We start from the raw sequence: 57,671 nt of genomic DNA on the forward strand, positions 1-57,671 counted from the left end.
CTGGTTCGAAGTGACGCGAACGGGCAGAAGGCGCTGTGCGCGTACTATACAACGGAAGGCGAGCTGACAGCGGCAGACCTGAAACGGGCGATTGCCAGCGAGCTGCCGGGGTACATGATCCCGTCGTACTTCGTGGAGCTGGAGCGCTTGCCTCTGACGCCGAACGGTAAGATCGACCGGAAGGCGCTGCCGGCGCCGGAAGGGGGAGCAGGCGGAGGCCGCGAATACGTAGCGCCGCGCACCGAACTGGAGGCGAAGCTGGCCGCCATTTGGCAGGACGTGCTTGGGCCGGTCACGATTGGCGTGACGGACAACTTCTTCGATCTCGGCGGGCACTCCCTGCGGGCGACGATGCTGGTCAGCAAGGTGCACAAGGAGCTGAGCGTGGACTTGCCGCTGCGCGATGTGTTCCGGCACTCGACCATCGAAGCGATGGCCGAAGCGATCAGCCAATTGGAGCGGCAAGAACACCTATCCATTCCTGTTTTGGATAAGCGGGATTACTATCCGCTTTCCTCCGTGCAAAAACGGCTGTACATCCAGCAGCAGATGGAAGGCGCCGAGCTTGGCTATAACATGTCCGGCATGACTGTTCTCGTCGGGCGCTTGGAACGGAATCAATTCGAGGCGGCGCTCCAAGGATTGATAGCTCGTCACGAAATTTTGCGTACCGGCTTCGAACTGGTCGACGGCGAACCGGTACAACGGATTTATCCGGATTTAAAGTTTGCCGTCGAGTATACGAAAGCGTCGGAAAGTGAAACGAAGAGCATCGTAGACGGCTTTGTGCGCGTCTTTGATTTGGAGCGGCCGCCGCTGCTGCGTGTGGGCTTAGTCGAATGGGAGACGGAACGGCATCTGCTCATGCTGGACATTCATCATATCGTCACGGATGGCATGTCGATGGGCATCTTCGTCGAAGAGCTGCTGCGCCTGTATAACGGTGAGACTCTGGAACCGCTTCGGATTCAATACAAGGAATTCGCCGCTTGGCAGCAGTCCGAACCTGTACAAGAGCGGCTGAAGCGTCAGGAAGCCTACTGGCTGGACGTGCTGGAAGGTGAGCTGCCGACGCTTGAACTGCCTACGGATTTTGTCAGACCTGCCGCTCGCAGCTTTGAGGGAGATGTGCTGCCCTTCAGCATCGACAAGCAGATGGCCGACAGCTTGCAGCGCATCGCCGATGAGAACGGCGCCACCCTTTATATGGTGTTAATGGCGGCTTATTCGATCCTGCTCAGCAAGTACTCGGGACAAGAAGACTTCATTGTAGGCACGCCGGTTTCGGGCCGCACACATGCTGACCTGGAGCCGCTCATCGGAATGTTTGTCAACACGTTGGCGATTCGCCATTATCCGTCCGGGGAGAAGACATTCCTCGCTTACTTGAACGAAGTCAAAGAAACGATGCTGGGGGCCTACGACCACCAGGATTATCCGTTCGAGGAGCTTGTGAAAAAGCTGCAGGCGCCGCGGGATCAAAGCCGCAATCCTGTATTCGATGTCATGTTTGCTCTGGAAACCAAGGAAGATAATGTTCAAAGCTTCGGGGATATCAAGATCGAATCGTATCCGGAAACGCATACGGTTTCCCCATTTGATCTTACCTTGATCATTTCATTACTGGATGAGGGGATGAACGGGCAGTTTGAATATGCCACCAAGTTGTTTACGCGCAATCTGATCGACAATTTCGCTCAGGACCTGCTCGTGATCATCACCCAAATTTGTGAACAGCCTTCGGTGCTGTTGAAGGATATTTCCCTGAACGGGCAATCCGAACAGGAGCAAGATGTGCTAGAGGCAATTGATATTTTCTTCTAATTCCTTACCCGGCTTGGAACGGCAAGTGCCGCTGAGTAACTAAAAGGGAGCCCGAGGGCTCCCTTTTAGTCTGTGTAAACCAAAGATCCATATAGAAAAGCAGTCAATTTCTGACTACTATTGAAACGAAGTAATCCAGGGTTAAATAGATAAGCGGAAATGATATCATTAATCCAAATTTGCGTTCTCTCCAGGCAATTATGAGACCGGTAATAAGGCAAGTGTAGATCTAATTTTAATTGGAATAAGGACATATAGGGTTGCCACTACATCAATGATGTATTCTTTTGTACCTTCATACAATAAGAAGGCAGCGATAAGGAAAAATACTACATTTAACTGAATAAATATCACCCATGATCTTTTCATGCTTTCCTCCAACTATTAATCGCTTCGTTATCTCGCCGACGTTCCCCAAGTTTTGAAAGCCGAATACCAGCTGCTGGTCGCTCGACACCATGATGCCCCGCCAACCGTCGGTCATCATGATATACCACTGCAGCATCAGGATGCCGCCGATTTCCTCCGGAGAATGGAGTCGACGGCGAGCGCGTCGTTCGCCACGTCATGGATAAGCGATTTCGGGAGGCGATAATGGTTGAAACAAAAACGAAATATTTGGAATCTATGATCTATTGTATACTATTTAGCAGTTGTATAAATTGTTTGCACGATAATGGAGGCCCGATCCGAATGAAACGTTATTATCTCCCGTTCGCTTGGCTGCTCGTCTTGTCTCTCGCGCTGCCGCCAGTCTGGCTCGCTCCCCAGGTACTCGCGGCCGACGACGCGCTGCCGCCCGTCGTCGGCGGCTGGGTAGAGGTGTCTACCGCCGAACAGCTCCTGTACATTGACAAGCATCAAGCCGACTATGTAAGCAGCAGCATTCGATTAATGAATAACATAGCCCTTACCGGGGTCGACAATTGGAAACCGTTCGGCGGAAACGGCGCCGCGCCGTTTAGCGGCACGTTCGACGGCGGCGGGCATCGCATTACCGGCATCTCGATCGCCGACAACGCCGGAGACAACTACATATATGCCGGATTTTTCGGCGAAACGACAGGCATCGTGAAGAACGTCGGCGTGTCCGTCGACATCTACGCCGGTATTTACGCTGGCGGATTGGCCGGCATTCAGAGCGGCGGCAATATCGATCGCTCATTCTCGACGGGGATCGTACGAGGGAAGCCGCCAGAGGGGAGCGTTTCGGCAGCCGGGGGTCTCGTCGGCGCGTCGAACAATGCGAGCATTTCCCGCTCTTTCTCGACGGCATCCGTCTTTACCGGTTCGGTGGCCAATCAATACGCCGCGGGTTTAGTCGCCAGCAAAGGGGCGGGACAGGTCCAGGATGCCTATGCGCGAGGCGCGGTGTCCAACGGGTCTTCGACGCCTTATCTCTATGCTGGCGGATTCGCGGGTTTCCTGATCCACGGCACGATCGAGCGCGCTTATTCGACCGGCGACGTTCCGAACGTAACGCCGGAGCTAGACCCGGGGAAGCTGGTGAACGGCTTCATCGGCTTTGCCAATTACACGGACGCCGTCTCGAACTCCTACTATGATCAGGATACGAGCGGCTCGTCGGAAGGGGGGGCAAGCGGGGCGACCGGACGGAATAGCGCTTCGATGATGGATGCTTCAACTTATACCGGCTGGGATTTTACAAGTACGTGGGCGATCCACTCGAACGTGAATGACGGGTATCCGTATTTACGGCATGAGATCGTCACGGAAACGCTGCCCTCTGCAATTAAAGACGAGCCTTATTTGTTTACACTTGGGGCATTCGCCGGCGCGGACGTTGCACTCGACTGGAGTGTGACCGGATTGCCGAACGGTTTAACGCTGGACGATTCCGGCAAGCTTGAGGGAACGCCGAAGCAAACCGGCTCGTTCAATGTTGTCGTGACGGCCGTCGACGCGGGGGGCCTCTCCGCCCAGAAGACGTTTGAGCTTATCGTCGAAGCGTACGCGCCGGAGCCGGCAGGCTTCACGATCGAACCGGGGGCCGCATACGGCACGATGAAGGTTTCCGCGACGCTTGGCTCGCCAGGGAATGCCTTCTACTACACGCTAACCGATGCGGCCGTCGCCCGGCCGCTGGTCGGCGACGCGCTCCCTTCGGAGGCGATCGAATACGCGCCGGGCGACGATATTTCAGCTGCGAGCGTCGGGAGTTATCTAACCCTCTACGAAGCCGACATCACGGGCATTCGGGCTTGGGGGAGTGTGTTGCTGGAAGCGAGCCACATCCAATTGTCCGTCGGGTCGGTAACGGGCTCGGTATATGGCGCAGGCGGCGCGCCTATCGTCGGAGCAACCGTCTCAATCGGGGCCGTGCAGACGAGCACCGACGCAGAGGGCGGCTTCGCGTTCGCGAACGTCGCGCAGGGTGCCCGAATGCTGCACGTCGAGGCGGCCGGCTACGTCACGAAGGACGTCGCGGTCACCATTGTAGCGGGCGATTCGGTCGCTGTCGGCACGATCGCCCTGGAGCTTTCGCCGATCGCCGTGAACGGCGTCCACATCGATGACAACGACTTCTCGATGACCATAGGCGACGCGAAGCGGCAGCTGACCGCGACGGTTCAGCCGGCCGGCGCCTCCCACCCTGCCGTCAGCTGGAGCTCGAATCGGACCACCGTTGCGACGGTGAGCGCCGCGGGCGAGGTCACCGCCGTCGCTCCGGGCATCGCCGTCGTCACCGTCACGACGGTGGACGGCTCGTTCACGGACAGCGTGAACGTTACCGTTTTGGCGCCGCCGCCGAACGTCGGCACCGTGACGGGTGCGGTATACGGCACGGGCGGCGCGCCTATCGTCGGAGCGGCCGTCTCCATCGGAGCTGCGCAGATAATGACCGACGCAGAGGGAGGCTTCGTGCTCGCAAACATCCCGCAGGGCTCTAGGACGCTTCGCGTTGAAGCAGCCGGCTACGCTGCGAAGGAGGTCGCGGTCGCCGTCGTCGCGGGAATGACCGCCGATGTCGGCGCACTCAGACTGACGGCCTCCGATTCGGAAGACGGTGCTGCTGGCCCGACGACAGCGGTATGGCCAGCGTCCGATAAGCTTTGGATCGATTGGAACGGAGGGAAGCTCGAATTTACCTTTAAGAAAGAAACGGCTCCCGACGGCCGCAGCGTCCTGCGTTTGATCGCGGACGCCACGGTGATCGACACCCTGTTCAAGACCCGCGATCTCGCGATTATCACGTTCGACAACGAAGATTTGATCGTGAAACTCGATCTTCCGGCGGCCGCGCTTCAGCAAGTGCGACAGAGCCGGCCCGAAGCCGCGCTGGAGCTTAAGATAAACGGCGCCGGCTACCTGCTTCCGCTTAGCTACTGGCCAGTGTTGCCGGAGAATAGCGTCGTCACGATCGCGATCGCGATGTCTTCGGAAGCCGGCACAAGCGCCGTGAAGGACGACCTGGCGAAGCTAGGACTAGAGTTGCTTGCCGAACCCGTTGATTTTGCGATTTACCTCGATGAGAAGGAATTGAAGGAGCCGGGCGGAGCTTACACGGTACGCACGATCGCACTCAGCGACGAGCCCGATCCAGACATGGCGACCGTCGTACGCCTGGACGGCGAAACATCGCCGCAATCCATGCCTTCGGTGTTCCGAACCGCAGCAAAAGGGGTTCCCGAGGCAGCGTTTTATTCGAAGCATAACAGCCTTTACGCCGTAGTTCGCTCGAAGAGGTCATTCTCCGACGTCCAAGGGCATTGGGCGCAGCGAGACATCGAGCGCCTCGCGAGCAAGCTGATCGTGGACGGCAAGTCAGATCAGAAGTTTGATCCGGAGGGTCGGGTCACTCGCGCCGAATTCGCGGCGCTGCTGACGCGGTCGCTAGGCATCACCGAGACGTCCGGCACGGCAAGCTTCGCCGACGTATTGCCGAACGCCTGGTTTGCCGGCGCGGTGGGAGCGGCGGCCGATGCGGGCCTCGTCGCCGGATACAAGGATAGGACGTTCCGTCCGGACGAAGCGATTACGCGCGAGCAGATGGCGGCGATGATCGACCGGGCGATCGTCTTTGCTGCCGCGGAGCAGACCGGAGCAACAACTGCCTCCGCAGCGTCGTTCGAGGATGTCGATGCTATATCCGACTGGGCGATGCCTTCGATCGGCAGACTGCTTCAAGCGAAGGTGATGGAAGGCGCCTCGAAGAGTTTCTTCGCGCCGAAATCCCCAGCGACACGTGCACAATGCGTCGTCGTGCTCCACCGTATGCTGCAGAATCTAAGTTTCATCAACGAATAGAAGCATTCGAAAGAAGCCGTTCCGATTTGATCGGAACGGCTTTTAGAATTTAAAATGACACCTGATTATGGCAAGAACGAGATAATTGATTGGTTGGTAACACGTGTACTAATCGTTATCGAACAAATCAGTCATGTCATGAAGCTCGGGTATCCGGTCCATTGTATCAGCATTGCTATCTATCTCTTCCATAAGATTTTTCTTAAAGAAGTGAACAATTGACTCATTAACGATCCTAGCTGTGCGCTCGGGACTGAGCTTGCCCGTAAGTGTAAGACTAATATACTTTAGAAGGGGAGAGACAAACTGAATATCGGTGTAGTTCAGATGTCCCGTCCCTGCAATGTAGAAGGCTTCGCCTTTGTTGTTCAACAGGCTCTGGATATGTTTCATCTCTAGTAATGTATAATTCGCCTCCGTTTCGAACTCCTCTTTCGTTATTCCGATCTCTTCAAACTGGGCGTCTGTGAATGCAGACGTTCTAAGAATTAAGTCAATGGCCTCTTGGGCAGCTTCCGAGTACAGGAATAAGAAAGGTTTCGCAGAAGCTGACTGATCCTTAAATCCAAAAAGAGTGCCATCCATATTAATGCCCGCTGTGACTCGCGGATCGAAAATGGCATCATAGGAAGCGGCGCCGCCGAAAGAATGGCCGATTACGCCAATCCTATCCATATCTAATCTGCCTGCTAATTGGCTTGCCGTTTGTCTGCCTTTTAAACGCTCAAGTTGATCGATAACGAAGGAGATATCGTCCGACCAGACCTGGCCCACACGATCCCTATAGGCTTCCGAACTCTCGAATTGGTCATCTGACAATCGAAAGGGCTTTATGCTGCCGTCAGGGAAGATGGTTCCGGATGTGCCGTACGTGTGATCAATGGAAGCAACGATAAAGCCATGGCTGGCCAGTTCGACGGCCTGGGTAGTATGGAACAGACGCGATGAGCTATAACCATGACTAAAGAGGATAAGCGGATATTGCTGGCGGGTATTGGAGACTTCCGCATTCACTACGGCATGGCTCGGCACGTATTTGAAATAATCGAGCAGCAGCGCCGGAATGCCCAACTGCTGGGCGAAAATCTGCCGTTCATCTGCTGTCATCAGAGAGGATGACTCACGCTTGTCTTGCTGCTCGGCGGGATACCAGACTTGAACGAGCAGTTCCCGATTCTCCCCGGGATCGGCTGCATAGTGATCCTTCCTGCCCATGTCCGTCCATTGGAAGGTGAGTGTGCCAACAGGATAGCTCCCAGTAGGGGCAGGAAGTTCAGGAATGGGCAGCGCATAGGCGAGAAGGGCCGTGAACATGTTGGCCAGTAATCCCATAATGATCATTGCGATACGAGCAATACGTGGTTTCCTGCTAACGGAGCTCATTCGCTTGAAGCGGTATAGAGCTAAGCCGCAGAACAGCACAGTCATAACATAAGATAAAGACATCTGCCATCGGAGCCCTTCGACAATACTATGGACTGCCAGTACGAGCAGGCCTGCACAACTGCTGAGATTAGCAGCTAGCCGGTAACGCGGGGCTTGGAAGAATAACAAGATAATGATGATTGTATTCGAGGTTAGCAACAGGAACTCAAACAAGCGCATTATGATAGCCCAGTCGCCATGGGGTAATAGCGCACCGCTCTAGGATTGCATAGCCAAGTGACTAAACTGTCACCGCTCCTGTCACCGAGGAGTCATTTTGGACAGCTATACTGACCCTATGCGGGGCTGGAGAAGACCAGTAACGCTTAACAGAATCTAAGTTTAGCGAGGGTAACTATGAACACGTCTATCAAACGATTTACAACTGGGATGAAACTGTTTGTAGCTTGTATGGCCATAATGATAGGTATAAGCGCTCCTGTGAAAGCAAGTGCAGATCATTCAGACATCGACACTGGCAAAATCGATGATTTTATCGTCACCGCTATGCAGCGTCTTGATATTCCGGGCGCCGCCCTGGGGATCGTTAAAGGCGATCAGCTGATTTACCAGCAAGGATATGGCTATGCAGGCCCAGATAACAAACCGGTGACGCCGCAGACCTCCTTTGTGATCGGTTCCGTCAGTAAATCCTTTACCGCACTGGCCATTATGCAGCTGGTGGATCAGGGAAAGATTGATCTGGAAGCACCTGTACAACAGTACTTGCCGTGGTTTCGGTTGGCAGATGAAGCCGCATCCGCACAATTATTAGTTAAACACCTTCTGCATCAGACCAGCGGGCTCTCTACGTATGACGGGCAAAAGTCGCTGGCCGAAGGAGACAGACCGATCGAGCAGCACTTGCGGAGTCTCAGCCGGACAGAGTTAACTGAACCTGTAGGGTCGGTATTTCAATATTCGAATTTAAATTATGATATTCTCGGCGGGATAATCGAGGCAGCATCCGGCATGAGCTATGCAGAGTATATAAACAAGCATATATTTATCCCGCTCCATATGAAGCATAGCCACGGTTCCCCTGATGATGTGACCAGCCGCTTGGCAGCAGGTTATCAGCCAGTCTTTGGCTTCATGCTTCCTACCCGGCAGAGTGGTCATCAGGGTACCGTACCATCCGGTTATTTGATTTCCAGTGCGGAGGATATGACCAACTACTTAATAGCCCAATTGAACAAGGGGCGTTATGGCAGCATTTCCATCGTTTCCGAGCAAAGCGCGGAGCTCATGCACCGTCCGGCCGCCGCCATGTGGGGCAGCCAGTTTTACGCCATGGGATGGACAGTCAACAAGAACAGGATCTATCACGACGGTTCGACTGAGAATACCTATTCGAAGGTAATTCTGGAAGGCGATTATGGGATTGTCCTGCTTATCAATTCAATAGACTTCTTTCACATTGATTCATATGATCAATTGATGGAAGGGGTCAGCAGCATTATACAAGGCAGCGAACCCCAGGTAAACATAGCCGATCCTCATAAAACGTATCTGATCATCGGATTCATTGCATTGATCGTGTTGGCCTATACAGCTCGTTCTGTCTACACACTCCTAACATGGAAATCCAAGTTTAAACCAACGGGAGTGAAGCTTGTCATTAGCGGATCGGAGATCCTGCTGTTGAATGTTGTAATCCCGCTAGTCGTTCTGCTGACCGTCCCGAAACTGTTAGTCCCGTGGTCCGTTATTTTTGTCTTCTTAGTCGGCATTGGCCATTTCATGTTCGTTATACCCGTCATATTGCTGGCGGTCGGAATATTAAAAACGGTATTGATCCTTCAAAGCTTCCGCCACAAACAGCATCCTTTACATTCATAAGGGCACCGGTTTGGAGAAATACTTGTTACGTAGTAAGACAGGAGGTGAACGATACACATGAGCACGAAAACAAGACCTGATAAAAACAATCCCAAGCATAAACTGTCGAGATCTAACCATCCGGACGATCAAGGATTAAGCGGTATACAGAAGCGTTCGAAGTAACGATAGCAGCACTTTATCTCGAACGTTTCTCAGTACAAGAGAGCGGCAGCCAGCCGCTCTCTTCGTAAGAGTAAGGACTACGCCAAGCTGCTATCCTAACACTTAGCCCAACAATAAAGGGCTGGAGCAGGGGATAACCCCCGATCCAACCCATATTCCTTACGGCTCAATCCCCCATACAAGCTGACCGTTCATATATCCGGTAACCTGTTCGTTGTCTGCGAATTGTTTGCTGGATGCGTTGAACGAATAATCGTCAGCCTGGTTGTAGTTGGACCAGTCGCTTTTGGAGAAGCGGGCTTGGATTTCTGCGCTCTGGCCCGGATCGAGCGTTCCAGCCGAACTTGTGAAGCCAATTTCCAGAACATAGTCGGCTCCATTAACCGGAGCTTCCAGTTTAACAAAATTGCTCGTTACATTCGCGTTTCCGATACTGGCCCAGTCGATCCAGAAGCTCTGTGCTTGCTCCCCGTCAATCGTATAGTAATACCGAAGCTTGACATCTCGAAGCTGAATGGCCGAATCACCGGTGTTGATTACTTTGAACTTGGGCGATATTCCGTTGGTGGAGGCACTTGTATTGCCGTTAAAAGCCTGGATCGTCAAGTCTCCCGCGGGCACTGGAGCACTGCTGTCCGTAACATTTAGGGTAAGAACAGCGTTATTTCCTCCGTTAAAATGAAAGGTAACCGTGCTCTGACCCACCGGCAGCGTGGCAAGGTAGGATTTGCCCAGAACGACAGCAGTACTTGATGCGGTATAATCCTTGCCCGGCTCAAGTGTATAATTTCCATTCGTAATGCTTGTAAGCTGTTGTTCGTTTAAGGTCAGGGATACGGAGATATCCTGCTGCAGATTCGCCGCTTTATCAAATGCCGCATTCACGGGTGAAATCGCTGCTCCCGGTGTGGAATCGACAATGGTGACCTTTAATACGGGATCTTTTCCTTGATTAAAATCCAAAACAATGGAATGCTCGCCAACCGGCAGCTGGGCAAGGAATGATTTTGTCAGCAGCAGCTCACTTCCGCTCAAGGTATAGTCCTGATTTACAGTGAGTGCATTGGCGCCAGCGCGGAGGGCGGTTAATGTATTGCCGTTCAAATTTACAGTTATGGCTTGGTCGCTTTGATTAGGGGAGTATTTGTCAAATTCGATGTTTGCAGGTGTGATGGATGCGCTTGGGGTAGTTGGATTATCAGCCTTTAAATCAGGCAGCTCATCCAATGTGATGACATAGTCACTTTGATACAGCGTTGTCAGGGTTTCCGGATAATTAAAGGCGGGACTCATGAGATGCTCGCCATACCAAGGGCAGAAGTAGAGCCATCCCGCTTTTTCCTCTAATAGATTTTGCAGGCTTGGCACGGTGTCGTTCTCCGTCATGGCCACCATTTTCGCACCGTCCGTTAAATCAACAAGCTGATAGAAGATCGAGGAAATGGCATCCTCATTGGGAACGCCGGACAAACCGTCATGGCGGTTGTAGATCGTATTGTATTTGTCATAGCCGACAATATCCACCTGATCGTCGCCGGGATACCATGCCGGAGAAGTGCTGTAAACGTAGCTGTTGTAGGTCCAGATCAAGTTGTGCAAGCCATACGTCTCCGTAAGCTCGGTATAGAGCTGGTCCCACAGCTTCTTGTAAACGTCAGCGCCAGCCGAAGCCCACCAGAACCACGCGCCTTCACCATTCAACCCGCCATTGCCCTCCGCCTCATGATAAGGACGGAAAATAACCGGTACGCCATTTTCTTGCAGAATCAGAAGCTGTTCCGCCAAATCTTCAATGGTCATCATCACGTATTGATGTTCTTTCGTGCCGGGAACCACCGCATTGGCTGTATTAAAATTGGTCTCCGTCGGCTTGTAGGTGGCTTCCTTCCAATCTACAAATTCCCCAAGCTCATAGGCATTGAAGTCCCGGGGTACATTGATATGCCAGCTGGCTGTCGCGATCCCGCCCCGGTTATTGACCCAATCGATCATCCGCTCGGTTGTCCCGTCTTCCCATCCGTACAGCGGATTATAGTTCATCAAATCGAAGCCGCGGATTGCCGGATATTTACCGGTTAGATTATAAATCCATTCGAACTCCAGCTCGTGATTGCCGTCATTCCCGCCACCGTAAATCTCCTGCTGGCCTGAGATGATATGATTGCCGTAAACATCGGTTAAGTAATTCATTAAAGCCTGCGTTTCCGGTGTAGCCTGAGGATCGGTAAGGACAGGCTGTACATCGAGTGGATCAAGATCCGCATAATCTACGGTGAAGGTGTCAAAATAAGCGAATCCCCAACCGGCCTTCAGTTCGATGGTGTTGCTTCCTTGCTTCAGCTTATGAAAGCCAAAATCGAAATTTGACCATGCGGTCGTGTAGGGCAGCATATAGGCACCCTTGGTAACACCGTTAACAGCTAGGTTTTGAACCCTGCCGTCTGGACTAAGCTCCTGCATATAGCGCATGGAGATGGCATACAAGCCGGCTTCCGGGACCGTCACTTCGAAGGTTAAGGTGCCGGAGTTCTGCATCCAGACAAATCCGCTCCCGGAGTATCCGGGCTTCGGCTGCCCGTAAACTTGGGTCACCACTTGAAGGTCGGAGCTGAGCTGTGCGTCTTCGCTTTCAATTGTGAAGAGTGCGGTGTCTGCACGGGCGGGCGCTGCCATCAATCCGAGCAGCAGAGTGATTGCCAGCATCATTGCGCTTGCCTTCTTGAACAACATGTTCATCATTTCATCTTCCTTTCCCTATAGAGAGTGATTGAATAGCGCCGTCCTCAAATTGTGATAGCGCTTTCACAGCCAACATAACATATGCACTAAATTATGTAAATACATCCAGCTGGTTGTCTTTGATCTGTCCCGTGTTATTCTTTGTTTTCCCCACCTCATCCGCTGATTTTGGGCTGTTCAAGGCATAAAACGATTATTTAAGGAGATTATAAGTCAATTCCAAATGCTAAGGAGTTGACAATAGCCGATGACTAAATCCAGGAGTGACATCGTTAATGCTGCGAACGATATGGAAGTGGATTCAGATGTGAATAGGCACCGATGGTTTGCGGGCTTATCCGGTTTTTATCTTCTTTTATATTGCTGCCGCAAAAATAGTATCTTTATAATAGAAGTATATGGGATATGAAGGCGGGAATAACATTCATGGAGGAATTAAGCTCCGACGAGGAACTGGTTGCCCGCGCGCAGAGCGGAGAACGGGAAGCTTTTAATCAGCTAGTAAGCATGCACCGTATGAAGGCGGTTTCATGGGCGAACCGGTTTACGAAGGATACCTACCTTGCGGAGGACATCGTTCAGGATGCTTTTATCCGCTCCTATTTGTACCTGGAAACCTTGGAACGGACAGATCGTTTCATTCCTTGGCTGAAAAGTATCGTGATGAATAAGGCGATCGATCATCTACGCAAAAACCGTTCGGCAAGCTGCGGGAGCGAGTTGACGGAACAGCTGTCTGCGGGTGAATCATTCAATCCCGAGCTGCGGTATATCGACCAAGAAACACTTGAGTCGGTGAGAACGATTTCCTCCTCGTTGAGTGAAAGAAGCCAAATCATTTTCAATGATCATTTTTTTCGGAATCTGTCGCCGCAGGAAATTGCCGAACGTCACCAACTAACCGTCCCTAATATTTATAATGTACTCTCCAGAGCAAAGGCAAAGCTTCGGGATCACATTTACACGCAGGAAACCGAACGCTACGCATTGCAAAGAAGAGAATCCGGCTGCCCGGGAAGCAGCCTGCTTGCGTTTCCGCGAACAAGCATGAGGTACGTTTCCTTGGGCAGTGTGATGTACGAGGTGCTTCAATATACGCCCTACCGTTCCCTTTCGCTCAGTGAGGTGATGGGAATTTCAGGGCAGGCATTTCGAATCCAAGTGACGGAGGACGTCGGATTCAGCAGCAGTATGATTTATAATTGGAAGGCTGTAATGGAGAGGACGGCCAGCTTGCTAGGCTGCTCTTCCCTGGGGGTTGGAGAGCCGGACTGTTCCTTGACGCCGGAGCTGCTCCTGCGCTCGCTTCACATTGTTCACCAGGCGGTCGATCATGGTGTCCCGGCTATGGTATGGAATCTGGTGCAGGGCGAATTCGGATTAATGTATGGCTACGACGATGACCAGAGACGCTTCTATTGCCGGGATGCATCAGGGCATTCAAGAGAGATTGCGTACGAGTCGCTTGGCAGATTGACCAATGAGAGCGATTTGTTCGTGGCCTGCATTGGTTTAGAAGGTACCCGGCCTATTGAATTGTCTGGATCGTCCCATGCGTACGCCTTGGAGGCTATCGTAGCTCATGCCTTGGGGGAGGAGCCGGCTGTGCCGGGCTATGTGCAGGGATTGAAAGCTTATGACACATGGATTGAAGCAGTGCGAAATGGAGAAGTGGTTCCGGTCTCCCACGCCTATCAAGTGGCCCAATTAGCAGAGGCAAGAGAGCATGCGGTGGCCTACCTGAAACTATTGGCGACAAAAGAGCCTTTCCGAACGAGGTCTGTTCTTGGAGGACTGCTGGACCTCGCGATTGACCGGTTCGAGCAGGTCCGGAAGCTGTACGTGAATCTTTACCCGTCTTTCCCGTATGGCATGCGGGGGTACAAGCTTGATCTTGGCGCGCAAACCATAGAGCTTCTTGAGCAAGTAAAGGCAGCGGAAACAGATGGAATCCGGTTGCTGGAGAAAATTTTAAATAACATTCCTTCAGATGATGATAGAAAATAGCTGAGACCTCCGTCTAATAAGTAGATCAACAAAACAAGGAGGAATTTTCTATGGAACCAATCGTCTCGAACCGCTCGGGAATAACGGTCATCGGAAGCTCGATTATTCATGTAGAGAATCTGCGCAAGACAGCTGAATGGTACTCCGAGCTGCTGAACATGCCCCTGGACCAATTTGACGAGAATACGCCGTTCTATGTGTTTGATATGAACAACGATGTCAACCTGATGCTGGATGACCACCGGAACATGCCACAGGCAAAGTACCCGATATATATGTTGAAGTCGAACGATATTAACCGTTCGTATGCATTCGTGAAGGAGTCCGACATCCCCGTTGTGCTGGATATTCAGCGGCCGCACCCGGGCTTGTCGTATTTTAATGTAGAGGATTCCGAGGGGAATGTCCTCATGATCACCCAGTCAGATTGGGTCAATCCGTCGCCCGTCGTCCCTTCCAGCCCGCATCACCCGGTGAAGAATCATATTCGCAGTATAGTAGTGCCTGTCCAGAACTTAAAGCGTGCTACAGAGTGGTACAGCAGCCTGCTTAACCAGCCGATCAAGCCCGAACGCGTGGACGGCGGTCCGATTTACTGGTTCGACATGGATAACGGAACAGGTATCCTGCTGGACGATAACCGGAATAACACAGACCTCAGCGAATATCCGACATTCATGCTGAGGGCCGATAATATTAAGGAGGCTTATCAGTTCCTGGTAGATAAAGGGGCTGATATTGTACGGGATATTCAATATGATCATTACTTTATGGTGAAGGATATCGAGGGCAACATGATCATGATTTGCGCCTAAGAATCTGCCGAGGATTCGTTCCCTGCCGTTCAAAATCCAACAACCCTGACAGATAAGCTGTCAGGGTTGCTGCGTTATAATGCGGTGACCACGACAAAGAGGAGGCAGGAGATATGAGCATTCCTAACGAAATGAGAGCTGTTGTCATTGAGAGGTTTGGTGGTCCGGAGGAACTTAAGCTGGGCAGCATCCCCATTCCAGAGATCGGGCCTCGCGAGGTTCTAGTGAATGTGGAGTATGCGGGCGTCGGCGTGTGGGATACATTCGAACGGAAGGGCGGATACGCGGAGATGCTCGGGCTTAAGCCTGAATTCCCATATGTGCTGGGTTCAGAAGGAGCCGGTACGGTCGCGGCACTAGGCGATGAGGTTACTGGTTTCCAAATTGGAGACAAGGTATATGCAGCAGGCTTCCTTAATCCCAAGGGAGGATTTTATGCCGAATATGCAGCGGTGGATGCGGGGCATGTCTCCATCATTCCTGCAGGCATGCCGCTAAGAGAGGCTAGTGCAATCCTTGGCGTGGGGCTGACAGCGCTGCGCGGTATTCAGGATATTTTACAGCTTAGAGAAGGAGAATCTATAATGATTGCAGGTGCCAGCGGCGGTATCGGCCACCTGGCGGCACAGCTTGCGGATCGTATAGGAGCCCGGGTCTTTGCAATGGCCTCGGGCGAGGATGGGACAGCGGTGGTCAGGAAGCTTATCACTGGTACGGCCATAGACGGGCGGAGAGAAGACTGGATGGCTGCTGCTAGGCAGTTTGCGCCACAGGGCTTCGATGCCGCACTGCTGACTTTCGGTGGCGGGCAGGCGGAAGCAGCAGTTCAGTATGTCCGCAAGGGCGGACGGATAGCTTATCCAAACGGTATACACCCGGAGCCTCAGGCCCGGCCGGACAAGACTATCAACGGGTATAACGGCGATCCTGATCCGGAGATCATTCAGCAGCTTGACTCCTTCATCCGGGCAGGCGTAACCGTCCACATAGCACATACCTTTGAGCTTAAGGACGCCGCGGCATGCCATGCCGCGCTTGAGCAGCATTATCCGGGCAAGATCTGTCTTCGGATCACTTAGATGTAACTATTTGGGGGGGGATGAAGCATGACGAACGATATCGAGATATCCCATAGGGCACCTGACCCTGAGGAATACAATGTCCTTAGAGTCAAAGCCGGTTTGAGCCCAAAGGATTTGGCCGGGGCCAAGATTGGCCTGCAGAATTCTATATTTGTGATGACCTTGAGAAACCCTGATCAACAGCTGGTAGGAATGGGGAGGGTTATTGGGGATGGCGGGTGCTTTTATCAAGTGGTAGATATCGCTGTTGATCCGGATTATCAGGGAAAGGGATATGGCAAGATGATTATGACGGAGTTAATGAACTATCTGGATACCAATGCGCCGAAGGATTCCTATGTAAGTCTCATTGCAGATGTTCCGGCAGACGGCTTGTACAAGCAGTATGGATTTGAGTATACCGCCCCCAAGTCCGTTGGAATGTTTAAGCGTTATTAAAGTCGCTGGAGGTCTGTTCATCTTACTGTGCCTGCTGTGCTGCTTCCAGGCTGATACATAATCGCAAATTCTCTGTAGACTAAGTGGATTAGAAAGTTTACTCAATTCCATACATTAGACAACTCTCATGATATTCTCATATAGCGCTATAGATCCCGTCCCATTAAGCTTTGCTTTCTCCGTGGAATATATTAGGCTGTTTTAAAACTGCTATAGTGGGTTGGTAAGACAACACACTAGGAGGTAAACAACATTGCAACCGGGAACATTAAAACGGAGAATCATCACCGCCAGCCTATGTGCGGCAATTAGTATAACGGCCTTTGGTTTTGGACAAGCCCCGGCGGTATCAGCCGCCACATCCTATGAAACTAAAGTGACTTCCGGTGTAAATATGCGGACGGAACCCAGCTTGAGCGGAGAAAGAATACGAATGCTGAAGACGGGGGAATCTATACATGTCATATCAAAGGTGAATGCCTATTGGCTTAAAGTAAGAACGCAGCAGGGCAGAACGGGATATGTCTCGGCAAACGCTGACTATACGAATTACAGCGGCGGCAAATCCTCCGTCAGCAGCTCATCCAAGGCAGACCGGATTATAGAGCTTGCCATGAGTTACAGAGGCCGGGTCAGCTACGATTTTGGTACCCGGAACCCAGACCGTCTCATCTTCGACTGCTCCTCGTTTACTCAGTTTATCTACGGCAAAGCCGGAGTGGATTTGAAATGGGGAACGAAAGACCAGAAGCGTCAGGGCTTTGCCGTAAGCAAGAAGAATCTGCGCAAAGGCGACCTCGTATTTTTCGATACCAATAATAACGGCAGCATCAATCACGTCGGCATCTATATGGGCGGCGGTAAATTTATTCATAATGCTCCATCCGTGGATGGAATCGCTATTAACGAGATCAACTCTGGCTGGTGGTCGAAGCATTACGTCAGTGCCCGCAGGGTATTGTAGCTCCGTTATGGACAGACCGATCTGAAAGCAGCGGTTTAATAGAATCGAAGCTAAACTAGACAGCGAAAAACCCGGGTTGGAAAAGGGGCAATCCCCATTTACCAAATCCGGGTTTTCTTTTTACTTGACGTCTATAATAGACACGCAGTGCGCTGCTATTCGAACTGGATTTGAATATGGGCAATTTCAGAGCGTGTGCCAATCCGGATCGGCGGGCCCCAGAAGCCAAAGCCGGATGTCACGACTGAGTGCATCCGCCCCTTTTGCAGGTAACCCCAGTCATTCTCGTAGATCGCATCGGTAATCAGGCTGCCGGGGAACAGCTGGCCGCGGTGGGTATGGCCCGATACCATGAGATCAATGCCTTCCTGCTCTGCGATATCAAGCTCGTAAGGCTGATGATCGAGCAGAATGACAGGCTTATCAGGGTCGACACCATCCATAAGCGCGTTCAGAGGCAGTCTTTCCGGATCAATCCGGTCCTTGCGTCCGACAAGCGTCAGCTCTCCTTGAATGCTCAGAGTCTCATCATACAACACAGTGATTCCGCTCTGCTCCAGCGCTCCAATCAGCTCCTGCATGGTGCCGTCATGCTTATCATGGTTGCCAAGTGTTGCATATACACCATACGGAGCATGAAGTCCTGACAAGGTCTCACCAATATTCTGATTAAGGAATGGCTGAATGTCATCGTCGAACAGATCGCCCGGCAGCAGGATAAGGTCCGGGTTCAGCGCGTTGATTTCCTTCACCAGACGCTCTGCATGATCTTTGCCGGACAGCAGGCCAAAATGCGTATCCGCCGCCATGGCAATATCCAGGGTATCGAGTGAAGATGTCCCCTTGTCCATCTTGATCTCATACGTTCTGACAACAGGATTGTATGCATTATAAGTACCGTATGCCATAAAGGACAGAAGCAGGATCAGAGTCACTGCACCTGCCCACTTCTGTGTACCGTGCCTTGGCAGCCAGGTGAGCCGCAGCAGGATGACGGTAACATGGGCAAGCGGAACCAGCAGCAGCAGCAAATAAAACAGCGCCATCCAATAAGCGCCGATAATATTTAGAATGGTAAGGCCCGACATGCGGCCCAGAATGAAGGACGTTGCGGCAAGTATGACGACGATAGTGTAGAGAATCTTGAAACGCCGGGTGGATGATCTGGGACGAAGCCAGCGGTAGCCCCGCCAGCCGATATAATAGACGATCCCGCCATAGATCAGCAATGCGGCCAATAGAACTACGATGAACATGATGCATTCTCCTGACTTAAGGCCATGATAATTTAGCAAATTGTTTAACGCAGCCGGGCGGAATAGTCCAGACACTGCGCCATGCATAGTAAATCAGTCGGACAACCATTATTTTAATTCATTCAGCAGGCGAATGGTATAGCTTTATTTAATCTCTGGCAATAACCGCTCATCTGCTTACCCTGTTATCACAATCCTCTCGGATAACGAATCCCACTCCAAAAGCTTGCCGGTATGTTCCTGGAAAACAGCAAGGGGAAGGTAGAACTGCTCATCGTGGTAAACGCCCTCGGCTTCAAGATCGGCAAAATTCATGTTGAGCTGAAGTGCTTCCGCAACAGCTTCGGCAGGATAGTAGATTTCTCTGGATTGCAGATGCCGGGCTGCATCATCAAGATTAACATCCAGTACTTGTACAGCACTCCGTGCAATTTGGGTATTCTCAATCGTGCCTGTAACAAGCGGCGCAATCGCACCATAAGCCCATATCCCGACATCAGAGTCTGTATGCCCGCTGCCGGTCCAGCCCACCGAGAGGCGACGGGACACCAGCTTGTTGTAGAGCTCCCGCCGTGTGTCACCACTCTCCAAAACCGCAAGCACTTCCTCTTCCGATAAATCAGCAAAGCCTGTATTGTCTGCGATAATCGAACGAAGCTCGGCTTCAGAAACTGCCTGCTCCAGTTTACGGTACAGATACTCGGAGGAATGCCCGATATCATCCCATTCAGCTGGAATATGAGAGTACTTTACTAGAAAGGCGCATGAGACTCTCGGATTTTTTTTAGAGTGAAAGGGAATTGTTGGATAAGCAGTTATAATACCTTATAATGGTATGCAGTTGAAATCTGCAACGGAAACTAACTAGATTCTACGAGAGTCATTGGGAAACATTCTGCCGGAGTATTTTGGTCCTAGTAAGGTCGGGGAGGCTGAGGCCGTTCATGTCTGAGTTGTTGCCGGAACATCAATTAGTAGAACAGGCCCGCCGGGGAGATACGGAGGCATTCGGCGAGTTGACACTTATCTATAGGAGACAAGCTGTGCGCTGGGCAGAGGGGATGACGCATGACCGCAGCCTTGCTGAAGACATTGTGCAGGATGCGTTCGTACAAGCCTATCTCCAAATACATACCTTGAAGGAATCCGGGCAGTTTGTCCCTTGGCTGTACAGGATTCTGAGCAATTATGTCCGTATGAGAATGCGCAGGGGCGGACCTTATAGACGAGAGCGGCCGTTCAGCAGTTGGGCTGATGCGGGCAATGGGGATCGTGATGGTTCAGAATCGGCTGGATTTCTGGCAGAGCAGTGTTCGTCAGCATTTTCCCTGCAGGGCTGTGACATTCCAGAGCAGCTGTTGCTGAATAAGGAGCTTTTGAACGACACGGATAAGTATCTGGGATGCCTCAATGAGAAGGAGAGAGAGGTGTTTGAAGCCTCCTGTCTGCACCAGCGTACGCCACAAGAGATTGCGGCTGATCTGAACATGACGGTCCCGACCGTTTACACCTATATGTACCGGTCGAGGCAGAAGATTGAGCGTTATTATAAGGGATGGCGCATCGACGCCTTTAGAGATGGCTCGGTCACGTCCCGGACGTTGTCCAGACGGACCCTTCGTCTTCCGGTTATGGGAGAAAAGGAGACGAAGTCAGTACTGGTAAACCACGTTTCGCATATGCTGCTGTCTGCCGGCTATAAGGTTCCGTTATGCCAATTAATGGGGGAGTCGGGATTTGCATTCCGGATGAAGGTGTTTAATCAGACGACATTCTCGGATGGCATCTATATCTTTGACTGGCACGAAGAAGTGAAGAAGCTGTTTCGGAATACAGGCTTCGAGGTGTCTATTGTCAGCGGACAAATCAGTCACCTCCCTGTTCCTGTAGAGGCAGCGGTCGAGCGGTTTCCGGTCGTTACAGCAGAAGAAGACTCGGTTCTCCCCTTTATCCGTACAGCTATCCGTTCCGGAAATCCGGTTTTATTCTTTGATACCCATACCGAAGCACCTGTCCTCCATGACTGGTCGCTCCTCTGCGGATATGACGATAAGAAGCGGACCTGCAGCCTGGCAGGCGGCGGAACGAGAACTTATCTGGAGCTGATCAGCAGCCCTGTCCGTTTCATGGCCGCCATATCGGGAAGGTTGGAGTGGGCTGCGTCACAGGAGGACAGGCTGATTGAGTCGCTGCGTTTTGCCGTTAACTATGCGAGAGAAGGCTGCTCGTATCGTCCTCTGACACCGTATGTTTCCTATACTTCTGGCTTGGCAGCTTATGCGAAATGGATTCAGCAGCTTCATAATCCTCATTTGATTTTGAACCGGCACGGATTGGGGCATATGGCCATGGTCTATGCCGATTCCAGGAAGCATGCCGCGCGTTACCTGCAGGATCGTTCAGAGGCCGTTGCAAATTATGATTCTCTGGCACATGCAGCAGAGCTCTATGCCGAAGTAAGCGGTGATCTTGACAGACTTTGTACGCTGGTGCCGTTTGGCGAGTGCGGTCCCGATTTAACTTGGGAAATCAGGCAGCAGTGCGTAGAGTATTTGACCAATGCCTTGAAGCTGGAAGAGCAGGCGGTGGCCTGCATAGAATCGGTGCTCGCAAGGTGGACAGAAGAAAGGAATGACAACAATGAAGTCTAATCAGGACTATACATTGAAGGTCGTCACGCCAAACCGTCATCTCCATGACTGGCTTCAGGCTAAGTCGGTTTTCGAGAGGCTGAACCCCCATATTGGCGTGAGTATCATACAGGCGGCGGATAATTTTGCGGTTATGAAACAGCTTGAATCAGACTCCCCGCCGGACATTGTTCATCTTAGAGGCTACGATGCCCATGTTTTGGACGCATACTGTATCGATCATTACGGATTTCTGCGCGAAGATCAGTTGGAGGAGGATATCTACGAAGGGGTTCTGCGCGTGGCAAGATCCGGAGAGCGGCTGTCTGCCATCCCGATGGAGGTGACGACTTCTCTGATTCTGTACGACAAATCAGTCTTCGACCGCGAGGGAGTTGCATATCCTTCCGAGGACTGGACATGGAACGATTTTTCCGCTGTTGTGCAGCGGCTGTCCGGCAGCACAGGCAGCAGCGAGCGGTTATGCGGGCTGTACATGGATCCGGATATCGAGAATTTCGAACCCTTCGTCATGCGCAGTAAGGGAAGCTACCTGTCTTCGGATGGTACAACAGCACGCGGGTATTTGAACAGTCCAAGGACCATAGAGGCTCTAGACAATATCATCGCGCTTTATCGCTCGGGAAGTGTATCCCCCTCCCCGTTGGATTCGGATGCAAGGAAGGACTGCTGCGCGATGAAGTTTCAGTTCTCCTGGTCTGCCGCGCAGATTAGAGATGAGGGAAAGCTGGAACAGTTTGGCTGTGTGGGGCTGCCCGGCTTTCCTAACGGAACGGAGGCTAACATGCTCTATATGGATGCTGCCGGAGTTACAAGACAATCCTCCAACCCCGGGCTGGCTTGGGCATTTCTCCGGCTCTTCCTGTTCGAAAGTCCGGATCGGTTCAAGGAGCCTTGGGACTTGCCGATAACCCGGTCGCTTGCGGCGCGTACAGGCATGAACTCCCACCCGTTATGGTCACGGTTTCTAGATGAGCTTGCCGTGGTCCAGAAGAGCGCATTCTACCTGAATAAGAACTGGAATGCCGCCCGTCAGCGTATCAACCATGATATCTTGGACATTATCCGGGGAGATTCGGATTTGAAGAAGTCTATTCAGCAGTGGCTGTCCTATGTATGAAAAGAGGCTGAACTGGTTACGCACCAGCTCAGCCTTTTCTATGCCCATATGCCTTCAAAATCATTTAGCAGCTTCAGAAGATGTGGAATGACTCATCCTGCCCAGCAGCTGCTTAAGTACCCCGAGTCCTTCGAATTCGGCTTCCCGGGCCAGATGCAGCAGCCGGACGGCTTCGGCCGCTTGTTCTGGCTGATGCGGCTTCCCGCCTTCCGGGAAAGGAAAAAGCTCTGCAAGCCTGCCGAGATGCCTGTATACCTCGCCGTAGCAGCCCGCAGCTTCCTCTAACAGTATCTTCATCTGAACTAGATCTGGGTCCTCTACGAGTTGTTGAAGGAAGAGGGAAGCATACATTCGCAGTTCGGCGTATACAGCGGTATTGTAGGCGTTAAATAAGGGCTGAAGCGTCCCCTGCTCGAAAGCGGTTATCCATGCGCCGTAGGCTTCCAAGCCTTGGGAGACAGGACCGATGGGATGGGAGAGACTGCCGCTGGTACAGCCGTGCTGGATTGCAGTCCCCAGCATGCTCCGCAGGGCATGCTGTTTATCTGCATGATTGCGGCGGACGGCAGCTATAATATAGATTTCCCCCGTCTCCCCCCGGCCCAGCTGGTCATAGGAAAGCTTATCCTCCTGCCGTTTATCCAGTGCATTATACATCCTGCTTTCGTCATCATAACCATATATCAATCCAAACTCGGGATGAAACAGGTCCCAGGCCACAACAGGGAAGCCCTTGTCGACCGAGGATTTGATCATCTGGTGAGCTTGATCAGCAGCTTGCTGACTGGTATCCGTAAATCCCATCATTTTGAAATCATAGCCAAGATTAGAGAGGGCCTTACGGATATAGGGTTCTCCGGCAAAGCTGGTTGGACCGGCGATATGAACAGAATCTTCGAAGATATTCAGGTAAAAGGCATGCGACGTCCAGCCGTTCACTTCCTCCAGTGTCACCCCCTGAAGCTCCGTGTACTGCAGAAGCCCCCATAAACAGTAGGTCAGCGAAGGTCTCGCGCCTGTGAAATGGCTGTCTCCTACTCTCACGGTATAAATGACCGGACGGCTTAGCACATTCTTATTCATTGTACGACTCTCCTCTTCACAAAATTTTACTGCATAATGAATAGATGCCATACGGAACATTTTTTTGAACAAAGAGTATCGTGTAATCAATTGGGTCAGCTCAGGATGTGAAATTCCCGCGGCTTCTCGCGTAAGATTGTACAAACTAAGAAGAGTTTTAAGAATGTACAAGCCAATATAATTAGGTAAACGCATTCATAAGTTGTCCCCACAGGAACGATTAGTTAGGAGGGCTAAGATGTCAAAGAAAAAGCTGCATGTGAAGGAGCCGGTGATTAGCACCTATACTTCTTATGGATGCCTGTTCTCGATCATGACGGAAGACTTGTGGCCGTGGGTTTTTAATAACTTCATTCAGATCCGGTATGCACATAACTGGGGGATATTTGCCTTTGACTGCCATCATCTGCTGCTTAAGAATTGCCCGGGAATAGCCTTCTACGACATGCCTCAGGGGCTGGCAGCAGGCAGACAGGGGAGATCGATGCAGCGCATTATTACAGAGGCCATAGACGCAGGTTACTATCTTTATATTTATGTCGACAGGTATTATATCTCCCTGTCCGATTCGTACAAGAAGCAGTCCTTTGTGCATGAGCTTTTTATCTATGGCTATGATCTCGTGAAGGGCACTGCTCTAGCAGCGGACAATCTGCTGGATGGCCAATTTATATTTGCGGAAATACCATTAGAGGAGATTGAACAGGGATACTGGAAAATTGAAGGCCGATACAGGTACTGGACCGATATACGTTATCTGAAGGCGGAGAAGCAGTTTGACAGCAGCATTAATCTTGAACAAATTGCTGCAGGGTTAACGAACTATCTGCACTCAAAGCCAACATTTGATCTGGTGGCGGAGCAGCCCTTCGACTACGGCTTTCAAGCCTTAAATAAGTTATTTGAACAGATTGAGATGAACAGGACATCAGCTGTCAAAAATTTGGACAGGCGGGGCTTTCACCTGCTGTACGAGCACAAGCTGCTAATGGAGCTGCGCCTGAAGTATTTGACGGAGCATCAAGGCATACCATGCGGTTCCCTGCTGCTGGACTCGGCAGCTGCTTTGAAGCAGGACTTTCTCATTGTTAGAAATCTGGTGTTGAAGTACAACCTTAAGAAGGATATAGGATTATTGAATCATATCCGTGCTGTACTGGAGACAAGCATCGCCAGCGAGCAAAGGTTTATAAGCTCTCTACTAAACACAATTTCCTCAATGACATCGGCTTGAACGCTAACGGACATCCCCGTTTTTGTGTTTGATTACCTCGATCAGAAGGCAATATAAGCCTGAATAGTTCACAATCCTCCCAGATTAATCTTCTATCCCTATCTGTTAGGATTAGTTTATACAAGCGACCGGGCCGATCAGCACTGGAGCAATCGTACACTTCAGGCAAAGTTGAATAGTCAGCCGGTTATTCTTATTGAAGCGGAGAGATTGATATGGTTCTTAACCGTGCGGCCATAACGAATACAATTACTGAAATGATCAAGCAGGGCGTTATCCATCAGACCGCATTTGGGGAGGACGAGGATCTTCGGGAGCTCGGCTTTCACTCTATAGCCATTATTACGCTGATGGTGAATATCGAGAGCCGGTATGAAATTGAGTATGATGATGACGAGCTGCTGCTCTCCAATTTCTCTACTGTAACAGGCATCGTAGACGGGATTATTCGCAAACTTGAGCAGAGAGGCAGGATGTAAGAATGGCCATAGACCGCGATGCATTTTACGCTAACCAGCACCTGAGAGAAATCGAAGATTTTCGAACCTTTGAAGCCTTTTACGAGGCGCTGGCAGACAAGCACAGAATCTATTACATGTTCTTCTCCACCGGCCTTCTGCAGTGGGTCCGCAAAGCGCTCCAGCTTATCCCTGAGAATGTCAATGTTGTGCTTATTGGAGCGGGGCTTGTCCCTGCCGAGAAAGACTGGCTTCGTTCACAGTCAGGTCGTCCGGCAGTCTTCCTTGAGCAAGCCTATACGGACCACACGATATGGGATTTCCTGTTTCGTGTCAACCGCAGAAGCTTCGGATGGATCGACATCGACAGTTTTGTATTCAATCCCGGTATCCTGGCTGATTTGGCGGAACGGGCCGAGCGATCCGATATAGTTATATCAGCTGCCTGGTCATACTCGCCTGCGAACACGATAGTGAACAAGCAGGGGGCAGAACTGCTGCCGGAGTTCGCCAATACATTCCTGCTCTTCGTTCATTATGAAGCAGTCAGTACGCTGCGCAGTCTGCTGGATATTTCCCCGAGGCCCTATCTGATAAGCCAGAGCACGGAAGCTGCTGCACTCTCCCCGCACAGAGCGCTCCTGGAGCGGACTCATGAGGAGCTTCTCCATCATTTATATGGGCCATGCAGCACCTCCAGCGGTTCTGAACCCTATCCTGTAGAAGCGGCCGTACATGGGGGCGTTGAGGTGAGGTTTATCGATACGCTTGTATTATTCCAGCTGTTCGCCTACTACCACGGCTTCTCCATAGCCAAGCTGCCGGATTCCAGGCGGGGACAAGGCGTCTCAGCATACCACATCGGCGGAGCGAGCTATTACAAGAATTACGTGGATGCCAAGCATAATCTAGTATCGGAGAAGGAGCATATTCAGCAGAGGAAATATAGAAGAGCACTTCTCATGGACTATTGTCTGCTAACTCAGGGTGAGGATTTGCCCGCTCCATACAAAGGATTGAAGCGTGTCCTTAAAGCTTATCTGGACCAGTCTTCTATCCGTGTCCATCATGTTCCGGAATTGCTCTCGGCTATGCTTAGCGAGGCCGGACTGGACGAACATGAAACCGGGCTGCTGCTTGGCAGGCAGACGGATTGATGGGGGAATGCTGCCATGCGCATGATCTATCAGACGCTGCTCATCAGTATTAAATTGTTTATTGTACACCCAAAGGCCCTTGTTATATCATATGTCACTCACCCCCTGGTTCTGTTTCTTAATATCGCAATTTTTTATACAATTTACGATCATAGCAATACAGCCATGATAAGAGGATATACACTTACCCAGATCATTTGGTATTTCAATATTGTCCATATGATAAAAATCCTCATCTCCAACAATACGGATCATCGATTGTCAGAGCAAATCCTTTCAGGTGAACTTGGAAATGTTCTTCTAAGACCGATTTCTTTATTCCGGTTTGAATTTTTTAATGCTTTGACCCTGCGTGTCGGCGGATTAATATTTGAAGTGATACCGGAATTCCTCATATTCACTCTAATTTATCCGCCTTTATTTCTTGACTTTCAGTCACTTTGTAAGTTTATACCAGTTGTGTTTCTCGCTTTTTTAATATATTTCCTAATTAGTTATTTGGTAGGTTTAAGCGCCATAATTACACAAAATAACAGCAGCATGCGGCGTCTTGTTTTCACAGTTGCTTCGATATTGGGAGGTGGTATGATTCCGTTAGATTTTTTCCCGACACCACTCCGAAATATCTGCGAAGCTTTACCGTTCCAGTATATATTTTATATTCCGATTCAGTTTTGTCTTAATAGGGATACAGCAGCAGGAACGGATATATGGCTGCTGACATTAAGCACCCAATTCATGTGGGTAGTGGTTTTATTTGGATTGTGCTTGATAATCTGGAAGCTTCTCATGAAAAGGATTGTTGTTGTTGGGGGGTAAAAATACTATGGATTCGTTATATGGACTGGCAAGGCTTTATTTTTGGAATATGAAAATTAGTTTGCAAAAAATGATGGTTTATAGATTTGATTTTATCGCAAGTTTGTTGGTATCAATTCTAGTCTCTGGAATCGGTCCTTATGTGCAGTATTTGTATTTCACACGATCAAATGGTTATCCAGGTTGGACTTTAAATGAAATGTTTCTGTTTCAGGGTTTGCTATTGCTCTGGCTTGGGCTTAGAGATCTTTTATTCGGCGATATTCGGGGGTATGTAATAAAGTTTATAAGGTCCGGAGATTTTGACAAACTCCTGATTAAACCGTATTCGCCGGTAGGAGTCATACTCGTCAGCGGTTTTTCTCTTAGTGGGATTGGTCCTTGTTCTGCTGGGATGGTTGTACTGTTAGTTGCATGGAGTCAGTTAAATCTCACTTTGTGTTGGGAAACCGTAGTGCTGCTGATTGTAATGTTTATATCGGGATTATTACTATATCTTGCAATTATTATAATGTTTAGCGCAATTACGATCATGCTAGTACAGATGAATGGGATTGGTCTGATTATTGACCGTCTGCTAGGTTTTGCGGATTACCCTGTGGATATATTCCCGAAAGCCGTTCAAACGGTTCTACTGACGGCACTGCCTTTCGCAGTATGGACATTTTATCCTACTCAGATCTTGCTCGGCAGATCGGACATTGGTATGTGGGTGGCCTCGGCTAGCAGTTTAATTGTTTTATGGATTAGCTTGCAATGCTGGAAACGGTGTTTGCATCACTATACAAGCGCGGGGGGATAAGGTTGAATGATTCCATTATAACTATTGAAGGGCTGCATAAATCGTTTAAGATTTATAAGAAGGATGAAGGACTGCTCTCCAGTCTGAGGGGGTATTGGGGACGGAAGGGGAAGAGCATCCTTGCAGTGGACGGTATTGACCTGAAGGTGCAAAAGGGTGAAATCCGCGGGTTGATCGGGCCGAATGGAGCCGGTAAATCAACCACGATTAAAATTATGTCCGGCATCCTGCATCCTGATGAGGGCAAAGTGGAGATCATGGGCATGACGCCCTGGAAGGACCGCAAACGTTATGTGAAAAATCTAGGGGTGCTGTTTGGTCAGAAATCACAGCTGAACTGGGACCTGCCTGCTGTTGACACGTTTGCCCTCCACCGTGAGATGTACGGCATTGGCATGGCTAAGTACCGCGAACGTATTGCTTACTTTGGAGAACTGCTGAACATCAGCGAGATCATGTACAAGCCGGTTCGCCTGCTGTCTCTCGGGGAAAGAATGAAGTGTGAGCTGGTGTGCGCGCTGCTGCATGAGCCAGCGCTTATTTTTTTGGATGAACCGACAATTGGTCTTGATATTATATCCAAGCAAACAATACGAAACTTTATCAAGCGCACCAATCAGGATATGCGGACAACATTCATTGTTACTACCCACGATGTATCCGATCTGGAGGACCTGTGCGATAAGGTGACCATTATCAATAAAGGCACGGTTGTATTTGATGATACAATGCAGAGCCTGGGCTCATACTTCAGAGACAGGAAGATCATTGATGTTTCCTTCCGCGAGCTCGTCCCCCTGGACCGTCTTGAAGACTATAAAGTACTGTCCTATCAAGCGCTTACCGCGAAGATTGAAGTACAGCTGGGGGAGAAGGATATCAAGCAATATATGTCTGAGATATTTGACTGTTATCCCATTAAGGATATCAACATCAGTAACATCCGGATTGAGGATGTCATCAAGCATATCTATTCTGCTTAGCATGAAGAGGCTGTTTAGAGAAACAGCCTCTTCAATGTTTAGTTAGATGCCGTTACTGGCTCACGCAAATAGGGACCGATGAGAGAGAGGGGGTTATCCGCCAGCTCTTCCGGAGAGCCTGCTGCAATGAGCTGGCCTCCTTCTGCTCCGCCGTGAGGGCCCATCTCAATAATCCAGTCGCACTGTGCCAGCACAGAAGCCTTATGCTCGGTAATAACAACTGTGTTGCCTTTGTCCACCAGCTCTTTAAGAAGGAGGAGCAGCTTCTCGATATCGCTCGGTCCGAGTCCGTTAGTCGGTTCATCAAGAACGTACAGCGTCCCCTTCTTGCCCGCCTTCCCAAGCTCACGTGCAAGCTTGATACGCTGCGCTTCGCCGCCGCTCAGTGTCGGGGCAGGCTGTCCCAAGGACAGGTAACCGAGTCCGACCTTCACCAGTGTCTCCAGCATCTTGGCAATGCTCTTCTGATCGGAGAACAAGGACAGCGCTTCTTCCACTTCGGCATTCAGCACATCATAGATCGAATAGCCGTTATATTTCACTTCCAAAATCTCGGCCTTATAACGCGTTCCATCACACTCGGGGCAGGTTTGGTTAATGGAGCCCAGGGGGCCGAGATCAAGCGGAATAGTACCATGACCCTTGCAGTGCGGGCATGCGCCCTGTTCTGTATTGAAGGAAAAATGTGACGGCGTATAATCACGGCTGGCAGATTGGGGCAAAGCGGCAAAGAGCTTGCGGAGCTTATCCCACACAGCTACATAGGTAGCCGGAGTGGACATGCTTGTCCGGCCGATCGGCGCCTGATTGACGACTACGCATTTCTTCAGATGCTCCCAGCCCGTCAGGCTTCCCAGTCCCTGAACATCATCGAGTATCTGTCCTTCCCGCTCGGCTGCCTCTTCTTCGCCTTCATCCTGGTTCAAATCAAAATAATACTTGAGCAAAGGCACCAGCGTTCCCGAGATCAGGGAGCTCTTGCCGCTGCCGGATTTTCCGGCGATCCCGACCATAAGTCCGAGCGGAATATCAGCCTCCACCTGCTTCAGGTTGTGAAGGGCGGCATTGCGGATGGAGAGGACGTGACCGGGCTCAGGAGATCTTGCCGATCTTGCAGGATAAGCTCTGCGGCCTGACAGGTAAGGGCCTGTTACCGAATGCGGTGAATCATACAGCCCGTTAACCGTTCCGGCATAAACGATTTGTCCCCCGTGCTTCCCGGCTGCGGGGCCCAGTTCAACAACGTAGTCGGCAGCGCGTATGACCGTATCGTCATGTTCTACCACAATAACGCTGTTGCCGCTTTGGGACAATGCCCTGATATGCCGTAAAATGCCCTCCTTCTCAGCTTCGTGAAGGCCTGCCGTCGGTTCATCGAATATATAGAGCAGAGAATCAAAGTCGCTCTGCAGATGGAGCATCAGGAATAACCGCTGAAGCTCTCCACCGCTTAGAGAGGGAATGGAACGCACCAGGGACAGATAGGAGAGCCCCATGTTCTCCATCCGTTCGCAGACCGCAAGCAGCGGCTGAAGGATGAGCATGCTCCCCGGCTTCAACGTGCAGTTATCTGCAATTTCCCGCAGAGCTATCCCTAAATCATGCACAGTCATCAGCATCAGATGGCCGATATGCCGCCCGTTAATGGTATAGTTCCGGGCCTGTTCCGTAATGCGGAACCCGCTGCAGCATTTGCATTTGATTGGACTGAAGAAGCGCCGCTCGAAGAGGGCACGGGAGATTGGCGACGTATCGCGGCGGGCCTCCAGGAAGGGGATAGCCCCTTCGAATGCATCCGCGACGCCTTGCAGAAAATCGTGCTGGTGCTGGGCATCGAGCTCCCAATAAGGGGTCGCCTGCCAATCGGCGCCGGTCGATTCGCCAAACCGGGGCAGTTGGCGAGTCAAGAGGTCACCGAAGTTCTTACAGACCTTCTCGAGCGTCCAATCGGTCCCCGGGACCAGCTTCTTGATATCTACTTCCATCCGGTAGCCGAAGCCGAAGCAGTGGGGACACATGCCCTCCGGACGGTTGTAGGCGAACATTTCAGGACCAAGCAGATTATTCGGGTTTCCATCCGAATCCCGGCCTTCCAGCGTATACAGCCGGCACAGAAGGTCGATGGCTTTGGTCTTGGTTCCCACGCTGCTTCTTGGATTGGTTTGGCGAATGGTTTGCTGAGCTACAGCGATTGCAGGTGGAAGACCATGTAGCTGATCAAAGGTTTCATTCTCGCGTACGCTGTCGCCGGCGCTTAATCCGATGGCATTCAGATACCGTTTACGGCCCTCTTCGAAGAGCAGGTCGAAGGCAAGACTTGACTTGCCGGAGCCGCTGACACCCGTGAACACGACAAAGTGACCTTTCGGAATATCAATATCTAGGTTCTTCAGATGATGGATGCGTGCATTTCGTACAATGATATGTTCCATTGCTCCCCCTTGGGCATATTTTAAGAATGTCTTTACATAAGGTCAAAAAAGTCCGGCCTGCCATCCTCAGTACGGAAAGCAGGCCGTTATGATTCACACTTTGATGCTGTTAATCAGATCTTCAATTACAACGCCGTTAATCTTTAATCCTTTAATATTACAGTTAATAATTTCAACGTTCGTTAAGTCGCATTCCAAAAGCTGTGAGCCGGTTAAGTTGCAGTTTTCGAAACGAACAGGTGCGTAGTTGTGGTCCGGGTTGTAATTTGGATCTCCTTCGATGGGGAGAACGATATTCCGGAATTCCGCACCAAATAAATGAATGTGATCCAGATAAATTCCACTCATATTAGCATCTTTTATTCTAGAATTTGATAGATTGATATCGGTTAGAGCCATCTTCGCCGCATTAGCGTTATGGATCTTGGTCCCAACCAAGCTTACATTATCAAACTGAAGGTTTTCTGCTTTTACCTCTTGAAATTTGGAATCGGATATGTCGGTCCTTTCCAAATCCATTGCTGCGGTTTTCCAATCTGTCATCACATTCTCTCCTTTTACTATGTATTGGTTGCGCTTTCGGAAAAACTAATCTACCAGGTTAGTAATTTTTAACCAGTGCCTAATATACTTCTATAAGTGTTACTAAAATCCTCTTTATAAATTAGCCAGTTCCTACATTAAGTTAACAATAAGGGATGATTAATAGAACAGAAAGCTGAGCGGCAAAGAAATGTTTATGAGAGGATAATAATAGAAGGAGACAGAGTGAGGGAGGGGTTTGTATGCCGTGGGGACGGAATGCCTTAGTTACCGGAGCGGCGGGGGGAATCGGGTTAGCTGCCGTAAAGGCCTTGTTAGTAGATGGTTATTTTGTTCATGCTCATGTTAGAAGCAGGGCGGATAAACTATTGTTTGAGCGTATTGAAGGAAATGAACGCCTGCAGACTCATAGCTGCGATTTAAGCGATGCAGAGGCTGTAAAGCGGTGGGTAGAGGAGCTGCAGGGGGTGCCTATTGATGTACTTGTTAATAATGCGGCTCTTGCAGTCAAGCAGCCCTTCGAAGAATTGCAAATAAGTACCTGGGAGAAGCTATTCACAGTTAATGTGACAGCGGCTTTTATACTTTCACAGTGGGCTTTCCGTACGATGAAAATGCGGGGGGAAGGTGGAGTGATTGTTCAGATCGCTTCGATGGCCTCCATTCCGGCAGTTGAGAAGTACCCGGGCTTTACGGCCTATACAGCTTCCAAATATGCCTGTGCGGGGCTTGCTGAGAATCTTGCTCGTGAAGGAATCCCGTATGGCATTCGTTCAATCTGCCTTTCACCTGGAAATGTGAATACAAAGATGCTAAGGCACATGCATCCCTATGCTGAAGAATGGATGGAACCGGAAGAGGTTGCAATGTTCTTGCTCCATATCGTAAATAATGCTTCAAATATAATTAATGGAGTGAACATCCCGATAAATAAGAGAACCAACATACTATAGAATCTGGAGGAAAACAATGAGCGAAAAAAAATATTTCTCAACATCTCCTTACGAAAAAGAGCTTGGTTTTTCTAGAGCTTTAAGAAGAGGGTTACATTTCTTTGTTGCGGGGACGGCTTCAATCGGAACAGACGGCAAAACGGTATGTTCTGATGATACGGTAGGTCAGGCCAGGCACTGCATGAGAATCATTGAAGACGCTTTGAAAGGGATCGGAGCATCTGTTAGAGATGTTACTCGTACCCGTATCTTGCTAACATCTATCGGAGATTGGAATGATGTACTCGAAATTCATAGGGAGTACTTCGAATCCATTCGTCCTGTATGTACAGTGATGGAGGTCAGTGGTTTTATCAGGCCTGAATGGAAAGTAGAGATAGAGGTGGAGGGAATTATTCAACCGGAGAAAGGGAGTTTTGGTTAATGGACAAAGAAATGGAAATTCAGGTTTCTATCCAAGAGGCAATTATAAATTTAATCGGCAAGTCTGTTAATGAACAGGTGGATTGGAATGACCCTGAACTTTTTGCTAAATTGGATATAGATTCTGCTACAATGATTGAATTTTTGCTGTATCTTGAAGAGAAGTTGGACATATCCATTCGTGTTGAGGATATGGCACCTGAGGACTTTATTAATATGCGCACATTAACCGAATGTTTGCTGCGTTTAGAAAGTTAGACTGGGGGAAGTTTAGGATGCAAAATGTAGCATTTTGGCTCTCTGAGTCCGGCAGAGCATGGGGGGATAGAGAGGCGCTGGTCACAGAAGAACAAACGTTGACATATAGACAGTTGGAAGTGGCTTCGAATCGTTTCGCTAGTCAGTGTACGGCATGGGGGATACAAAACGGTGAACGTATTGCCATTTACATATCCAACAGCTCTGAAGCAGTAGTATCCATTCTGGGTTCACTAAAGCAAGGGGCAGTATTCACCTGTATCCATCCTGAAACCCCCCATGTAAAAGCGGCTGAAATGATTGCAGATGCTCAAGCCTCTTTGGTTATATCATCTGCAAATTTCCTTTATGGTCTGAAAGTTCCGTCTGTTCGGCTCATGCTTCACACAGATAAACCCCTCCGGGAAGAGGGCGCATATATGCCTAATGGATGTAACGCTATATTGATGTCTTTCCATTCATGGCTTTCAGCGGGTGATCCGTCCGATCCCGTACAGCCTCCCCCACGAGAGCTTGCTGCCTTAATCTATACCTCAGGAAGCACAGGCAAGCCTAAAGGGGTTATGAGTTCCCATGCAAACATACGGTTTACAACAGAAGCGATTAATAGGTATCTAAAACATACTCCGGAGGATAGGGTGTTAAGTTATCTTCCTCTTTCCTTCGATTATGGACTATACCAGTTGTTCCTTACCCTCTCCAGGGGGGCCTGTCTCCATTTACGGAATGCCAACCGCTTTATGGTTATGGATGTACACAAGCAGCTCTCCAATGTCCAAATAACTGGGTTTCCCGGTCTCCGAACCTTATTTTCCAACGTCACTGGCTTCAACGGCGAAAAATACAGCCACATTCGTTACCTTACAAATACAGGAGATTATCTTCCAGAGAAAGTAATTCAACGTCTGGTAGAGCGGTTCCCGAATGCCGCATTATTCCTAATGTATGGTGTGACGGAATGCAAGCGGGTATCTTATCTTCTCTTCAACAGTAGGGATTCTCATAAGAATTCAATTGGAATTCCGCTGAATAACACGGAAGCCATAATTCTGGACGAAGGTGGTAATGAGTGTCCTTCCGGTAAGGCAGGAGAATTAACTGTGTGGGGCGATCATGTTTGTATGGGTTACTGGCGCGATGAAGCGAGAACAGCCGAAGTATTTATACAACAGGGAAACAGACGTGGAATCAGAACTGGTGATTTGTTCTGCAAAGATGCAGACGGCTTTTTGTATTATCTGGGTCGCAAGGACAATATGTTTAAATCCAAAGGATTCCGGATAGATCCGTTCGAGATTGAAAACGTACTGAGCTCACGTATTGATGACATTGCAGATATCGTAGTTACAGGTATACCTGATCGGCATGCAGGATATAAGATTGGTGCATTTGTGGTCTTAAAGGAGGACTCAGATGAGCTAGTATTTAGAAAACGGGTACGGTCGGTTGCAGAGGAAACTCTGGAGCCCTGGAAGCAGCCGGACCGATATGTAATCGGGAAGGGGGTGCCGCTTACCCATAGCGGCAAAATTGATAGGAAAGAAGCTGCAAGGCAAATGGGCGGGATTGAGGGGTGAAGCCATGCTTATAAACACAATTGCGGCCGCAGTCCCTCAGAAGGAATTCGCCGTCAGCAGTTTCGTTAAATCTGGTATTATGTCAACTGAACAATATGCCCGAGCTTTAAGTATGCATTGCGACACTATTCGTTATGACCCGAAAATGTCGGGACTTGACCTGATTCTAGCTTCTATGGACAAGTTAATGGAAGCAGGCTCCGTTAAACCTCAGAATGTTAGTTATGTCGTGTTATGTTACGACCATATTCTAATGTCTAATCTGTTAAACATTAAATCACTCCTCCAGACACGTTACCAGTTGAGAAAGACGGAGGTATTGACCATCAGGGACTTATATTGTTCAACAGCATTAATGGGTCTTAAGGTTTGTAAGGAGCTACTAGCAGCCAGCTCGGAAGAAGATCAGATCATTATGGTTGTAGTAGAGAGAGGCCCTGCGCTTGAAGACAGATTCGACGGTTATTTTGTCACTGGTGATTCCTCCGTTTCCGTCTTATTGCAACTTAGTGGAGCAGGGGACTCCGTACTGAAGGTTAGACATGAAACAACGGATAATACAGATATTCCTTACGGGAACTTTTTTACTCCTATACACCTAGCAAAGCTTTTTTCTAATACGGTAAAAGCAGCAGGACTTACCATAAGCACTATAAAGAAAGTAATCACAAATAATGTTTATTCCGAAGTGTGGAATGCGGTAGCCAAAACGTCAAAATTGCCTAAGGCATTATTTTACGTTGAAGACACAAGACCATTCGGTCCTTTGGAGATGAGTGATGTCTTACTCCATTGCGAAGCAGCCCGTCAGGTAGGCCTTGTAAAGGGGGATTATTTTGCTTTGTTAACACTAGGTTTATATGGGGGTATGGGATGTGCTATCTGCAGGAGGAACTAGTTTGTACCTGAGTGTGCCATCTTGTCACTCTATACGACAGTTTGATCAGACCCGGCAAGGATCAGCCGTTATGCGCAATCTGTTCAAGGAACTGGAGCATGCATACCATATTACACGTCGGCCTGTGCCTGTGGATTTTAGACATCAGGCATTTTTCAAAAAGGAGCCCTGTGAGTATACGTATGAACTGTATGCGCAACAGTCTGATAAGAACGGGCAACCCCCAGAGTATATTATTAATTGTTACGACACGTATCCCTCCTCCAAGAAAAGTACCGCTCTACTGAACAAAAAGGCGTTGGGGTTAAAGGATGCTACCGTTTTTTCTCTGTGTGACCAGGGATCAGCATGTCCCATTCTCGCCGTAAAGCTCGCTTGCCTAAAAAAGTGTAAAACAGTTGTAATCTGCATGGAGGAAATATACAGCATCTCGGAATGTTGGGGGAATGAATCCTACTATCCAAAATGCGAAGCTGCTGCGTTGTTTCAAGTGTCGCCGGAAGAAGGGGAATGGAAAGTGGCGGGACTCCGCCGCCAATGGTGTGACAAGGGCGTTGAGGATGTTAGAAATTTAGCATTATTACTCATAAAGGATACGCTTGATGAGGCAGGTGTCTCGCCTAACCAAACATTAATTATTCCCCAGCGTCTGAATGCGCTATATGAAGAATATATTCAGAGCTACTTCCCCCACAGTTATACTCACAATGGCAGAGAAAATTATCAGACTGCAGATCCTTTCTACTCCCTTGAACAAGCGTATACTCATAATGTCACTAAAAAGTGGAAGTATATTCTTTTAAACTTTGCTGATCACAAAACGGTGGGTTGTCTGCTTTTGTCGGCAGCAAAAGCCGAAAGTATATAGGAGGAGAAGCTTGTGAAGCGAGAGGACATAGTGGAAATGATAAAGAGAACCCTATGCCGTGTAACGGGGAGACCATACGATCAGGTCGATTGGGATGAATCGGCCCCCCTTTTTCAGCATTATAATATGGATTCTTTCATGATTATAGAGCTTTTATTGAGCTTGGAGTCGTCAGGCGTCATTGATATTACAAGTATTGTTCCGAACTATTTGAAAAGTATCACAACATTAGCGGAGTATATCGATGAGATTCAGACTAGCAGAGAGATGAATTTATGAGCAGGATTGGCAAGTCTTACTATTATCTACCAAAAAAACGTCTGTCAGCTGACAAATGGGCAAGACAATCGGCCATGTACCCCGAAATTTCAGCACACTATGAGAAACATCACATGGAGCCTTTCCACGATGCTTCGCCTAACTCGGGAGAGGACCTTATATATAAAGCAATTGATGGTCTGCAGCAGCGATACGCCTTTAAACCCTCGAGAGTTAAGTATATTGCCCTGGCTTATCAAGTTCCTTGTTTCCCGAATATGACCGATATCTTTATTAATATACGTAAACGTTATAACTTTCACCATGCGGAATGCTTTTCGGTGAGAGAGCTCTACTGTGCTGTCCCTTTAATGTCATTGGAGGTCATGTTGGCACTGTCCATTAGACCCTCTTCAGCGAATGACTTATCCATCATCGTATCTGTAGGAAGATTCTACTCGCCCCTTTTTAGAGTTGATGGAGAATATATTGCTGGAGACGGTTCGGGTGCATTACTGCTGGATAATGAAATCGGTGATCCCATACTTGCTGTACACAATACTATGGATACCCGGGTAAATCTCAGAGACCGATCAAATATATGGGATATCTCTTATCTTATCAGTTTAAAGAAAGTGATAGAGGAGGCGGTAGATAAATCGGGAATCTCAATTGATGATATTCGGCTTATAATAGTAAATCGGGCGCCGTTATGGGTGTGGTCATCCTTAGCGAAGCTTCTGCGTGTTTCTGAGAAGCTCTTTTATTGCGGAGAGCCGGAGATTGGCCATCAGTTCGTTAACGATATTATTGTCAACTATGTGTCGGCTCTCCAGAATAGGTTGCTGGACACGGGTGATAGATATATGCTGTTGTGTCTTGGGTCATTTGGCGTAGCGGGGTGCGCTATTTGTTCAAGGGATACCACGTTTGAGATGGGGTTAGGATGATGGAGAACGCCTTGATTCAGGAGTTGGCACAGAAATATGGTACACCTTTGTTTATATATGATTTATCAGTTATTCTCAAGCGTATTCAGTATTTAACTGATCATCTGCATCCCTGCGTGAAATTATTCTATTCTCTTAAGGCCAATCCTAACCCCACACTTGTATATGAGATTCATAAGAGGGGGATACAACTTGAAGTATGCTCTCTTGGCGAGTACAGGACAGCCGTCGAATCCGGAGGAGAACCTCGGAAGCTAATGTATCTGGGACCAGGTAAAACCGAAGACGAAATTATAAAGGCCCTGGATAGTGGAGTTGGCTACTACATAGTAGAATCTCTGGATGAGCTTTATACAGTGATTAAACGGTCTGCGGCGACGGGCAAGCACGTCGGCATAGGCTTGAGAGTTAATCCGGCACAGACTATCCAGGGGTCCAAATTAAAGATGGGCGGAGTGCCAAGCCCGTTTGGTATTGATGAAGGCGTTTTGGACCAAGCGATTCAGGCCGTTAAGCTTCATGCCAATGTAAGTATTAAAGGGCTTCATGTCTACTATGGGACTAGGATATTGAAATCAGATGTTGTTATCAAAAATACGGAGAGTGTGCTCACAATCGCAGAACGCAAGATGCGTGAAAATCGGATTAAGCTAGAATATCTCGGTATTGGCGGAGGATTAGGAATTCCTTATCACAGCGATGAACAAGAACTGGATATTAAAAAAGTCATCCAGGGTGTTAATGAACGGCTAAATAGTTTTATATTACACAATGGTCCTATACAGATTATTATGGAGCTCGGGAGATATCTGGTAGCGGATGCAGGTGTATATATTTCAAGCGTGATTAGAACAAAGACTTCCCGCGGGATCCGATATGTGATGGTAGATGGAGGCACACATCATTTTGCTGCGGCCGGAGGGCTAGGAAGTCTCCTGAAAAAAAACTTTTCCATTGATGCAATAGTCGGAGAAACACGGGGAACGGTACGGCAAATGCTTGCCGGACCTCTCTGTACACCAGATGATATCTTGGGAAGAAACGTCGAGCTTCCGGTTCTCAGTAAAGGGGATCTTATTCGAATAAACCGGGCAGGGGCGTACGGTCTCACCGCCAGTCCGGCCATGTTCCTAAGTCACAGGCTACCTCGAGAAATACTGGTATGGCAGGGTAATGACAGCATAATTAGAAACTATGATGAATACAACCAGCCTGTAATCAGGCCGGTTTCATTATAAGGTCAAAAAACACGACTTTCTGCTTAACGGGACTGACCCCCGTTTGCGAGACAGGGATCAAAACACCTTTCAAGTTCTAAGCAGCCAGTTGCCGGTAATGAACCGGTGACTGGCTATTTAGTTTTGTTTGAATGCGAATTGAGTTATAGTAAGTTATGTAGTCTCGAACGGTCTGAACGACGATTGCCGTCGTCGTACAGGTTAACCCTTCGAGATAGAACGTTTCAGACTTTAGCGTGGAATGAAACGATTCGATGGGGGCATTATCAGCGGGCGTACCCTTGCGGGACATGCTCATGGTAATGCCTTTTCCTTTTACCGCTTCTTGATATGCCTGAGAGGTGTAGACGCTGCCCTGATCGCTATGGAGTATTGTGCCTGGAAGATCGGGTAACTGGCCCAGTATGTCTAGCACGAACGCCGTATCTTGCTTATCAGCTATACTGTAGGCCACAACCTCTCCGTTATACAAGTCCAGAATGCTCGACAGGTATAACGTTTTTCCGCCAAACGGCAAATACGTAATATCGGTAACGAGTTTTTGCAGGGGAGCATCGGCCTGAAATTGGCGCTTTAACAGGTTTTCTGCTATGTAGGCTGGCTGCCCTGTAGGTTTGCGTTTCTTCACTTTGACACGGCATTGTAGCCCCTCACGCTGCATAATCTGCTGCACGCGTTTGTGGTTAATCCTGTACTCTCTCCGAAGAAGCGCCGTGATCTTCCGGTATCCATAACGAAATTTATGCTGTCTGCAGAGCTCATGAATTTTTTCTACTATGTGATCCTTGGGTTTGCTCTCATATGCGGCTTTCCAGCGATAGTAAGTGGCACGAGGAAGTCCGATCCATGCGCATGCTTGGCTCACACTAACTTCCCCACGAATGGACTCCATCCATGCCATTATGATCTTGGGAGACACCTCCTTTCCAACTCCTTGTACTTTTTTAGCACGTCGATTTGTTGCTTCAGAAAACGATTCTCCGCCTTTACCTTCTCCAGTTCAGAAGCATATTCAGGCCCTTTACCGTAGCTGTATTGTTTACCCACTGGCTGCATTCTCTTGAAGGTGTTTTAATTTGTCTCATGCTTTGGGTCAGTCCCTAACGGAGAGTCGTGTTCTTTTGATTGAAACTTTTTCTAGTACTGTTACGGTAACGAGTTATATATCAACTGAAGTGATTTAGCGATGTGCATCTCTATGTCTTCGATTTCTTGGAGGAGGCGATTAATAGAGATTACCTCGTTATCTAACGACTGTGGTCGTAGCTGTGCGATCAATATTTTCATAACTAAATCACGCAATTTGTCAGCTGACACTGCCAGCAGAATCATAAATTCAGATGGAATCCATTGACTGTATAACGGGAAGTGCCGTTGCAAGAAATGCAGTAGTCCTTCCCTGGGATATCGGAAGTACTGGTTAATACGAATACTAAGCCACTTATGCCTGCAGGATTCAGAGCTGTATAAGGATAATAATGTAGGGAGTTCTTTCTTTAAGTGGGTGACAGCTTGACGCCCGCCAGGATAATTGATACCCGGCAGATAAATTCCAGATAAGTAATATTCTATTTTCTTTTTTAGTATGGCCCCTCGTCTGCTCTGGATGGTTTCAGCCGTCCGATCTGTCCGCGAGTTTAGATTTAATGTAATTAAGCGGCCGCATCCGTCAATTTTATCCGAAGTAATTGCCGCTTCTATTATGCTCTGATCTACCAAGGACGATATTCCATAGTGGTTATCTATAATAGAGAAATGTCCATCCCGCATACCGCAAACGTTTAGGATATGAAGCTCATGTTCTTTTAAATACGCCGAGTATTTCTTTCCAAGGTAATAGAGGTCTAGCGTCAGAAGCACGGGCATTCGGGCATGCTCGATAGTGTGATAGGAAAAGGGATCTTCGACGGGTTTGATGGCTTCGAATATCCACCTTATAGTTTCGTCAGTTTCATCTTCAATAAACTCGGACAACTCGTGTCCTGTATACACACAACTAAAATTAATGAAGGCTAGGGCATAATGGCTTATTCCATAGAACTGTAAAGAAGGTAACCAATTATTCCAATAGCAATTTGGACCGAGCCTTTCCTCTACCGGATTACTGTAATTGTTATTCAACACAATCCCCCCCTGTCCGGTGCCAATTCGCGGAAGCAGCATTGGCCTGTGAGATGGGCCCAATAGTCTCGGGCCATGCCCGCTCATAAGGGTCAACCAGTCCGCTCTGCATGGAGCAGAATGGGTCGCACGGGCTGTTCAGCCCTTCCCAGCCTTCCATGTAACCGCAATTGGCCCATCCGATCACATAGGGAAGCGAGAACAGCTGGCGAAGGTAATGGTAATAGGTCTTCCCAATAAGCTCTCTGGAGGGCAGCAAAGTCCCGCGCGAGAAGATCTGGTTGGGGGAAATAACCGCGAAGGAAGAATCACCCATCAAGATCGGTTTGCCTGTTATACGGTGAATCATCTCCAGTTCTTCGGCCTGTTCCCCGAAGGTGGAGAAGCATTCATAGAAGATGGCATCGACATGCCTGCCGACCGTCTCCACCAGATGATGCGGGAGCGTGAGATTGCCGTTTAGCTTATCGCCCAGAATGAGATGGAAGGGGTCAATTCGGCGGATTTCCCGGCAGTGCAAGGAATAGTAGGTGTCATAAATACACGCCAGCATGGCACTGCTGTCCCGCCGGGCGCGATCTGGGCTAGGAGGGCATGGCCAGTCAGTGGTGACGGCGATCTCTTCCCAGGTGGAGGAGGATACGCCGTATACCTTTCCGGCGTCTTCCGGTTGGGAGTAGAGTGTTTGGAGCAGATGCACCCAGGCCTGCTTCCCGGGTGCATGGCCTGGTAAACGCATATAACGCTGTACACAAGGGTGTACAGGAGGATCGGCAAGGTAGCGTTCGTTCTTCTCTGACAGCTTGTGGGCAAAGATCCGCTGGGAACGGTTATGCAGACAGTCTTGGGAGGGCGGGAAGCGGGAGCCCCCCAGTGAAAGGGCAGGCATGTCCATAAAGCCGTAACCAATCAAGTTTTTCCGGTCCTTGTGGGCCATGCACACGCGCTGGACGGCGCTTCTGACCTCTTGTGCGAATGCACCCGAGAATACATCGGGAAAATCGCTGAATTCTATGATTCCGGGCAGGACCTTAATCTGGGCAATATAGTAGAAGTGATCGCTAACCGCCGAACGGGGAAGGCAATTGTGGTAGCCGAATGTATTGAAGTTCCAGCTTCGCATGTTAGCCTCAACATTGCGCAGCCAGGCATGAAACGCACGGCTTTCCGTTTGAGGCTCTCCACGCTCATTGATCAGGTCCTGACCGTATACGGACAGGAAGTGAGCTTTGTTATAAGGGCCTAATAAGAAGTAAGGGTCCACATGGTTAATTCCAAGGCTCAGAAAATCTCCCTTGCGCGGATCGTGCAGCCACCATATTCCTTCCCGGCAGTTCACAGTAATGCAGGAATGATCTGCGGAATGGTCCATATTGAAACCTCCTGACTGTAATGGCAATCTGCTTCCATTATCCCGCAGCCGGGTGCTGCATGCTCTGATAATGTTGCTTAGTTAGCAGCGCTTTGGCCAATTGTGGAAAGATACCCCGAGTCTGCCTCCTACGATTTGATTTATCGTGAAAGACGTAACGCAATCGATCTTGGAGGCGATAGGAAATGCCATTGGTTTATGTGAACAGCAACTTGACGGTCCTGCCCTGGTTCCACACCGCGCAGCGAGTTACCGAGCTCTGCAATGAACTGCGGAAGGTGCAGCGGGGTGACGGAGCAGTCAGCCATGCAGGAGATGCGGCGGGAGCACTGGTCATTCGGCTGGTGGAGGAAATAAGGAGGCTTGGCGATTGGTTTAGCCCTGATTATGTTGATGCTCTGGAGGACGATCTTCTCCGCTGGCAGAATGAAGGGCTCGGGGAGCCGGATTTTTCGGCGTCTTTCAGCAAGTTTACGCCGGAGGCGAATGGACAGTTTAACTTTTTCCTGTTCCCGATCTACGATTTAACCTACCGTACCAAGGACGTGTTCCTTGAAGCATGCTTTGTTTACCGTAATGAGAATGAGGAGATCGGTCGCCTGCGGAACTTGTATCCGCTGGCTGTATTTCAGGGAGCGGAGCTGCTGCTCGCTACGGAAGGCCTTACGAAGAATAATATCTTTACACTCTTTCCCGAGAACATTGCCGTGAGATCAATCGGAGATCAGAAGAAGTTTGCATACTTCTTTATCAGCACGTATCTGAAGATATTTAATACCTACACGAAGCCTCTTGGCAAGGAGCTGCTGGAGACTAACTTCCATGTCCTGCACGCGTCAGAGGATGAAATTTATGATGCCAGATGCGCCTTCTCCTATACGCATGACCACTATCACTATGCTGGCAAGCTGCCGTTCAATGAGTTTTACAAGAAAAAGACAACGCTGCTCGGCAGCTTCTTTGAGGAAACGCGTGTCGAGGCGCTCACTTACGTGGAGCTGGTCCGCAGGAACAATATCCAGTGCACGATGGCTTCCGAGCTGGTGCTGCTGGAACGGCTGTTCCGTTACTGTTATACGAATGAACCGCAGGAGAGCTTTGATACGCTTACGAACTACTTCTTCCTGCATTATCTGGTCAAAGGAGGGGCGCTTCACCTCTCGGGCATGAAATTTTCCTTTGATCTGCCGAAGGTCCGTCAATGCTTCGAGAAGCTATCGGCTGAGATGGATGAGGTGGAGACCTGCATGCTGTGCTCTTCAGCTCAATCCTTTGAGGATATCATTATCGACTGGGCGAAGCCGTACGTGGAGTTCGACGAGAATGGAAGGGTGAAGAGAACGCTGTTTGCAGAATGGCTCAAGCAGAAGGGGACAGCCTGGGGGCTTGGCCATTGAAGGCAGAGGATGTGATTGATGCGCTGATCAGCCATGAAGAGCGCAGCAAACAGGATATTCACCTGGTACCGAGTGAGAATGCCCCAACAATGTTCAGCAGACTGCCGTATTTGATGGACATGTATAACCGGTACTTCTTCAATGAACAGAGGTCCCCCTCTGCATGGAATTTCAACGGGGCCAGGGGAGTGGCGGATCTGGAAACGGACCTGACCGTACCGCTGCTGAAGGAACTGACCGGTGCCCGGTATGTCAATGTGCGGCCGGTATCCGGACTGCAGGCTATGCTCATGATATTGATGGCTGCAGGCGGCGGTGCGGGCTCCCATATTCTTACGGTGTCTCCGCGCGATGGCGGCCACTATGCGACGAAAGGGCTGGCGACCGAGCTCGGGCTTCATGTGCATGAAATTGCAGTCAAGGATCTCGCTCAACTGGACATCGCTGAGGTGGAGAAGCAGCTGGAGAAGTGGCCGGTCAGACTGATTTATCTCGATCAATCGAGCGGTCTGTTTCCTTTCGCTGTTGCCCCGCTGGCTGAGCTGGTTAAGCGTTGTGATCCTTCTATTCATATCCATGTAGATACAAGCCATTGGCTGGGGCTTATTTTGGGCGGGGTCATACCCAATCCCCTTGCCGAAGGGGCAAGCTCCTTTGGCGGTTCCACTCATAAGACATTCCCCGGACCGCAAAAGGCTATCATTGGCACGAACGAAGCCGCCGTGTCCTTACGGCTGAAGCTGATGCAGCATTATCTGATCAGCAGCCACCACTTTGGGGCTTCGGCCAGCCTGGGGATTGCGCTGCTGGAATTCAAGGAACACGGTCAGGCCTACTCGCGTGGTATTCTCCGCAACGCCCGGTATATGGCCTCGTGCTTGGACCGGTACGGCTTCAAGGTGGCCGGGAAGGAGCTGGGCTACACCGGAGGCCACCAGGTATGGACATCCAGTGAACCGATCGGAGTTCCTGCCTACGAGGCGGGGGAACGTCTGTACCGGATTGGCATTCATGTCAACGTGCTGTCTTCCCTGCCGGGGTTTGAAGAGCCGGTTATTCGCCTGGGGCTTAACGAGTTTACTCGTCTTGGTGCGGAGGATAAACATGTGGCTGTTCTGGCTGACATCATGTTCCGGGCCATCGTGCAGACTGGCTCGGAGGCGGAATTAAGAGATGAAGTAAGCCGCTTGAGGCGCTGCCTGCCGGACCATTACGGACAGGGCATCTTCGATGAGAGACTGCTGGAGAAGTACAGTCTGCTCGCAGAACGGATAGGTGCGGATCTGCTCGGGGAGGTGGGGGGATGATGTCTAAGTCTGCAGAGGAGTGCCCGACATGGCTTGTTATTCCGCTTGCGGAGATATCGGAGAAGGACATTTCGCGGGTTGGAATGAAAGCTTACCGGCTCGGCTGTCTTCTTCGTGCGGGCTTTCCTGTGCCGGAAGGTTATGTGGTGACCAGCGAAGCGCGTCAAAGCCGTGAACAGCTCCTCTCTGCGTTACCTGCCATGTTCGGGGGGAGACTTGACAGGCTGTCCGTGGCTGTACGGTCATCCGGCTTCAGCGAAGACTCCTCCGCCCATTCTTATGCCGGTATGTACCAGACCTTTCTTCGTGTAGAAGGCGCTGCTGCTGTACTGGCGGCCATTGAAGCTTGCTTTGCCGCTGCTGATCGGGTTGCGGAGTCCAACGTATACGGGCAGCATTCGGATTTCGGCTGCGCTGTTATCGTTCAAGCCATGGTCTCTGCGGAGACGGCAGGTGTTGCCTTCACGCTGAATCCGGTGACGATGAGAGAGGAAACCGTCATTAATGCCGGGACCGGTACGGGTGAGCGGACAGTAGACGGCTCGATAACGCCGGAAGCGTGGACGGTTACAGAGGATGGGCATGCACGGCTAACGTACGGAACGGAAATCCTGAATGCTGCACTGGCGAACCGGATTGCTTCATTGGCCAAGGCGGTGGAGCGCTTCTTCGGTGAACCACAGGATATTGAATGGGCCTGGAAGGGCGGTGAGCTGTTCCTGCTGCAGGCGAGGCCTGTGACGGCAAAGCCGGACGATGAGCTGGCCGCACCCGGCGCAGGATGGAACCGGGACCCGATCCACTATCCATATCCGCTCTGCCCGGCCTTTCGGTGGGATCTGCAGGCGCTCGAAGAAGCGAGCCGTTCCATATTTGATGAGAATGGCATCATGCTGGAGAAGATTGAAGCACGGGAAATTAATGGCTGGCCATATTTCCGTGACTTCCCGCTTGCGGACGGCGAAGAGGTTGCCATAAGGGACGGGTACGTACAGCGCCTGAAAAAAAGTCTGCGGGTTGTCCGCACGGATAAGCTGTATCAGGATACAGAGAGCTGGCGCAGGGAATGGAAGCCCTTATGGATGCAGAGGATTGCCGGTTACCGGGGTGTTTCACTTGGGGAGCTGTCGGATACACAGTTGGCAGGCCATCTTGAGGAAATAAAGCAGTTCATACAGGAATCGAAGCGAATGCATCTAAGAATGAACTACCCGTTCGCGGTATTCGTGGGAGAGTTCGTGCTTGCCTGCCGGCAGTGGCTGGACTGGACAGACGACAAATGCCTGACGATGCTCCAAGGGACGTCCACCATGTCCAGTGAACCGGCACGGGAGCTGGCGAGACTGGGGAGAATTGCCGGAAAACGCAGCCGAACAGCGGATCTGCTGCGTAGACTTGGTCCCGGTACCCTCTCCATGCTGCAAGCTCAGGATGTATTTTTCTATGGCGAATTGGAAAGGTACAGAAACAGCTTTGGGCTTAGAACCCTTGGTTATGAAGTGCTGGAGAAGACCGTGGCAGAAATGCCGGAATTACTTCTTCGTCTTGTGCGCAGCCAGTTGCTGAATCAGGTTGATGAAGACGGGATGAACAATTCAGTTCAGGTGATGCAGGAGGCGCGTGCGCTGCTGGCAGGGCAATCAATGGAGATAAGAGGAAGGTTCGAGAAGCTGTTGGGTCGTGCTTTGGATGTCTATGGCCTGCGGGAGGAAAATGGTTACTATACGGTCGGAGCCCCTCTCGCGCTGATGAGGTTTGCTCTGTTGGAAGCCGGCCGGCGCCTGTCCGCACGAAATCAGGTTGAGAAGGCATCCGACGTGTTCTTCCTGGAGATGGAGGAGATTCTCCAGGCTCTGGGTCATTCGGGTATGGACTGCCGGAGTGCTGCGGCTGCCCGGTTCTGTAGGCGGCAGGCGGCGCTGAAACACGCCCCTTTCCTGCGGGAGCACCCGCCTATCGGGTATGACGGCGATCAAGATGTACCATCCTTTGAACGGTTCCCCGTTGAAGTCAGATCTTATTTCAGCAGCATTCACTGGTTTGTTACCCGTGATGAAGGGAAAGTGGCGGAGCTCCCAATGGCCGGTGAGCAAATGGAATCTGCAATTGCTCGGGGAATACCGGCTTGCAGCGGTGTCTATACCGGTACAGCCCGCATTATTCACTCAGAAGGGGATTTCCACAGACTTCATGAAGGGGACGTTCTGGTATGCAGGACGCTGCCCCCGGGCTGGTCGATGCTCTTCCCGGCAGCCGGTGCTCTTGTAACGGATATTGGTGGAGTATTATCCCATGCGGCCATTATTGCACGTGAATTTGGGATACCGGCTGTTATGGCTACCGGCTGCGGAAGCCGGGTCATCAAGGACGGGCAGCGTATCACCGTCGATGGTTTAACAGGCGCAGTAAGGGCAGAATCATCATGATAAATGGAAGCGGGAAGCCTTCCCGGTAGTTTCGTTAACTCAGACAGAGAAACCCTCAAGCTCAAATGATGACCAGCGGATACGTCCGGAGGCATAGAGCTTGAGGGTTTTGCCTTGTTATTGGGAATCTAAATGAACTGTCGCTTCAGCTCCTGATAATCTGTCTTTCCAGTCGTTGTCTTAGGCAGGGGGACTTCAGAGATCCAGAAACTTGCGGGGACGGCATAGGGAGGAAGATAGGTTGAACAGTGCTCTCTGAGCCCGTTTACAGAGATGAAGCTGCCGTGGACAGCTGCAGACAACTGAACCCGGTTTTCATGGGTTATGGCGATCACGGCTGCCTCGACGACCTCCGAATGCTGCTTGATTACCGACTCAACTGCACTGAGGTAGACACGCTGGCCGCTAATTTTGACCATGTTGTCCTTCCTGCTTACATAGTAATAGACCCCGTGTTTACGGGTCATAAGATCCTTGGTGGGAAAGAACAGCTCCTGATGTCCGGGAATTCGCTGCGTAGGACCCGTCTCCCGGCTGCTATAGTAGCCGTGCATTACGGTAGGGGAGCTTACATAGAGCTCACCGATCTCACCATCGCGACAGGGCTGTAATGCATCGTCCAGAAGCAGAGTCTTTACATAGGGCAGCGGCTTCCCGAGCGGAAGATCAGCCAATTCATGGGCATCAGCGGGTATAGGATAAGCGAGAATGTCGTTACACTCTGTATTGCCATACAGGTTGTAAACCTGGGCATTGGTAAAATGTATCTGGGCCGACCGCACCTCACTGAGAGAAGCCTTCTCACCCGACAGAAACAGTGAGTTTACGCGGCTCAGCTCCTCTTCCTCCCGAAGCACGAGCAGCAGGAGCCGCAGCGCCGATGGCACCAAGAACAGTGTGGAGATTCGTTCCTCCAGAATGATGTTCTTCACATATTGCGGGTTCCACCGCTGCCGAGGGGATATCAGTACACACCGAGCGCCGGCTGCCAGTGGAAGGAAAAGGGGAAACAGACTCATGTCGGAGTGAAGAGGGGCGTGACACAGAAAGCTGTCGGTGCTGTGGAACTTATAGTTTTGACCCCCGAGAAGCGTATAGGAGACGAGATTGCTATGGGAGAGCATCACTCCCTTGGGCAAGCCCGTAGACCCCGATGTGAAGTAAAGAAAGGCAGGGTCGTTCCCACCGAGTGGAGTCTCCGCATAGCTCATCGCAATCTGTGGGTTCTGTGCTGCTTCTATGGCGGCATCATGGAGAAAGAGCTGCTGGCTGCCGCTTATGTGAGGAGTCAGAGCCGGGAGCATGCTTGCGGAGACGAAGAAGGCATCTGGCGAGAGGACATCCAACACACGGTAGAAGCGATCATCCTCCATATTTAAAGGCATACAGACTGCACCAAGCTTTAGGCAGGCCCAGTAAGCGATGGCGGAATGAAGGGGATTGTCACAGTAAAAAGCCATATAATGCCCTTTCCTGACACCTCTTTCATAGAAATATCCAGCCATCCGGGCGGAGAGAAGCTGCAGCTCCGCATATGTAAGGGACTGTGGGGGTTGTCCCTGCGCTTTGTAGGTGTAGGCTGTCTGTTCGGCGTAACGCCCGGACAGCTCTTCTCCCAGTGCTCTAACGGTCATGGTCATCTAGATCAGGCCTCCAGTAATAAGAATTGAACAACGAAAGACTAGTAAGCAAGCAATAAACTACGCTCAACTATTGGGGAATACGGTTTATGATGAGCTTGTTTTTAACTGCAGAGGAGGAGAAGAATGCTTACAACGCAGATGATCAAGGAAATGATGGTGGATGAGCAGCTGATTGAAGGATTGGATGCTGTTGCACATGAGGATGATGATCTCGTACGCAGCGGCATTATAGACTCGATTGGCATTATCAAGCTTGTGCTGTCTGTTGAGAGCAGGTACGGCCTGAAGGTGGAGGTGGAGGACATTCTGAAGGATGACTTCCAAACGCTTGGTGCAATAGCAGCTTTCTTCAACCGGTATGCCGCATAAAGCTGCTTCTGTCACTTATTATGAAGCAGCAGAGAGCTGGCAGGCTCGGCGAAATGATGGATGATTCAAGGAAAGCCGAGTGTCAGAACCGGCACTTTCCTATACTTTGATTATCGTGATTATGGGTAAAGGGGGTTACACAGTGGAGTTTAGATGGCCCTGTGAACGTGTGGTTTTAAATTGCCTGACATGCAAGGCGGGGGTGGATTTCTCCCATTCTTCAGGAACTTGTACCGGATGCGGCCAGCATTACCGGGTATTGGACGGTGCACCGGTCATGCTTGAGGAATCCGGTCATAGGGCGGAGCAGCCCATCCTCTCGGAGGCCGAAAGCCAGAGACAGGCAGTCAGGGAAATGTTCACGACAATTAATCATTCGCTTGAGGAGCAGGGGGTTTCCCGGTTTTCAACCTTTATTAATTTTGGATATGAGCCCCTGGAGGAAGAAGAGAGCAGCGCGGATAGGCACCAAGGGGTGAACGAAAGCTCGGTTCGCATGCTGCAGGAAGTAGTAAAGGGCTTTGAGCTGGATGGACGGGATATTTTGGAGGTTGGCTGCGGCAGAGGCGGAAACGTTAACTACATATGCCGTAGCAGCAAACCTAATCTTGCAGTGGGACTCGATTTGACAGAGGCCAATATATCATTTTGTCAGAACAACAACAGATATGAACAGCTGTACTTTTGCGTTGGAGATGCCGAGCAGCTTCCGTTTGAGCGGGAGTCCTTCGATGTAATTCTGAATGTGGAATCCTCCCACCTGTATCCGGATGTGTACGCCTTCTACCGGGAGGTTTACCGTGTACTGAAGCCTGGGGGTGCTTTTCTTTATGCGGATGCGCTGGATGTGCCGGTGTTTAAGGCCTGCATGGAGCAGCTGGAGGGGATGGGGTTTGAGGTAGTGCTGAAACGGGATATAACCGAGAATGTCCTGCGTTCCTGCAAAACCTCGCTCAAGAACCGTTATGCGGCGCTTTCTCGCGGGTTCCAGGAGGAAGAGGATAAAATTATGAATTGGCTCGCCGCACCGGGAACGGCCAAGTATCAGGATATGTTTACCGGGAAACGGACATTCCATATTGTGCAGCTGGTGAAACGGGGAAATTCCGTATGATGCTTTCAAGCCCTTCGGGGAAGCTCAGCCAGGAAACGAAGGAAGCTGTCAGGAGGATATCGGGCCAATTCAGGGAAACAGCAGCTCTGAATGATGCCAGCGACCGTTTTCCGGAAGAGAATATCCAGCTTATCGCAGCCCTTGGGCTTCATGCTGCCCCGCTAAGTAAACATGATGGCGGGCTTGATGCCGGGTTTGTCGAGACAAGCTGGCTGATTGCTGAATTTGCCAAAGGCTGCCCCTCTACAGCACTCTGTATGGCGATGCACTATTACACACTTGCTGCGCTTAAGGACAAGCTGCCCGAGGCGATAAGCGAAGAAGTATTGAGGGATGTTCAGCATAACCGAGAGTTCTTCTCTTCCTTCAACTTGGCGAATGTCACCACGTTCCACCCGGGCTTTGATTACCGGGACAGTGTAAGTGTAAAGATCAGGAAGGCCGACAGCGGGTATCTGATTAACGGATTCAAGAAGTTTGTATCAGCTGCCGAAAGGTTCAAATACCTGCCGGTCCTGGGAAGCCAGGAAGACGCAGGGAAGAGCTTCTATGGACTAACAGCCCTGTTGCTGCAGAAGAATGATCCCGGCGTAACGGTTGAGAAGACCTGGGATTTAAGCGGCATGCGTGCGACATTGAGCCATGATGTTTACTTCAAGGATGTCTGGGTTCCAGTGGACAGGCGGATCGGACGGGAAGGCTGCGGTCTTGAGGATACCTCCAATGAATATTACTGGTCAAGACTGGCCATCTCATCGGTGTATCTGGGCATCGCTCAGGCAGCCGTGGAGTATGCAGCGGATATCATACGCGCCAAGAAGGACTGGATTTCACAGAAGCCGGTCGCCACTATGCCAGGTGCGCAATTTGCCTATGCCGACCTTAGAATCAAGCTGGAAACGGCAGGCAGCCAGTTGCTGGCTTATGCCTCCCAGGCGGATGAGGAGCTCCGTCTGGGGAAATTTTCGAATGAGCTCTATCAGAAAGCGCTGATCACCAAGTATGTGCTGTCTAATACCGTGAATGAGATTGTCTGGGAGGCCATGCAGATGGAAGGCATACGTTCGCTGGCAAGAGGAAGCATGTTGGAGCGGTTGTTCCGGGATGCCAGAGCGGCGACATTCCATTACCCGTCTAACGATTTGTTGAAGGAAATGCTGGCCAAGACATCGCTTGGGATCGTATCGATCAACGGAAGATGGGGGTAGGAGCGGCTATGTCTAAAGTACGGCTGTATAAATCAGTGGAGTTTAGCGCTGCGCATCGCATGTACAACCGGGAGATGAGCGAGGAGAAAAACCGGGAGCTTTACGGCTCCTGCATGATGGACCATGGGCATAATTACCGTCTGGTCATCTGCCTGGAGGGGGAGCCGGATCCGGCCACCGGCATGTTCATTAATATGAAGGAGGTCAAGAAAGTGCTGCAAGAACGCATTGTGCACACGCTCGACCACCGTCATCTGAACGACGTGCCCGGTCTGCAGGAGCATGTTCCGACTCTTGAGGTGCTGGTAATCTGGATATGGGACCGGCTGAAGACCTGTCTTCCTGCCGGCTGTTTAAAGGAGGTTACACTTTATGAAACGGAACGGACCTATGCCAGCTATAGCGGACCAGAACTGTAATGGAGGCTTGAGATAATGGGAACCGTTCTGTTTCACCCGGATGATCTGCTGCGCTTTAAGGGGGAAAAGGCGGTTCTGCTGTTCTCGGGAGGGCTGGACAGCACGTATGCAGCCCTTCAGCTGGTTCGCGCCGGAATAGAGGTGCATGCCCTGCATGCCAATGTCGGTCAAAAGCATGACCCTTCCATTCAGCGCACGGCGGGGCAGATCGGGGTTTATCTCCGGACGGTGGACGTTAGGAGGGAGCTGTGCGACCGGTTTATCAGCAAGGGGATTTATGCTAATGCACTATATAACCGTTATCCGATATCATCAAGCTATACCCGGCCGCTGATCGCCGAGGAAGGTGTCCGTTATGCCAGGGAGATCGGAAGCAGACTGGTCGTCCATTCGGCTACGCCCATTCAGAACACGGCTTCCCGGTTTAATATGTCGGTGTTCGCCCTGTGTTCCGGTATTCATATATATTGTCCGGCCATTCTGCATTATATAAGCAGGGAGGAGAAGGCCGCGTACTTAAAGGAAGCCGGTATTCAATGCAGCGAGGGGATCGACGGGTATTCTGTAGATGAGAACTTATGGGCCCGGGTATTCGAAGGCGGACCGCTCGAATCTCCCGATTATGAGGTCCCTGAGCATTACTTCACCTGGACGGCCCCTAATACTCACAACCGTGAGCCAAGCTGCAAGATCAGCATCGGGTTTGAGGAGGGCAGGCCTTGCCGTCTAAACGGGGAACGGGTGGAACTGCCGGACCTGATTGCCAGGCTTAACCGGTCACTCGGCTCTTATGGAATCGGAAGGTACAACGGTTTCGAGAGCACCGCTTTTGGCATGAAGAACAGAGAGCTCCGGGAGGCGCCCGCGGCCTGTCTGCTCCATGAGAGTCACATGCAGCTGGAGGACATGATTTTGTCCGGGGATGAGCAGCGTGTTAAACGGATGCTGGATGCCGAATGGACAGGGCTGGTCGTTGCGGGCGGCTGGTTCAGCAAGCTGAAGAATGCCCTCGATTCGGCTATCGCCGACTTTAATCGGGATATTAGCGGAGAGGTCAACTGGCAGATTACTGAAGGCCGGAGTGTCTGTGTTTCGGTATCTTCCCCTGCTATGCAGTCCCCGCTTCATTATTCGGCGTTCTATAATGAATTTAAGCCATATTCGCTAAACAGCCTCTATCAGCAAATGAGCAGAAAGCATCGGTCACAATGACCGTGAGGCACAGCATAGGAACATCCCCTTCGAACCGGCACAGGTTAGGCCGAACCGAAGGGGGTGTTCTGCGTTCCATGGATTCTACAGGGGCAAGAGCAGATTGTGTTAGTAGAGTCCGCCGTCAACCTTGAGAATCTGTCCTGTGATGTAGGAAGCGGCATCCGAGAGCAAAAATAGCACAGTATCGGCAACCTCCGAAGGCTCAGCGGCCCGTTTTAACGGTATGCCTGCAGTAATTTGGTCTATTTGTTCGGGAGTTCGGGCAGACAGAATATCGGTATTCACATAGCCCGGAGCCACCGCGTTTACCCGGATACCCAGCTCGCCTAATTCCTTGGAGGCGGCCTTGGTCAAGCCATTGATGCCGGCTTTGGCGGAGATGTAATTGACCATGCCCGGCGCCCCCATCTCGGCGGTGATGGATGAAATGTTAACCATGCTGCCTTTTGAGCGGGCAAGCGGACGCAGAAATTTCTTGGTTAGATAAAAGGATGCGTGGAGATGGACTTGTATGACTTCATGCCATTGTTCCATCGACATACGCTGAATTGGCCGGTCCAGGGTATTTCCGGCATTGTTGACGAGGATGTCGAGTGCAGGACGGGGGCCTGAGCAGACGACTTGATGCAGATTCTCCAGCTGCTGCGGATCAAGGTGATTGCACGGAAGTGAATGAACTTCTCCCGGATAATCGCGGCATTCCTTCAGGACGGATTCCGCTGCCAGGGAGTCGGTGGAATAAGTAAAGAATACCGTGGCATTCGCCTCTGCGAGCCTGTTAACGATTGCTCTCCCGATCCCCCGTGATCCTCCGGTTACAACGGCTCTCTTGCCTGTAAAGTCCCATGTTGTTTGACGCATGATTATCTCCTCTCAAGAATGTTCGTGGGCGGTTATGCGGCTTATATAGACCGGGTGGTCGTCGGGGTCCCTGACAATGAAGCAGGTATGCCCATCATGGAAGGACATGATAGGCGAGGGGGAGGCGCCGGCTTCGAGCAATGAATGGTGGAAGCTCTGGATATCCGGTGTGCCCAGCGTCAGAATTGGATGCGGCTTCCCATGATGGTCAAACTGCAGGGGAGCAACATTCTCCACCCGCGCCATCGTCAGCTTGGCTCCCGAAGGATCAAGGCAGGAGGAGGCAAAATTGCCGTTAACCCATAGCAGACGAAACCCGAATGTGGTGGAGTACCAATGAATGGAGCGCTTCAAATTCGTAACCGGCAAAAACACACAGTGAATATATAAGTGGGGTGTCACGCTTGTTGTACCTCCCTTGCACTTTACTTGCCTGTATTTCTCGTTTCCGTTAACCGGTTCCGGTTAAACTTGCGCCTTACTTTCTGGCCTTGCCGGTTGTACAGTTCATTGCGGTACATCGTTACCATCTCCACGCTTGTCCGTACATAGTGGACGGCGAAGGCCCGGCGGAACTGATCATCTGTCTGATTCTGAAGCGAACCATGGAGCAGATTGCCGCTGAAGAATACGGCATCTCCAGGCTCCGTCTCCACATTGACTGCATGGTATCCTTCTGGCAGATCATTGGTGTAGTGATATAGACTTTCGTGGGGGCTAACTTTGCGGGGCTTCAGAAGATCAAGCTTGTGAGATCCCGGTAGAACGTACAGCCCTCCATTGCTGGGGCCGGACCGGTCGATACTGACCCAGGCGGTATAACAGGTATCAGGATAGGCAAACACCTCATGGTTATCCTGATGCAGATACAGCCCTCTGGAGGAGGGCGGTTTGTAGTAATACACCGACTGCAGGGCAAGCGGTTCCTCTCCGGTTATAATCTGGATCGTGCCTGTCAGACGGGGATCGAGCATGAAACGCAGTACCTCATCGTGATAGCGGTGATAATTTCCGATACGCGGGTACAGGCTCTCCAGCGGATATGCGGCATCCTGTACAATCTCACCTCTGCGCACCATATCCAGCCAGCGCCGCTCATAAACCTCGCGAAGGCTCTGAAGCTCCTCTTCAGAGAACAAGTTCCTCCTGACGAAGTAACCATGGGACTGGAAAAAGTCCAGTTCCTTACGGCTGATCCGTTCGTCCATAATGCAGCCTCCCTTCTTTGTGAATGGTTTCCATAATACGCTCTTCAAACCCTGAACGCTCTGGTTAAGTTGGGAAATTTGCGCCGAGTGAATGGGGGGAGCAGCAGGTTATGATGAGGTACAGCGAAGCGCACGGAAGAAGGAGTGAAGCCTAATGGATTGCTGTTCACATGCACTGCCCGTAGAAGTGAATCCCGGATTCGAGGTGGAATGTTATCACAATTTCCGGCTGAGCATCATATTGTCTTCTCCAGAGTTAAGACCCTGGTTCTACAGCCGCTTTGTCAATCTCACCCTGCAGTCGTATGAAGGCGAGCCATTTCCAATTATTCGGTTCGAGGACCATCTGGATGTGTATTCCGGTGTGCTTGATGAATCACCCTGCATGAGCGCGGAAGATGATGTCGTGAATAATATCAAAGCATTTCTGAAAAGCGGCCGCTATATGATCTTGTACCTGAACTGGAAGCATGTCCCGTCTTCCTCATTTTACGGGGGACAGGATATGATTCACGAGGCCTTGGTATACGGGTACGATGACCGCAGCCGGGAGCTGCAGATGCTCGCCTTTGAAGCAGGCGGGAGGGGCTATGGCCGCATTGCGTTAAGCTACAGCAAGTGCAGAGAGCTGTTCGGACGTCTTAGGGAGGAGAACTGGGAGAAACACCGGTGGTTTGCATACTACGGGTTTCCCTCCTCCAGCGTGAAGGTGGCTGAAGCCTATCCGGGCTTTGACAGCCGTAGCCTGTATTTTGCTCTAGAGAGGTCCAAAGCGGCGGCGGGCAGTAATCAAATGAAGGCTACCGGTGCAGCGGTTAACAGGCTGATGGCGGATTACTTCAGAGACAGGCAGGCTGATGGCGGAATGAATGAAGAAGCCTGCCAGGTGTGGGACACGATGAGCGGCAAGACTATTTTGCATAAAAAATTGATGCTGCAGCGTCTTGCCTACCTGCAGAGGGGAGGTGACGGGAAGCGTCTGTGGCCTGCAATGGAGCTGTACCGCAAGTCATATCAGGAAGCGCTCCATATGAATTGGGCGTCACGCCGCTACCGCAAACGTCCAGACCCGAAAGACTTGAAGACCATTGCAGATGGATATGACAGCCTGTATACCATGGAAAAGCGGGCAAATCTGCTGATTATGGAGTTTCTTGTACACAGGCAACTGAGCCATTTTGAAAGATAATTCGATAATGAGGAAATGAGGCGAATGATGGGGACCGACGAAAGGCTAATGGGCTGTGTGATGAACGTCATATCGCATCGCACCGGGCTCAATGACAACTCGAATTTGTTGAAGGCGGGCGTAGATTCTATTAATTTCATCCGGATCGTCGTTGCGCTCGAAGAGGAGTTCGGTATCGAGATTCCCGACGATGCAATCGTATTGGACAATTTCTCTTCCATAGCCCGTATACGAAGTTTGGTCTTAAGCTACAGTGAGGGGGCGGCAGGATAAGCATGGACATTGGGAATC

At 50.4% G+C, this 57,671-nt stretch carries 49 protein-coding genes and 1 pseudogene (1 of these 50 running past the window's edge); 36 read left to right on the forward strand and 14 right to left on the reverse strand.

Features of this window, described 5'->3' with window-relative positions; translation table 11 throughout:
* Together L1N82_RS16075 and L1N82_RS16080 are read left to right on the forward strand one after the other, a co-directional pair.
* Positions 1 to 1,824, forward strand: a 1,824-nt coding sequence (locus L1N82_RS16075) for a condensation domain-containing protein (RefSeq protein WP_235288475.1), incomplete at its 5' end; no start/stop codon positions are given.
* Between the two features lie 693 nt (positions 1,825 to 2,517).
* Positions 2,518 to 6,093 carry an S-layer homology domain-containing protein gene (locus tag L1N82_RS16080; RefSeq protein WP_235288476.1) on the forward strand — a complete coding sequence of 1,192 codons (3,576 nt, stop codon included), beginning with the start codon at positions 2,518 to 2,520 and terminating at the stop codon, positions 6,091 to 6,093.
* A 108-nt stretch (positions 6,094 to 6,201) separates the two neighbouring features.
* On the opposite strand, the gene L1N82_RS16085 is transcribed toward L1N82_RS16080, so the two are convergent.
* Entirely contained in the window at positions 6,202 to 7,539 is a 1,338-nt protein-coding gene (locus tag L1N82_RS16085) for an alpha/beta hydrolase family protein (protein ID WP_235288477.1), read from the reverse strand.
* 420 nt (positions 7,540 to 7,959) lie between these two features.
* On the opposite strand from L1N82_RS16085, the gene L1N82_RS16090 reads away from it, so the two are divergent.
* A complete protein-coding gene (locus tag L1N82_RS16090) occupies positions 7,960 to 9,360 on the forward strand; it encodes a serine hydrolase domain-containing protein (protein WP_235288478.1) in 1,401 nt (466 codons plus the stop codon).
* Between the two features lie 324 nt (positions 9,361 to 9,684).
* Here the strand turns inward: L1N82_RS16090 and L1N82_RS16095 are convergent, their stop codons facing one another.
* Positions 9,685 to 12,261: a glycosyl hydrolase gene (locus L1N82_RS16095; protein ID WP_235288645.1), complete on the reverse strand. Its 2,577-nt coding sequence runs from the start codon at positions 12,259 to 12,261 to the stop codon at positions 9,685 to 9,687.
* Positions 12,262 to 12,690: 429 nt separating this feature from the next.
* On the opposite strand from L1N82_RS16095, the gene L1N82_RS16100 reads away from it, so the two are divergent.
* The 5 genes from L1N82_RS16100 (at position 12,691) to L1N82_RS16120 (ending at position 17,570) form a co-directional block, all read left to right on the forward strand.
* Entirely contained in the window at positions 12,691 to 14,271 is a 1,581-nt protein-coding gene (locus tag L1N82_RS16100) for an RNA polymerase sigma factor (RefSeq protein WP_235288479.1), read from the forward strand.
* A gap of 50 nt (positions 14,272 to 14,321) precedes the next feature.
* Positions 14,322 to 15,086: a VOC family protein gene (locus L1N82_RS16105; protein ID WP_235288480.1), complete on the forward strand. Its 765-nt coding sequence runs from the start codon at positions 14,322 to 14,324 to the stop codon at positions 15,084 to 15,086.
* A gap of 113 nt (positions 15,087 to 15,199) precedes the next feature.
* Positions 15,200 to 16,165: a quinone oxidoreductase family protein gene (locus L1N82_RS16110; RefSeq protein WP_235288481.1), complete on the forward strand. Its 966-nt coding sequence runs from the start codon at positions 15,200 to 15,202 to the stop codon at positions 16,163 to 16,165.
* Positions 16,166 to 16,192: 27 nt separating this feature from the next.
* On the forward strand, positions 16,193 to 16,606 hold the full coding sequence (locus L1N82_RS16115) for a GNAT family N-acetyltransferase (RefSeq protein ID WP_235288482.1): 414 nt from the start codon (positions 16,193 to 16,195) through the stop codon (positions 16,604 to 16,606).
* 394 nt (positions 16,607 to 17,000) lie between these two features.
* The gene (locus L1N82_RS16120) at positions 17,001 to 17,570 is read left to right on the forward strand and encodes a C40 family peptidase (RefSeq protein WP_268822013.1); all 570 of its coding nucleotides are present in this window, start codon (positions 17,001 to 17,003) and stop codon (positions 17,568 to 17,570) included.
* Between the two features lie 155 nt (positions 17,571 to 17,725).
* Here L1N82_RS16120 and L1N82_RS16125 read toward each other — a convergent pair whose 3' ends face one another.
* Together L1N82_RS16125 and L1N82_RS16130 are read right to left on the reverse strand one after the other, a co-directional pair.
* The gene (locus tag L1N82_RS16125; protein ID WP_235288484.1) at positions 17,726 to 18,826 is read right to left on the reverse strand and encodes a metallophosphoesterase; all 1,101 of its coding nucleotides are present in this window, start codon (positions 18,824 to 18,826) and stop codon (positions 17,726 to 17,728) included.
* 177 nt (positions 18,827 to 19,003) lie between these two features.
* Positions 19,004 to 19,417, reverse strand: coding sequence for an alkaline phosphatase (locus tag L1N82_RS16130; RefSeq protein WP_235288485.1), 414 nt, complete (start codon positions 19,415 to 19,417; stop codon positions 19,004 to 19,006).
* A gap of 353 nt (positions 19,418 to 19,770) precedes the next feature.
* On the opposite strand from L1N82_RS16130, the gene L1N82_RS16135 reads away from it, so the two are divergent.
* Positions 19,771 to 21,477, forward strand: coding sequence for an RNA polymerase sigma factor (locus L1N82_RS16135; RefSeq protein WP_235288486.1), 1,707 nt, complete (start codon positions 19,771 to 19,773; stop codon positions 21,475 to 21,477).
* Positions 21,458 to 22,597, forward strand: a complete 1,140-nt coding sequence (locus L1N82_RS16140) for an ABC transporter substrate-binding protein (RefSeq protein ID WP_235288487.1) — start codon at positions 21,458 to 21,460, stop codon at positions 22,595 to 22,597. The genes L1N82_RS16135 and L1N82_RS16140 overlap by 20 nt, the downstream gene beginning before the upstream one ends.
* A gap of 60 nt (positions 22,598 to 22,657) precedes the next feature.
* Here the strand turns inward: L1N82_RS16140 and L1N82_RS16145 are convergent, their stop codons facing one another.
* Complete coding sequence (locus L1N82_RS16145) at positions 22,658 to 23,680, reverse strand: BtrH N-terminal domain-containing protein (protein WP_235288488.1); 1,023 nt, start codon at positions 23,678 to 23,680, stop codon at positions 22,658 to 22,660.
* Between the two features lie 238 nt (positions 23,681 to 23,918).
* Here L1N82_RS16145 and L1N82_RS16150 point away from each other — a divergent pair, with 238 nt between their 5' ends.
* From L1N82_RS16150 to L1N82_RS16175, 6 genes are all read left to right on the forward strand, one after another.
* Positions 23,919 to 24,914, forward strand: coding sequence for a hypothetical protein (locus L1N82_RS16150; RefSeq protein ID WP_235288489.1), 996 nt, complete (start codon positions 23,919 to 23,921; stop codon positions 24,912 to 24,914).
* A 215-nt stretch (positions 24,915 to 25,129) separates the two neighbouring features.
* Positions 25,130 to 25,393, forward strand: coding sequence for an acyl carrier protein (locus L1N82_RS16155; protein ID WP_235288490.1), 264 nt, complete (start codon positions 25,130 to 25,132; stop codon positions 25,391 to 25,393).
* Positions 25,394 to 25,395: 2 nt separating this feature from the next.
* On the forward strand, positions 25,396 to 26,529 hold the full coding sequence (locus tag L1N82_RS16160) for a hypothetical protein (RefSeq protein ID WP_235288491.1): 1,134 nt from the start codon (positions 25,396 to 25,398) through the stop codon (positions 26,527 to 26,529).
* 15 nt (positions 26,530 to 26,544) lie between these two features.
* Positions 26,545 to 27,348 carry an ABC transporter permease gene (locus tag L1N82_RS16165; RefSeq protein WP_235288492.1) on the forward strand — a complete coding sequence of 268 codons (804 nt, stop codon included), beginning with the start codon at positions 26,545 to 26,547 and terminating at the stop codon, positions 27,346 to 27,348.
* 7 nt (positions 27,349 to 27,355) lie between these two features.
* Positions 27,356 to 28,150 carry an ABC transporter permease gene (locus tag L1N82_RS16170; RefSeq protein WP_235288493.1) on the forward strand — a complete coding sequence of 265 codons (795 nt, stop codon included), beginning with the start codon at positions 27,356 to 27,358 and terminating at the stop codon, positions 28,148 to 28,150.
* Between the two features lie 2 nt (positions 28,151 to 28,152).
* Complete coding sequence (locus L1N82_RS16175) at positions 28,153 to 29,133, forward strand: ABC transporter ATP-binding protein (protein ID WP_235288494.1); 981 nt, start codon at positions 28,153 to 28,155, stop codon at positions 29,131 to 29,133.
* Between the two features lie 38 nt (positions 29,134 to 29,171).
* On the opposite strand, the gene L1N82_RS16180 is transcribed toward L1N82_RS16175, so the two are convergent.
* On the reverse strand, positions 29,172 to 31,565 hold the full coding sequence (locus L1N82_RS16180) for an excinuclease ABC subunit UvrA (protein WP_235288495.1): 2,394 nt from the start codon (positions 31,563 to 31,565) through the stop codon (positions 29,172 to 29,174).
* Positions 31,566 to 31,658: 93 nt separating this feature from the next.
* Positions 31,659 to 32,108: a pentapeptide repeat-containing protein gene (locus L1N82_RS16185; RefSeq protein WP_235288496.1), complete on the reverse strand. Its 450-nt coding sequence runs from the start codon at positions 32,106 to 32,108 to the stop codon at positions 31,659 to 31,661.
* A gap of 242 nt (positions 32,109 to 32,350) precedes the next feature.
* Here L1N82_RS16185 and L1N82_RS16190 point away from each other — a divergent pair, with 242 nt between their 5' ends.
* The 9 genes from L1N82_RS16190 to L1N82_RS16225 all read left to right on the forward strand — a co-directional run bounded on the left by L1N82_RS16190 (position 32,351) and on the right by L1N82_RS16225 (position 39,531).
* Positions 32,351 to 33,061, forward strand: coding sequence for an SDR family oxidoreductase (locus L1N82_RS16190; RefSeq protein ID WP_235288497.1), 711 nt, complete (start codon positions 32,351 to 32,353; stop codon positions 33,059 to 33,061).
* A gap of 16 nt (positions 33,062 to 33,077) precedes the next feature.
* The gene (locus L1N82_RS16195) at positions 33,078 to 33,485 is read left to right on the forward strand and encodes a RidA family protein (RefSeq protein WP_235288498.1); all 408 of its coding nucleotides are present in this window, start codon (positions 33,078 to 33,080) and stop codon (positions 33,483 to 33,485) included.
* Entirely contained in the window at positions 33,485 to 33,742 is a 258-nt protein-coding gene (locus L1N82_RS16200; RefSeq protein WP_235288499.1) for a phosphopantetheine-binding protein, read from the forward strand. Before L1N82_RS16195 ends, L1N82_RS16200 begins: the two co-directional genes overlap by 1 nt.
* A gap of 17 nt (positions 33,743 to 33,759) precedes the next feature.
* The gene (locus L1N82_RS16205) at positions 33,760 to 35,319 is read left to right on the forward strand and encodes a class I adenylate-forming enzyme family protein (protein WP_235288500.1); all 1,560 of its coding nucleotides are present in this window, start codon (positions 33,760 to 33,762) and stop codon (positions 35,317 to 35,319) included.
* Complete coding sequence (locus tag L1N82_RS16210) at positions 35,273 to 36,217, forward strand: hypothetical protein (RefSeq protein ID WP_235288501.1); 945 nt, start codon at positions 35,273 to 35,275, stop codon at positions 36,215 to 36,217. The genes L1N82_RS16205 and L1N82_RS16210 overlap by 47 nt, the downstream gene beginning before the upstream one ends.
* 70 nt (positions 36,218 to 36,287) lie before the next feature.
* The gene (locus L1N82_RS16215) at positions 36,288 to 37,085 is read left to right on the forward strand and encodes a hypothetical protein (RefSeq protein ID WP_235288502.1); all 798 of its coding nucleotides are present in this window, start codon (positions 36,288 to 36,290) and stop codon (positions 37,083 to 37,085) included.
* Between the two features lie 36 nt (positions 37,086 to 37,121).
* Entirely contained in the window at positions 37,122 to 37,364 is a 243-nt protein-coding gene (locus tag L1N82_RS23600; RefSeq protein WP_407946767.1) for a phosphopantetheine-binding protein, read from the forward strand.
* Complete coding sequence (locus tag L1N82_RS16220; RefSeq protein WP_235288503.1) at positions 37,361 to 38,293, forward strand: beta-ketoacyl-[acyl-carrier-protein] synthase family protein; 933 nt, start codon at positions 37,361 to 37,363, stop codon at positions 38,291 to 38,293. The genes L1N82_RS23600 and L1N82_RS16220 overlap by 4 nt, the downstream gene beginning before the upstream one ends.
* The gene (locus L1N82_RS16225; protein ID WP_235288504.1) at positions 38,290 to 39,531 is read left to right on the forward strand and encodes a type III PLP-dependent enzyme domain-containing protein; all 1,242 of its coding nucleotides are present in this window, start codon (positions 38,290 to 38,292) and stop codon (positions 39,529 to 39,531) included. Before L1N82_RS16220 ends, L1N82_RS16225 begins: the two co-directional genes overlap by 4 nt.
* A gap of 76 nt (positions 39,532 to 39,607) precedes the next feature.
* Here the strand turns inward: L1N82_RS16225 and L1N82_RS16230 are convergent.
* The 3 genes and pseudogenes from L1N82_RS16230 to L1N82_RS16240 form a co-directional block, all read right to left on the reverse strand.
* A pseudogene (locus L1N82_RS16230) lies at positions 39,608 to 40,602 on the reverse strand (IS3 family transposase); the annotation flags it as partial.
* 75 nt (positions 40,603 to 40,677) lie between these two features.
* Complete coding sequence (locus tag L1N82_RS16235; RefSeq protein ID WP_235288505.1) at positions 40,678 to 41,652, reverse strand: hypothetical protein; 975 nt, start codon at positions 41,650 to 41,652, stop codon at positions 40,678 to 40,680.
* Positions 41,645 to 43,024, reverse strand: a complete 1,380-nt coding sequence (locus L1N82_RS16240; RefSeq protein ID WP_235288506.1) for a hypothetical protein — start codon at positions 43,022 to 43,024, stop codon at positions 41,645 to 41,647. Before L1N82_RS16240 ends, L1N82_RS16235 begins: the two co-directional genes overlap by 8 nt.
* 185 nt (positions 43,025 to 43,209) lie before the next feature.
* Between L1N82_RS16240 and L1N82_RS16245 the strand changes: the two genes are divergently transcribed.
* From L1N82_RS16245 to L1N82_RS16255, 3 genes are read left to right on the forward strand one after another with little or no spacing between them, the layout of a single operon-like run.
* Complete coding sequence (locus L1N82_RS16245) at positions 43,210 to 44,421, forward strand: DUF6421 family protein (RefSeq protein WP_235288507.1); 1,212 nt, start codon at positions 43,210 to 43,212, stop codon at positions 44,419 to 44,421.
* Positions 44,379 to 45,728, forward strand: a complete 1,350-nt coding sequence (locus L1N82_RS16250; protein ID WP_235288508.1) for a PLP-dependent aminotransferase family protein — start codon at positions 44,379 to 44,381, stop codon at positions 45,726 to 45,728. Before L1N82_RS16245 ends, L1N82_RS16250 begins: the two co-directional genes overlap by 43 nt.
* Positions 45,728 to 48,154 carry a PEP/pyruvate-binding domain-containing protein gene (locus tag L1N82_RS16255; RefSeq protein ID WP_235288509.1) on the forward strand — a complete coding sequence of 809 codons (2,427 nt, stop codon included), beginning with the start codon at positions 45,728 to 45,730 and terminating at the stop codon, positions 48,152 to 48,154. Before L1N82_RS16250 ends, L1N82_RS16255 begins: the two co-directional genes overlap by 1 nt.
* A gap of 128 nt (positions 48,155 to 48,282) precedes the next feature.
* Here the strand turns inward: L1N82_RS16255 and L1N82_RS16260 are convergent, their stop codons facing one another.
* Positions 48,283 to 49,794 carry an AMP-binding protein gene (locus L1N82_RS16260; RefSeq protein WP_235288510.1) on the reverse strand — a complete coding sequence of 504 codons (1,512 nt, stop codon included), beginning with the start codon at positions 49,792 to 49,794 and terminating at the stop codon, positions 48,283 to 48,285.
* A 126-nt stretch (positions 49,795 to 49,920) separates the two neighbouring features.
* Here L1N82_RS16260 and L1N82_RS16265 point away from each other — a divergent pair, with 126 nt between their 5' ends.
* The 5 genes from L1N82_RS16265 (at position 49,921) to L1N82_RS16285 (ending at position 54,119) form a co-directional block, all read left to right on the forward strand.
* Complete coding sequence (locus L1N82_RS16265) at positions 49,921 to 50,166, forward strand: phosphopantetheine-binding protein (protein WP_235288511.1); 246 nt, start codon at positions 49,921 to 49,923, stop codon at positions 50,164 to 50,166.
* 142 nt (positions 50,167 to 50,308) lie between these two features.
* Entirely contained in the window at positions 50,309 to 51,280 is a 972-nt protein-coding gene (locus L1N82_RS16270; RefSeq protein ID WP_235288512.1) for a class I SAM-dependent methyltransferase, read from the forward strand.
* Positions 51,277 to 52,488 (forward strand): acyl-CoA dehydrogenase family protein, encoded by a 1,212-nt coding sequence (locus L1N82_RS16275; protein ID WP_235288513.1) that lies wholly within the window; start codon positions 51,277 to 51,279, stop codon positions 52,486 to 52,488. The genes L1N82_RS16270 and L1N82_RS16275 overlap by 4 nt, the downstream gene beginning before the upstream one ends.
* An 8-nt stretch (positions 52,489 to 52,496) precedes the next feature.
* Positions 52,497 to 52,907 (forward strand): 6-pyruvoyl trahydropterin synthase family protein, encoded by a 411-nt coding sequence (locus L1N82_RS16280; protein WP_235288514.1) that lies wholly within the window; start codon positions 52,497 to 52,499, stop codon positions 52,905 to 52,907.
* Between the two features lie 15 nt (positions 52,908 to 52,922).
* On the forward strand, positions 52,923 to 54,119 hold the full coding sequence (locus tag L1N82_RS16285; protein ID WP_235288515.1) for an argininosuccinate synthase domain-containing protein: 1,197 nt from the start codon (positions 52,923 to 52,925) through the stop codon (positions 54,117 to 54,119).
* Positions 54,120 to 54,227: 108 nt separating this feature from the next.
* On the opposite strand, the gene L1N82_RS16290 is transcribed toward L1N82_RS16285, so the two are convergent.
* The 3 genes from L1N82_RS16290 to L1N82_RS16300 are packed head-to-tail and all read right to left on the reverse strand — an operon-like array spanning position 54,228 to position 56,191.
* Positions 54,228 to 54,983 carry an SDR family NAD(P)-dependent oxidoreductase gene (locus L1N82_RS16290; protein ID WP_235288516.1) on the reverse strand — a complete coding sequence of 252 codons (756 nt, stop codon included), beginning with the start codon at positions 54,981 to 54,983 and terminating at the stop codon, positions 54,228 to 54,230.
* 12 nt (positions 54,984 to 54,995) lie between these two features.
* Positions 54,996 to 55,385: a VOC family protein gene (locus L1N82_RS16295; protein ID WP_235288517.1), complete on the reverse strand. Its 390-nt coding sequence runs from the start codon at positions 55,383 to 55,385 to the stop codon at positions 54,996 to 54,998.
* Between the two features lie 23 nt (positions 55,386 to 55,408).
* Positions 55,409 to 56,191 carry a phytanoyl-CoA dioxygenase family protein gene (locus tag L1N82_RS16300; protein WP_235288518.1) on the reverse strand — a complete coding sequence of 261 codons (783 nt, stop codon included), beginning with the start codon at positions 56,189 to 56,191 and terminating at the stop codon, positions 55,409 to 55,411.
* Between the two features lie 154 nt (positions 56,192 to 56,345).
* Between L1N82_RS16300 and L1N82_RS16305 the strand changes: the two genes are divergently transcribed.
* The 3 genes in view from L1N82_RS16305 to L1N82_RS16315 are tightly spaced (at most 24 nt apart) and all read left to right on the forward strand, a layout consistent with a single transcriptional unit that may run on beyond the window.
* Positions 56,346 to 57,380 carry a hypothetical protein gene (locus L1N82_RS16305; protein WP_235288519.1) on the forward strand — a complete coding sequence of 345 codons (1,035 nt, stop codon included), beginning with the start codon at positions 56,346 to 56,348 and terminating at the stop codon, positions 57,378 to 57,380.
* Positions 57,381 to 57,404: 24 nt separating this feature from the next.
* Positions 57,405 to 57,653, forward strand: a complete 249-nt coding sequence (locus tag L1N82_RS16310; protein ID WP_235288520.1) for a phosphopantetheine-binding protein — start codon at positions 57,405 to 57,407, stop codon at positions 57,651 to 57,653.
* Positions 57,654 to 57,655: 2 nt separating this feature from the next.
* A protein-coding gene (locus L1N82_RS16315; protein ID WP_235288521.1) for an acyl carrier protein crosses the window boundary here: on the forward strand, positions 57,656 to 57,671 show its 5' portion. Its footprint extends 278 nt past the window's final position; only the first 16 of its 294 coding nucleotides appear in the window; it begins with the start codon at positions 57,656 to 57,658; its stop codon lies beyond the right edge, outside the window.

It is taken from the genome of Paenibacillus tarimensis (assembly GCF_021532315.1).
GTDB lineage: Bacteria > Bacillota > Bacilli > Paenibacillales > Paenibacillaceae > Paenibacillus_I > Paenibacillus_I tarimensis.

Excerpts from the sequence above, each read along its gene's own strand:
- L1N82_RS16125 (WP_235288484.1), bottom strand. The coding sequence starts at position 18,826 with ATGTTCATCGTAGTTCTATTGGCCGCATTGCTGATCTATGGCGGGATC.
- L1N82_RS16120 (WP_268822013.1), top strand. The coding sequence starts at position 17,001 with ATGCGGACGGAACCCAGCTTGAGCGGAGAAAGAATACGAATGCTGAAG.
- L1N82_RS16215 (WP_235288502.1), top strand. The coding sequence starts at position 36,288 with ATGCGCAATCTGTTCAAGGAACTGGAGCATGCATACCATATTACACGT.
- L1N82_RS16085 (WP_235288477.1), bottom strand. The coding sequence starts at position 7,539 with ATGTCTTTATCTTATGTTATGACTGTGCTGTTCTGCGGCTTAGCTCTA.
- L1N82_RS16180 (WP_235288495.1), bottom strand. The coding sequence starts at position 31,565 with ATGGAACATATCATTGTACGAAATGCACGCATCCATCATCTGAAGAAC.
- L1N82_RS16160 (WP_235288491.1), top strand. The coding sequence starts at position 25,396 with ATGGCCATAGACCGCGATGCATTTTACGCTAACCAGCACCTGAGAGAA.
- L1N82_RS16200 (WP_235288499.1), top strand. The coding sequence starts at position 33,485 with ATGGACAAAGAAATGGAAATTCAGGTTTCTATCCAAGAGGCAATTATA.
- L1N82_RS16260 (WP_235288510.1), bottom strand. The coding sequence starts at position 49,794 with ATGACCATGACCGTTAGAGCACTGGGAGAAGAGCTGTCCGGGCGTTAC.
- L1N82_RS16190 (WP_235288497.1), top strand. The coding sequence starts at position 32,351 with ATGCCGTGGGGACGGAATGCCTTAGTTACCGGAGCGGCGGGGGGAATC.
- L1N82_RS16170 (WP_235288493.1), top strand. The coding sequence starts at position 27,356 with ATGGATTCGTTATATGGACTGGCAAGGCTTTATTTTTGGAATATGAAA.
- L1N82_RS16250 (WP_235288508.1), top strand. The coding sequence starts at position 44,379 with ATGGCTCAAGCAGAAGGGGACAGCCTGGGGGCTTGGCCATTGAAGGCA.
- L1N82_RS16115 (WP_235288482.1), top strand. The coding sequence starts at position 16,193 with ATGACGAACGATATCGAGATATCCCATAGGGCACCTGACCCTGAGGAA.
- L1N82_RS16135 (WP_235288486.1), top strand. The coding sequence starts at position 19,771 with ATGTCTGAGTTGTTGCCGGAACATCAATTAGTAGAACAGGCCCGCCGG.
- L1N82_RS16185 (WP_235288496.1), bottom strand. The coding sequence starts at position 32,108 with ATGACAGATTGGAAAACCGCAGCAATGGATTTGGAAAGGACCGACATA.
- L1N82_RS16150 (WP_235288489.1), top strand. The coding sequence starts at position 23,919 with ATGTCAAAGAAAAAGCTGCATGTGAAGGAGCCGGTGATTAGCACCTAT.
- L1N82_RS16280 (WP_235288514.1), top strand. The coding sequence starts at position 52,497 with ATGTCTAAAGTACGGCTGTATAAATCAGTGGAGTTTAGCGCTGCGCAT.
- L1N82_RS16145 (WP_235288488.1), bottom strand. The coding sequence starts at position 23,680 with ATGAATAAGAATGTGCTAAGCCGTCCGGTCATTTATACCGTGAGAGTA.
- L1N82_RS16155 (WP_235288490.1), top strand. The coding sequence starts at position 25,130 with ATGGTTCTTAACCGTGCGGCCATAACGAATACAATTACTGAAATGATC.
- L1N82_RS16290 (WP_235288516.1), bottom strand. The coding sequence starts at position 54,983 with ATGCGTCAAACAACATGGGACTTTACAGGCAAGAGAGCCGTTGTAACC.
- L1N82_RS16195 (WP_235288498.1), top strand. The coding sequence starts at position 33,078 with ATGAGCGAAAAAAAATATTTCTCAACATCTCCTTACGAAAAAGAGCTT.
- L1N82_RS16165 (WP_235288492.1), top strand. The coding sequence starts at position 26,545 with ATGCGCATGATCTATCAGACGCTGCTCATCAGTATTAAATTGTTTATT.
- L1N82_RS16265 (WP_235288511.1), top strand. The coding sequence starts at position 49,921 with ATGCTTACAACGCAGATGATCAAGGAAATGATGGTGGATGAGCAGCTG.
- L1N82_RS16310 (WP_235288520.1), top strand. The coding sequence starts at position 57,405 with ATGATGGGGACCGACGAAAGGCTAATGGGCTGTGTGATGAACGTCATA.
- L1N82_RS16095 (WP_235288645.1), bottom strand. The coding sequence starts at position 12,261 with ATGAACATGTTGTTCAAGAAGGCAAGCGCAATGATGCTGGCAATCACT.
- L1N82_RS16140 (WP_235288487.1), top strand. The coding sequence starts at position 21,458 with ATGACAACAATGAAGTCTAATCAGGACTATACATTGAAGGTCGTCACG.
- L1N82_RS16245 (WP_235288507.1), top strand. The coding sequence starts at position 43,210 with ATGCCATTGGTTTATGTGAACAGCAACTTGACGGTCCTGCCCTGGTTC.
- L1N82_RS16110 (WP_235288481.1), top strand. The coding sequence starts at position 15,200 with ATGAGCATTCCTAACGAAATGAGAGCTGTTGTCATTGAGAGGTTTGGT.
- L1N82_RS16080 (WP_235288476.1), top strand. The coding sequence starts at position 2,518 with ATGAAACGTTATTATCTCCCGTTCGCTTGGCTGCTCGTCTTGTCTCTC.
- L1N82_RS16220 (WP_235288503.1), top strand. The coding sequence starts at position 37,361 with ATGAGCAGGATTGGCAAGTCTTACTATTATCTACCAAAAAAACGTCTG.
- L1N82_RS16275 (WP_235288513.1), top strand. The coding sequence starts at position 51,277 with ATGATGCTTTCAAGCCCTTCGGGGAAGCTCAGCCAGGAAACGAAGGAA.
- L1N82_RS16100 (WP_235288479.1), top strand. The coding sequence starts at position 12,691 with ATGGAGGAATTAAGCTCCGACGAGGAACTGGTTGCCCGCGCGCAGAGC.
- L1N82_RS16205 (WP_235288500.1), top strand. The coding sequence starts at position 33,760 with ATGCAAAATGTAGCATTTTGGCTCTCTGAGTCCGGCAGAGCATGGGGG.
- L1N82_RS23600 (WP_407946767.1), top strand. The coding sequence starts at position 37,122 with ATGATAAAGAGAACCCTATGCCGTGTAACGGGGAGACCATACGATCAG.
- L1N82_RS16225 (WP_235288504.1), top strand. The coding sequence starts at position 38,290 with ATGATGGAGAACGCCTTGATTCAGGAGTTGGCACAGAAATATGGTACA.
- L1N82_RS16285 (WP_235288515.1), top strand. The coding sequence starts at position 52,923 with ATGGGAACCGTTCTGTTTCACCCGGATGATCTGCTGCGCTTTAAGGGG.
- L1N82_RS16300 (WP_235288518.1), bottom strand. The coding sequence starts at position 56,191 with ATGGACGAACGGATCAGCCGTAAGGAACTGGACTTTTTCCAGTCCCAT.
- L1N82_RS16255 (WP_235288509.1), top strand. The coding sequence starts at position 45,728 with ATGTCTAAGTCTGCAGAGGAGTGCCCGACATGGCTTGTTATTCCGCTT.
- L1N82_RS16305 (WP_235288519.1), top strand. The coding sequence starts at position 56,346 with ATGGATTGCTGTTCACATGCACTGCCCGTAGAAGTGAATCCCGGATTC.
- L1N82_RS16105 (WP_235288480.1), top strand. The coding sequence starts at position 14,322 with ATGGAACCAATCGTCTCGAACCGCTCGGGAATAACGGTCATCGGAAGC.
- L1N82_RS16240 (WP_235288506.1), bottom strand. The coding sequence starts at position 43,024 with ATGGACCATTCCGCAGATCATTCCTGCATTACTGTGAACTGCCGGGAA.